The sequence below is a fragment of the Arthrobacter mobilis genome (genome assembly GCF_012395835.1).
GTDB lineage: Bacteria > Actinomycetota > Actinomycetes > Actinomycetales > Micrococcaceae > Crystallibacter > Crystallibacter mobilis.
Genome location: NZ_JAAZSQ010000016.1, coordinates 37,089 through 94,225, shown reverse-complemented (window position 1 = coordinate 94,225; position 57,137 = coordinate 37,089). Strand labels below are relative to the sequence as shown.

The following is a 57,137-nucleotide window of genomic DNA, read 5'->3' as shown; positions in this document are numbered from 1 at the left end:
GCCTACGAACGGCTGATCCTGGACGTGCTTCTCGGCGAGCCGCCGTTGTTCCCGCGGCACCAGGAAGTGGAGCTGTCCTGGAAGATCCTGGACCCGTTCGAGGAATACTGGGCGGCCACCGGCACCCGGCCGGAGCCCTACGCCCCCGGGTCCTGGGGGCCGGCTTCGGCCGATGAACTTCTTGCCCGCGACGGACGCAGCTGGAGAAGGCCGTGATTCTGGATCTGAAGGACACCACGACCTCCAAGGTCTCCAAGGAACTGGTCGCCATCCGCGAACGCAACGGGGTCTTCACCCTCGGACGCGTGCTGACCCTGGTGATCGTCACCGAGTCCGGCTTTGAGGAGGAGGCGATCCGGGCCGCCAACACCGCCAGCCGGGAACACCCCTGCCGGATCATCGTGCTGGTGGACTGCGGGGCGGACCAGCCCACGCGCCTGGACGCCCAGATCCGCCTCGGCGGGGAAGCCGGGGCGGCCGAAATCATCGTGCTCTACGGCACCGGCCAGCTGGCCGCCGAGAGCGAATCCCTGGTTTCGGCGCTGCTGCTGCCCGATGCCCCGATTGTCGCCTGGTGGCCGCACGGCATGCCGGCGTCCGCGTCCGCGACCTCGATCGGGAAGATCGCCACGCGCCGGATCACCGATTCGAACAACGAACCCGAACCCAAGCAGGCGCTGGACCAGCTTTCGCGGGTCTACGCCGCCGGGGACACGGACCTGGCCTGGACCAGGCTGACCAACTGGCGGATCCAGCTGGCCGCCGCCCTGGACCAGGTGGACTTCTCCCCCGTGGTCTCGGTCTCCGTCGAAGGCGCCGCGGATTCGCCCAGCACCGTGCTGCTGGCCGCCTGGCTGACCCTGGCCCTGAACGCCCCGGTGACCATCATCGAGGACACCCCCGGCACCGGGATCCGGGGCGTGCGCCTGGTCCGCCCCGCCGGGGACGTATGCATCCTGCGCCCGGGCCAGACCGTGGCCGAACTGATCCTGCCCGGCCAGCCCCTGCAGCGGATCACCCTGCCCCGGCGCAGCGTGGCCGAGTGCCTCGCCGAGGAACTGCGCCGGCTGGACCCGGACGAAGTCTTCGGCGAAGTCATCACCCAGGGCCTGCCGCGGACCAACCTGAGGAGTGTGCGCCGCAGTGAACGCTGAACCGACAGTCAGCATCCAAGCCGACCCGGCCATCCTGGCCGCCACGGCCGCCGGCCGCCTGGTGGCCAAGCTTGCCGCCCTGCAGGCCGAACGCGGTGAGGCCACAGTAGTGCTCACCGGAGGCACGCTGGGGATCGCGATGTTGGCCGCCGTGGGCGAAGCCGAGAGCGTGGCCGACGTGGACTGGTCCCGGGTGAACTTCTGGTGGGGCGACGAGCGCTTCGTGGCCAAGGACAGCCCCGACCGGAACGAACTGCAGGCTCGTGCGGCCCTCTTGGACCGGCTGGCCCTGGATCCGGCACGCGTTCATCCGTTCGGCGCCGCCGATGAGTTCACCGGTCCCGATGCGGCTGCTGCGGCGTATGCGGACGAACTGCGGGAGGCGGCCCGGGTGGACGGCGCAGGGGCAGACGCAGCCGTTCCGCGCTTCGACGTGCTGCTGCTGGGCATTGGGCCCGACGCCCACATTGCTTCGCTGTTCCCGGAAATGGCCGGCATCCGCGAGACCGCACGCACGGTGGTCGGCGTGCATGGCTCCCCCAAGCCGCCGCCGGAGCGCGTCTCGCTGACCCTCGGCGCCATCAACTCGGCAGACGAGATCTGGCTGGTCGCCGGCGGTAAGGACAAGGCGGGCGCGGTGGGGCTGGCCCTGGCCGGCGCTTCCCCGGTCCAGGTACCTGCTGCCGGGGTCCGCGGCCGGCGGCAGACGCTGTGGCTGCTGGATGAGCAGGCAGCGGCCGAGGTGCCCCGCTCCCTGCTCGACGGCGACTCCCGCCCGGAGGACTAGGGGCCCTCGCGCCCCAATAACCTCAGCCGGCCGGTTCTTCCCCCCGGCTGCGGCGCAGCTGTCCCAGCGCCCAGGCCAGGACCTGCTCGGCCTCCGCCGGGGAGCGCCGCTCCTTGGCGTAGTCCAGGTGGCTCTTGTAGAGTTCGGGCCCGACAGCGCCGGGCTGCGTCCCCGGACGGCGGCTGCCGGCCCGGCCACAGCGCGGGCAGTCCCAGTACTCGGGGATTTCTTCTTCCGCCAGGTCCGCAAACACCGGGGTGGTCTCGTGGCCCAGCGGGCACCGGTAGGTTACCGGATGTTTGTGGACGACGGCCGGGGAACGCCCGGTTTCGGCCTGCCAGCCGGCGAGTCCGGCGCCGGATGCGGAGCCGATGCGGATGCCGCGGAACGGGTTCGATGCATTAGCCATGGTCATCTCCGTTGATAAGCGCACGTCCTTGCCGCACACCAGCTTAGCCGCAGCACTACCCGGCCACCACGAAAACAGCCGGCCGTGTTGTCCCGGAAAAATTCCAGAAAACACGGCCGGCCGCCAACTTCGAGTGGGGCGCGAAGGCCCCGCCGTGGCGGCGAAGCCGACACCGCGGGAGCCCCGACTCCCTAGGATTCTGCGCTGAAACGCAGAATGAGGCCGAGGGCGACGATCACAGCGCCCCAGGTCAGGCCGAGGACCACGGTGAAGCGGTTCAGGTTCCGCTCGGCCACCCCGGAGGAGCCCAGGCTGGAGCTCATGCCGCCGCCGAACATGTCAGACATGCCGCCGCCACGGCCCTTGTGCAGCAGGATCAGCAGGGTCAGCAGCAGGCTGGTCAGTCCCAGCACGATTTGCAGGGCGATCTTCAGAGCGTCCACGTTGGCCTTTCACGCACGGAGTTCCCCCGGCGGACCCGATGCCGGCCGGGGGGACGGAATCAGTTGGTCAGCAGGTGGTGTTCAAACCTGACAATGTTAGCAAACTCGGCCACGTCAAGGCTGGCACCGCCGACGAGCACCCCGTCAACGTCGCGCTCGCGCAGGATGGCCGCGGCGTTGGAGGCCTTCACCGATCCGCCGTACAGCAGGCGCACGCCCGAGGCCACGTCCGCGTCGTACAGCTCGACGAGCTCGGCCCGGATCGCCGCGCACATCTCCTGGGCGTCGGCAGGACCAGCCACCTCGCCCGTGCCGATGGCCCAGACCGGTTCATAGGCGATAACCAGCCGGGCGGCGTGCTCGGCGTCCAAACCGGCCAGGTCCGCGCGCACCTGGGCCAGGGTGTGCTCCACGTGGCCGCCGGACTGCCGCACCTCGAGGCCTTCGCCGACGCAGAGCACGGGTACCAGGCCGTGGCGGTAGGCGGCCTGTACCTTGCCCTGGAGCAGTTCGTCGCTCTCGCCGTGGATCGTGCGCCGTTCCGAATGGCCCACCAGGACGTAGCGGCAGCCCAGACGCGAGAGGAACTGGCCGGAGATATCCCCGGTATAGGCACCGGAGTCGTGCGGGGAAAGGTCCTGGCCGCCGTAGACGACCTCAAGGTCGTCTCCCTGGACCAAGGTCTGCACGCCGCGCAGGTCGGTGAACGGCGGGAAGACCGCGACCTCCACCCGCTTGAAGTCGTGCCGGGCGTCGCTGAGCGTCCAGGCCAACTTCTGCAGCAGGGTGATGGCCTGGACATGGTCCATGTTCATCTTCCAGTTGCCGGCGATCAGCGGCGTGCGGTCATATTTGCCGTTGGTTGAAGCAGTCATGCGCTCAGCCCCGATCCAGCGCCGTCAGGCCCGGCAGGGCCTTGCCCTCAAGGTATTCCAGGCTCGCGCCGCCGCCGGTCGAGATATGACCGAACGCGTTGTCGTCGAACCCGAGGCTGCGCACTGCGGCAGCCGAATCCCCGCCGCCGACGACGGTGAATCCTTCGCTGCCGGTCAGCGCCTTGGCCACGGCCCGGGTGCCCCCGGCGAAGGCGGGGAATTCGAAGACGCCCATCGGCCCGTTCCAGAAGACGGTGTTGGCCGAGTGGATCTGCTGGGCGAAGCGCTCCTGCGACTCCGGCCCGATGTCCAGGCCGAGGCCGGCGGCACCGAAGCTGGAGGACTCCATGTCGTCGGCCGGGACCACCTCGAAGGCCGCGTCCGCAGCGAACTTCTCCGCGACCACGATGTCGGTGGGCAGCACGAAGCTGCAGCCGGCTTCCTTGGCCCTGGCCAGGTAGCCGCGCACGATATCCAGCTGGTCCTCTTCCAGCAGGCTGGCGCCGACCTTGTGGCCTTGGGCGGCCAGGAAGGTGAACACCATGCCTCCACCGACCAGGATATAGTCCGCCTTGCCCATCAGGTTCTCGATCACGGCCAGCTTGTCCGAAACCTTCGAACCACCCAGGACCACCACGTAGGGCCGCTGCGGCACGTCGGTCAGCCGGTTGAGCACCTCAAGCTCGGTGCGGACCAGATCGCCCTGGTAGGCGGGCAGCTTCGCGGCGATGTCGTACACACTCGCGTGCTTGCGGTGCACCGCGCCGAAGGCGTCGTCCACGTACGCGCCGTTGTCCCCGGTCAGCGCGGCCAGCTCGGCGGCGAAGGCCTCCCGCTCGGCGTCGTCCTTGCTCGTTTCGCGGGGATCGAAGCGCACATTCTCCAGCACCAGCACTTCGCCGTCGGCCAGCTCCGCGGCCAGGGCACGGGCCTGCTCACCTGCCGTGTCTTCGGCGAACTTCACGGTGAACGTGGCCAGTTCCTTGAGCCGCTCGTATGCCGGACGCAGGGAGTACTTCGGCTCCGGCGCGCCCTTGGGGCGGCCCAGGTGCGCCATCACCAGGACGCGGGCACCTGCCTCGGCGAGCCTGCGGATGACCGGCAGCGAGGCCCGGATCCTGCCGTCGTCGGCCACTTTCAGGGACGGGACGTCCCCGTCCAGCGGTACGTTCAGATCCGAGCGGACCAGGACATGGCGTCCGCGGACGCCGCCGGCCAGCAGTTCATCGAGAGCGTGTGCAGTCATATCTTCCTTTAGCCGCGGGTGTGCGAGATTAAAGCCGGGTTAAAGCTTGGATGCCACCAACTCGGCAAGGTCGACGAGCCGGTTGGAATAGCCCCACTCATTGTCATACCACGCCAGCACCTTAACTTCGTTGCCGATGACTTTGGTCAGGCCCGCGTCGAAGGTACATGAAGAGGGGTCGCTCACAATGTCCGCGGACACCAGCGGATCCTCGGTATACGTGAGGATGCCCGCCCACTGCTCCTGCGCGGCGGCGTCCCGGTAGGCCTCGTTGACCTCCTCGACGCTGACCTCACGGGAGACGGTGGCAGTCAGGTCGGTGATCGAGCCGGTGGGCACGGGCACGCGCAGGGCGTAGCCGTCCAGCTTGCCCTTCAGTTCCGGCAGCACCAGGCCGATCGCCTTGGCCGCCCCGGTGGTCGTCGGGGTGATGCTCAGGGCGGCCGCGCGTGCCCGGCGCAGGTCCCGGTGCGGGCCGTCCTGCAGGTTCTGGTCGGCGGTGTAGGCATGCACCGTGGTCATCAGGCCGCGCTCGATCCCGAAACGGTCGTTGAGCACCTTGGCCAGCGGCGCCAGGCAGTTGGTGGTGCACGAGGCGTTGGAGATGATGTGGTGGGCGGCGGGATCGTACCGGCCGTCATTGACCCCCATGACGATAGTGATGTCCTCGTCCTTGGCCGGGGCGGAAATCAGCACCTTCTTCGCGCCGGCGTCCAGATGCTTGCGGGCATCCCCTGCCTTGGTGAAGAAGCCGGTGCATTCGATCACAACGTCGACGCCAAGCTTGGCCCACGGCAGCTGCGCCGGATCCCGCTCGGCCAGCACCTGCACCGCGGCACCGTCGACGACGATATTCCCGTCCTTGGTTTCGATGCTTTCGGACAGCCGCCCCATGATGCTGTCGTATTTGAGCAGATGGGCGAGGGTGCGTGCGTCGGTCAGGTCATTGACGGCGACTATGTCAAGATCCGCCTGCCGGGCCAGGGCCGCGCGGAAGAAATTGCGTCCGATGCGCCCGAAACCGTTAATTCCCACACGAGTAGTCACTTGAATCTATCTCCTTGCATCGGCGGATAGTTCGGACCTAGCGCGGCCGTCCGTCCCGCCGCCCGCGAACATGCGGCGGGGCGCCCGGCCCTAGCTGGCTGGAAGGCGCCCCGGCCGCAGGGGCGTGCGGGACAGGCCTTCCAGCCAACATCTTAGGCCCAAAGCGCGCCCATGAGGATGGTGGCTACTTGCCCAAGGTGATCAGGGAAGCAGCTCCGCTGCGGGCGGCGTCGAAGCGGGCGGCCACATCGGCCCAGTTCACGATGTTCCAGAAGGCCTTGACGTAGTCGGCCTTGACGTTCTGGTAGTCGAGGTAGAAGGCGTGTTCCCACATGTCCAGCTGCAGCAGCGGGGTCGTGGCCACCGGCACGCCGTTCTGCTGGTCGTACATCTGCTCGATGACCAGGTTCCCGCCGAGCGGCTCGTAGGCCAGGATTGCCCAGCCCGAACCCTGGATGGTGGTAGCGGCACCGGTGAAGTGGCCGCGGAAGCTGTCGAAGGAACCGAAGTACTCGTCGATGGCGGCGGCGAGCTCGCCGGTGGGCTTGTCACCGCCGTCCGGAGAGAGGTTGTTCCAGAAGATGGAGTGGTTGATGTGCCCGCCAAGGTTGAACTGCAGGTCCTTCGACAGCTTCGCCGCGGCGGCGGCCTCGCCGTTGGAGCGGGCCTCGGCCATATTCTCCAGGGCGGCGTTGGCCCCGGCCACGTAGGCGGCATGGTGCTTGCTGTGGTGCAGCTCCATGATGCGCGCCGAGATGTGGGGCTCCAGGGCCGCGTAGTCATAGGGCAGTTCAGGCAGTTCGTACTTCGTCACGAAACCCTCCGTAGATACTCCGGCCGCCGGCGGCGGCCTGTCGATTGACCAACCGGACGGCGGTTCCGTCCGGAAGCTTGGCGCTGGCCGTCAACGGCCCGCCCCGGGTCGGGCCCGGGTAGTCCCCAGTCTAGTGGGAGGCCGGTCGACGCCAGGGATGTTTCACCCGTCCAGCATGTCAGGCGTCACGCTGGCCTCCGTGCCGGGAATGCCCAGCTCTACAGCCCGCTTGTCCGCCATCGCCAGCAGGCGCCGGATGCGCCCGGCGATCGCGTCCTTAGTCATGGGCGGATCCGCCAGCCGGCCCAGTTCGTCGAGGCTGGCCTGCTTATGGGCTACGCGCAGCTCGCCCGCATAGCGCAGATGGTCCGGCACGTCCTCGCCCAGGATTTCCAGCGCGCGCTCCACCCGTGCCCCGGCGGCGACGGCGGCCTGCGCCGAACGGCGCAGATTGGCGTCGTCGAAATTGGCCAGTCGGTTGGCCGTGGCCCGCACCTCCTTGCGCATCCGCCGTTCTTCCCAGACCATCAGGGCGTCGTGGGCGCCCATCCTGGTCAGCAGCGCGGCGATGGTGTCGCCGTCCCGGATGACCACGCGGTCCACACCGCGGACCTCGCGGGCCTTGGCCGTGATCCCCAGCCGGCGGGCGGCGCCCACGAGGGCCAGGGCAGCCTCGGGACCCGGGCAGGTGACCTCCAGCGAGGAGGAGCGGCCGGGCTCGGTGAGCGAACCGTGCGCCAGGAACGCGCCGCGCCAGACGGCCTCGGCGTCGGCGGCTGAACCGTTGACGACCACCGAGGGCAGGCCGCGCACCGGCCGGCCGCGCGCGTCCAGCAGGCCGGTCTGCCGGGCCAGCGACTCTCCGTCGCGCACCACGCGGACCACATAGCGGTTGCCCCGGCGCAGACCGCCGCCGGAGACAACGATGATTTCGCTGTTGTGCCCGTAGACCTCGGCAATGGCTGCGCGCAGGCGGCGGGCCGTGGCGGTCAGGTCCACCTCGGCTTCAATGACGATGCGGCCGGAAATGATGTGCAGCCCGCCGGCGAAGCGGAGCATCGCGGAAACTTCCGCCTTCCGTACCGAGGACTTCTTGATTTCCAGGCGGGAAAGCTCATCCTTGACTGCTGCCGTCAGCGCCATCGAACCGGTCCTTACTTACTTAGTGCTTATGCGGCTGGCTAGGCATGCGCATGCTCTGCGCTGCCTCCGAAAATGTCATGGTAGGCCGCGGCCAGCCGCAGGGGATCATGGACGGGGAGCCCGCCCAAGGTTCCCACTTTACCGAACACCGCCTGTGCCCCGAGCCGTCCGGCCGCCTGCTCGAAGCGCCCGCGGTCCTCGACGGCACCCGGATCGGCCAGGACGTAGTCGAATCGCATCTCCGGCGCGTAGCGCTGGATCACCGCCAGATGGTCCGCGGCGCTCATCCCGGAAGTCTCCTTGGTGTCGGTGGCCAGGTTCATGGTCAGCACGCGCCGCGCCGTGGTCCGGCAGAGGGCGTCCCGCAACTGCGGCAGCATCAGGTGCGGCAGCACGGAGGTGTACCAGGAGCCCGGCCCCAGGATCACCCAGTCCGCCAGTTCGATGGCCTCCAGCGCCTCGCCGCAGGCCGGGGCGTCCGCCGGGATCAGCCTCACGTCGTTGACGTGGCAGTCCTTGCCCACCGCGGCCAGCTTGGACTGGCCGGTGACGGTCTCGGTGCGCAGCCGCCCATCGGGGGTTTCGGTCAGCACGTCCCCTTCGATGGTCAGCGGCACCGTGGCCATCGGCAGGACCTGGCCGCGGGCGCCGAGCAGGGCGCCGGCCCACTGCAGCCCGGCCACCGGATTGCCCAGCAGCTCCCAGAGCGTGACGATCAGCAGGTTCCCGACGGCGTGGTTGTCCAGGCTGCCTTCGGAGTGTTCGGCGGACTTGAAGCGGTGCTGCATGACATCGCGCCAGGTGCGCCCCCACTCGGTGTCGTCGCACAGGGCCGCCAACGCCATCCGCAGGTCCCCCGGCGGCAGCACCCCCAGTTCCCGCCGCAGCCGGCCCGAGGACCCGCCGTCGTCGGCTACCGTTACCACTGCCGTCAGTTCGGTGGTCAGCAGCCGCAGCGCGGCCAGCGAGGCGGAGAGCCCGTGCCCGCCGCCCAAGGCCACCACGGCCGGCGGTTCCTGGTACCTGGTGCCGGTCCCGGCCGGCTGGGGCAGGGGAATGCGCGGCAGCGATCCGGTGAGCAGGGCCACTTACTCGCGTCCCAGGTCCCGGTGCGTCACCGTGACTTTGACCCGCGGCAGCTGGGCCAGACGCTTGGCCAGCTCCTCGGCCACCGCCACCGAGCGGTGCTTGCCGCCGGTACAGCCGACGGCGATCGTGGCGTAGTGCTTGTTTTCCTGCCGGTAGCCTTCCAGCACCGGCTCGAGGGCGTAGACATAGCGCTTGACGAATTCGGCGGCACCGGAATCGACCAGGACGAAATCGCTCACCTGCTTTTCCAGCCCGGTGTGTGGGCGCAGCGCCGGGACCCAGTGCGGGTTGGGGATGAAGCGGGCATCCGCCACATAGTTCGCGTCCACCGGCAGGCCGTACTTGAAGCCGAAGCTCATCACGTTCAGGCGCAGGGTGATCGGGCCGTCATCGGAGAACAGCTGGGTGATTTCGGTGGCCAGGGCGTGGACGTTCATGTCCGAGGTGTCCAGGACCAGGTCGGCGCTGTCCTTCAGCCCTGCCAGCAGCCGGCGCTCGGCGCGGATGCCGTCCGAAATCCGGCCCCCGCCCTGGAGCGGGTGTGGCCGGCGGCCCTGTTCGAAGCGGCGCACCAGCACCTCGTCGGAGGCATCCAGGAACAGCACCCGGTGGTTGATCGCGCTGGAGGCCAGGCCGTGCATGGCATCCTGGATGTCGCGGAACAGCGCCTGGCTGCGTACGTCGATCACCACGGCCAGCCGCGGGAGCGACTCCGGGGTGCGGGCCACGAGTTCGGCCAGGGTGCCGAGCATTTGCGGCGGCAGGTTGTCCACCACGTACCAGCCATGGTCCTCCAGCGCGTGGGCGGCGGTGGTCCGCCCGGCACCGGACATGCCGGTCACCACCAGCAATTCGGATTCCGCCGGCTTAACGGGCGTGAAATCCTCTTCCGTCGACATGTAGCCTTCCCGTCCAGATCCCTGCGCAGCGGATGTTCCTGCGCCGCCTCAAGCCTAACTAAGATTCCAGGATTTCGCCGGTGGCCATGTTCACCGCCGGTGCCTGCTCCCCCGCCCCGTCCAGGCCCGGCGCGGCCTCGGCAGCGTCCAGCTGGCGCCGGATGGAGGCGGCCAGGGCAGGTCCGATGCCGGGCACCTGCTGCAGCTGCTCCACGCCGGCGGCCTTGAGCCGCTTGGCCGAGCCGAAATGCTTCAGCAGTGCCTTGCTCTTGGCCGGCCCCAGGCCCTGGATCCCGTCCAGAACGGAGACTGTCATGGACTTGCCCCGCTTCTGCCGGTGGTAGCTGATGGCGAAGCGGTGCGCTTCGTCCCGGATGCGCTGGAGCAGGTACAGCCCCTCGGAGGCGCGTGGCAGGATGACCGGGAATTCGTCGTCGGGCAGCCAGACTTCCTCCAGCCGTTTGGCCAGGCCCACCACATGGATGCCGGTGATGCCCAGATCTGCCAGTGCCCGGGAGGCGGCAGCAACCTGCGGCGGGCCGCCGTCGACCACCACGAGGTTGGGCGGGTAGGCGAACTTGGCCCGCGGGGCGGGCGTGGTCGTGTCCGCCAGCACCTCGCCGCCACCCCTGTCCGCTGCCGGCTGCTTCGACGCCGCTTGGTCCGCCAGATAGTTGCGGAAGCGCCGGCTGATCACGTCGTACATGGAGGCGGTATCGTCCCGGGCCGCGTCCCCGGTGATCGCGAAGCGCCGGTAGTCGGCCTTCTTGGGCAGCCCGTCCTCGACCACCACCATCGAAGCCACCACATTGGTGCCTTGGACGTGCGAGACGTCGAAGCATTCGATCCGCAGCAGGGGAACAGGCAGACCCAGCGCCTCCTGCAGTTGCTGCAGTCCGGCCGAGCGCGTGGTGATGTCCCCGGCCCGCCGGCTCTTGTGCAGCGCCAGGGCCTGGTCGGCGTTCTCCTGGACCGTGGCCAGCAGCGCCGCCTTGTCCCCGCGCCGGGGCACCCGGATTTCCATCCGGCTGCCCCGCAGCCCGCGCAGCCACTCTTCGAGTTCGACGGCATTTTCCGGCTCGGAGGGCAGCAGCACCTGGCGGGGGATGCGGTCCGGCCCCTCGGCGTCGCCGTAGACCTGCTGGAGCAGATGCTCCACCAGGTCCGCCGGCGTGCTGTCCTCGACCTTCTCCACCACCCAGCCGCGCTGGCCGCGGATCCGCCCGCCGCGCACATGGAAGACCTGCACCGCGGCCTCGAGCTCGTCCTCGGCCAGGGCGAACACATCGGCGTCGGTGTCCTCGGACAGCACCACGGCGTTGCGTTCGAAAACCTTCTTCAGCGCCGCGATGTCGTCCCGGTAGCGGGCCGCCGACTCGTAATCGAGCTCAGCGACGGCAGCAGCCATTTTCTTTTCCAGGGCAGTAATGAAGCGTCCCGCCTCCCCGCCCATGAAGGCGCAGAACTCCGCCGCCAGCGCCTTGTGGTCCTCGGGCGAGATCCTGCCCACGCACGGCGCCGAGCACTTGTCGATGTAGCCGAGCAGGCAGGGCCGGCCGGTGGCCTCGGCACGCTTGAAGACGCCGTTGCTGCAGGTGCGCACCGGGAACACCCGCAGCAGGGTGTCCACCGTTTCGCGGATGGCCTTGGCCGGATAGAACGGACCGAAGTATTTGGTGCCCTTGCGCCGTTCCCCGCGCATCACCTGGACCCGGGGAAACTTCTCGGACATGGTCACAGCCAGGTACGGGTAGGACTTGTCGTCCCGGAACATGATGTTGAACCGGGGCGTGAATTCCTTGATCCAGGTGTATTCCAGCTGGATGGCTTCGAGCTCGCTGCCCACCACCGTCCATTCCACCGAGGCGGCGGTATGCACCATGGTCCGGGTCTTGGGCTGCAGCGTTCCCGGGGACGCAAAGTAACTGGTCAGCCGGGACCGCAGGTTCTTCGCCTTGCCCACGTAAATGACGCGCCCGTGCTCGTCCCGGAACCGGTAGACGCCGGGGTTGGTAGGGATGTCGCCCGTCCGCGGCCGGTAGCTGGAGGGGTCCGCCATGACTGCTCTTCTGTTTCCCGCTAGGTTCGCTGCTCTGTCCGCTGTGGTTATCGCTGTGGCTATTCCGTGGACTTGGTCTGGTTGTACGTGCTGGCCCGCTCCTGGCCGCTCAGCTCGGCAATCGCATCCATGATCTTGTCCGTCGCCGCCCGGCGTGCGGGCAGCGAATGGTCTGGTCCCACTTTATCGAAATACAGCGGGGTGCCGACCTTCATGGTGAAGTGCCGGGGCGTGATCCTCATGCTGTCCGCCGGCTGCAGCTTGTCCGTGCCGATCAGGCCCACCGGCAGCACCGGTGCCCCGGTGGTCAGCGCCAGCCAGCCCACCCCGGTGCGGCCCCGGTAGAGCAGCCCGTCACGGGAACGGGTTCCCTCCGGATAGATGCCAAAGGCCTCGTTGCGTTCAAGGACCTCCAGGGCCGTCTGCAGCGCAGCCACGCTGGCAGCCTGCTCCCCCCGCTCAACCGGGATCGAGCCCACGCTACTGAAGAACCACCGCGAGAACATGCCCTTGGGGCCCTTGGCCGTGAAGTATTCGGCCTTGGCGAAGAAGGCGACCTTCCGCGGCATCAGCGCCTGGACAATGATGCTGTCCAGGAAGGACTGATGGTTGGGGGCAACGATGACCGGCCCCTCCTTGGGGAAGTTCTCCAGCCCCTCGACAGTGGGACGGCAGGTGCTGCGGATGGCGGCGCGGAAGGTGGCCCGCGTGGCTTCAAAGAACTCCATCGCCCTACCGACCCGCCGCCGGCCCGGCCACGGCAGCCATGCCTGCCAACTGCATCAAATGCTCCTCCAACTCCTCTGCGCTGCGGACGACGGCGGCCGCCCCGGCCGCTTCCAGCTCACCTTCGGCGGCGAATCCCCACGCGACTCCCAGCGCCGGAATCCCATGGTGCACGGCTGCTTCGACGTCGAAGTGGCGGTCCCCCACCATCATCGCCGGAACCGGCAGGTCACCGCCGGCAGCGGCAGCCCCGGCTGCCAGCGCCGCGGCCACGATCTGGATCTTGCCGTGGCCGGCGGCCGGCGTCCCGTCCGTGTCGTCGAGTTCGGCGCCGTGGACGCTGTCGAAGTATCCGGACAGCCCCTGCACCCGCAGCAGCTGCACGGCAATCGGCGCCGGCTTCTGCGTGGCCACGGCCAGCCGGAAGCCCCGCTCCCGCAGCCGTCCCAGCAAGGCTTCGGCCCCCGGGTAGACCCGGCTCGCGGCCATTCCGCGCTCCCGGTATTCGCTCCGGTACAGCCGGATCACCTCGGCTACCCGCTCCTCCGGCACCGCTGCCAGCCGGCGCAGGGACTGCCCCAGGGGCGGCCCGACCATGGAGTCCAGCACGGCCGCGGGCGGAACCGGCAGGCCGGCCGCCGACAGTGCCCTCCCGATGCCTCCGGTAATGGCTCCGGCCGGGTCGACCAGCGTTCCGTCGAGATCGAAGAGCACCAGGGCCGGAAAGGAAGTCACCAAGGCATTTTTCCACACCAGCAGGGCGTTTGCGCACACGCATGCCCGGGCGGGAATACTTCGCCGGCCCCGGCGGGCACGGACCCGCGCCCGGACTGTCCGTCAGGACGACGGCGGCAGCCGGTCCAAAAAGTGCCGGCTGTACACGAAGCCCAGCACATTGCCGTAGGGGTCCACGACCGAAGCAGTGACCAGGCCGTCACCCCGGTCGGTCACCGGCTCAAGCTCCCGGGCGCCAGCGGCCAGTACCCGGTCGCGGAAGCCGGCGACGTCGTCGACATGCCAGTAGACGATGGCGCCCCCAGGATCGATCGCGTGGCCGACGGGAGCGTCCTGGGCGTCGATCAGCACCAGTTCCTGCTCATAGTCGCCGATCCGGAACTGCGCATAGCCGGGCCGCTGGACATAGGGCCCGTGGCCGAGCAGCTCCGTGTACCACTGCACCGCTGACGGCAGGTCGGTGGTCCAGAAACTGACAGTGCTTATTCCGCGCAGCATGCACGGACGCTACAGCACCTCCGGACCGGCAGGCAATGCCCCGGGAGTCACCCCAGGATCTCCGCCAGGAACCTGCCGGTATGGCTGATCTCTGCCTTGGCTACCTCTTCCGGGGTGCCGGAGGCGATGATCTGCCCGCCGCCGGAGCCGCCGTCAGGGCCGAGGTCCACGATCCAGTCGGCGCTCTTGATCACGTCCAGGTTGTGCTCGATGGTGATCACGGTGTTGCCCTTGTCCACCAGCGACTGCAGCACCAGCAGCAGCTTGCGGATGTCCTCGAAGTGCAGGCCGGTGGTCGGCTCGTCCAGGACGTAGATGCTGCGGCCGTTGGAGCGCTTCTGCAGCTCGCTGGCCAGCTTCACCCGCTGCGCCTCGCCGCCGGAGAGGGTGGTCGCCGGCTGGCCCAGGCGCACGTAGCCGAGGCCGACGTCGACCAGGGTGTTCAGGTGCCGGGCGATCGGGGTGAACGCGGCGAAGAACTCCGCGGCCTCCTCGATGGGCATGTCCAGCACATCGGCGATCGTCTTGCCCTTGTAGTGCACCTCGAGGGTTTCCCGGTTGTAGCGCGCACCGTGGCAGACCTCGCAGGGGACGTAGACATCAGGCAGGAAGTTCATCTCGATCTTCAGCGTGCCGTCGCCGGAACAGGCCTCGCAGCGGCCGCCCTTGACGTTGAAGGAGAACCGCCCGGGCAGGTAGCCGCGGACCTTCGCCTCGCTGGTTTCGGCGAAGAGCTTGCGGATGTGGTCGAAGACCCCCGTGTAGGTGGCCGGGTTGGACCGCGGCGTGCGGCCGATCGGGCTCTGGTCCACATGGATGACCTTGTCCAGGTGGTCCAGGCCCTCGACCCGGGTATGCCGGCCGGCCACGTGCTTGGCGCCATTGAGCTTGTTCGCCAGCACCTTGTACAGGATGTCGTTGACCAGCGTGGACTTGCCGGAGCCGCTCACCCCGGTAACCGCGGTGAACACGCCCAGCGGGAAGGCTGCGTCGATGCCGCGCAGGTTGTTCTCGCGGGCGCCGACCACCTTGAGCTGGCGCTTTCGGTCCACAGTGCGGCGCTCCGCCGGTACTTCGATTTTGCGCCGGCCGGCCAGGTAGTCCCCGGTGATGGATTGCTCGTTGTCCAACAGCTCCTTCAACGGACCCGAGTGCACCACCTGCCCGCCGTGCTCACCTGCGCCCGGACCGATGTCCACGACCCAGTCCGCTTCGTGGATGGTGTCCTCGTCGTGTTCGACGACGATCAGCGTGTTGCCCAGGTCCCGCAGCCGGGTGAGGGTTTCGATCAGCCGGCGGTTGTCCCGCTGGTGCAGGCCGATGGAGGGCTCGTCCAGCACATACAGCACGCCGACCAGCCCGGAACCGATCTGGGTGGCCAGCCGGATGCGCTGGGCCTCGCCGCCGGAGAGCGTGCCGGCGGCGCGTTCCAGGTTCAGGTACTCCAGGCCGACGTCGAGCAGGAACCGCAGCCGGGCCTGGATCTCGATCAGCACCTGGTGGGCAATCTGCGCCTCGCGCCCGGACAGCGTCAGCGCGCCCAGGAAGTCGCTGCATTCGCGCAGCGGCAGCGCGCAGACGTCGGCGATCGACTTCCCGTTGATCAGCACGGACAGCGACGCCGGATTCAGGCGCGCGCCGTTGCACTCCGGGCACGGAATCTCGCGCATGTACTCTTCGTAGCGGTCCCGGGCGTTGTCGGACTCAGTTTCCTGGTGCTTGCGCTGGATGTACTGCACCGCCCCCTCGAAGCCGGTGCTGTACTTGCGCTCCCGGCCGAAGCGGTTGCGGTACTGGACTACCACCTTGTGGTCCTTGCCGTGCAGCACCGCCTTGCGGACCTGGGCCGGCAGCTTGGCATACGGGGTATCCATGGAGAAGTCCATCTCGTGGGACAGCCCCTCCAGCAGCCGTGTCCAGTACTCGAGGGTCGCCGTGCCCAGGGCCCAGGGCGCAATCGCCCCTTCCGCCAGGCTCAGCGACGGGTCCGGCACCACCAGGTCCTCGTCCACCTCCAGCTTGGACCCGATGCCGGTGCAGGCCGGGCAGGCACCGAAGGGATTGTTGAAGGAGAAGGACCGCGGCTCGATCTCGTCGATCGCCAGCGGATGCTCGTTGGGGCAGGCCAGGTTCTCCGAGAACGCCCGGGTCCGGCCCGGCGCCTCCTCGTCCAGGTCCACAAAGTCGGCCAGCACGCGGCCGTCGGCCAGTCCGAGAGCGGTCTCCACCGAGTCGGTCAGGCGCTGCCGGATGCCGTCCTTGGCCACCAGCCGGTCCACCACCACCTCAATGGTGTGCTTGAACTGCTTGCCGAGCTTGGGCGGCTCCGTAAGCTGGATGAGCTTGCCGTCCACCATGGCGCGGGAGTAGCCCTTCGCGGAAAGTTCACGGAACAGCTCCACGAACTCGCCCTTGCGCCCGCGCACTACCGGGGCCAGGATCTGGAAGCGGGTGCCTTCCTCGAGCTCGAGCAGCTGGTCCACAATCTGCTGCGGAGTCTGCCGGGCCACCGGCTCGCCGCAGACCGGGCAGTGCGGCCGGCCCACGCGCGCCCAGAGCAGGCGCATGTAGTCGTAGATTTCGGTGATCGTGCCCACGGTGGAGCGGGGGTTCTTGCTCGTGGACTTCTGGTCGATCGACACCGCGGGCGAGAGCCCCTCGATGAAGTCCACATCCGGCTTGTCCACCTGGCCGAGGAACTGCCGGGCGTAGGCGGAGAGCGATTCCACGTACCGGCGCTGGCCCTCGGCGAAGATGGTGTCGAAGGCCAGGGAGGACTTGCCGGAACCGGACAGCCCGGTGAACACGATCATCGAGTCGCGCGGCAGATCCAGGTCGATGTTGCGAAGGTTGTGTTCGCGGGCGCCCTTGACCACGAGGCGTGACAAATCGGGCTTGGCGGCGTGGCTCAGGACGGAACTTGCGGATTCACTCGCTTTAAGCACGCCTACCAGTCTAGTCGAAACTTCTTTCGAACCTGCCCGCGGGGGCGGGCGACGACGGCGGCCCGGTGGTGCGCTACTGCGCGGCCAGCCGTTCCACTGCGGCCTTGACCGCGGCGAGCGCCGCGGCGGTCTCGATCCCTTGCGCGTGGACCACGCGGGCGAAGTCCTCCGCGGCCGCGGCGAGCAGCTGGCCGGAACGGGCCGCGCCGGCGCTGACCACTGTTCCGGCCCGCCCCTGGGTGTCGACCCGGCCGGCCGTCTCCAGCTCCCGGTAGGCGCGGGCCACGGTGTTGGGCACCACGCCCAGGTGCTCGGCCAGCTTGCGGACCGGCGGCAGCTTCGTCCCCACCGGCAGTTCACCGCTGTCCGCCGCCTCGATGATCCGCAGCCGCAGCTGTTCGAAGAGCGCGACAGCACTGTCCCGGTTCAGCCGCCAGTCGAATTGATCAGCTTCCATTCCCCCGCCCCGCCTGCCCCTTGTCCTCCAGCGTTGTCCCCGGCCCCCATACGCCGGCACCACCAGAATGACATCCCCGCCGCAGATCGTCGACAGCCAGCCGCTGGCGCCGTCCACCCTCCGGTAGCGTCTACCGGCCTCCCAACCCCTCGCTCCGCTTGGGGCGGGGCCCTCCCGTAGACTGGGCCGCATGATCGACCTCACCGACGTGACCATCCGCAGCGTGTCCGTCAGCGCCATGGACAACAACGTGTACCTGCTGACTTCCAAGACCTCCGGGGACCAGGTGCTGATCGACGCCGCGGACGATTTCTCGGCCATCCGGAAGCTCCTGGACGAAGGCGCCGCGGACTACGCGCAGGGCGGCACCGGCCAGGCCCAGGTGAAGCTGATCGTCACCACGCACAGCCACTGGGACCACGTCCGCGCGCTCACCGAGGCGGTCGAGGCCACCGGTGCCCCGACGGCGGCCGGCACCGAGGACATCGATGCCATCGCCGTGCCTACGGACATTGCCCTCGAACACGGCGACATCCGCTGGTTCGACGGCTTCGAACTCGAGGCGATCAAGCTGCGCGGCCACACCCCCGGCAGCGTGGCCCTGCTCTACCGGGACCCGCACGGCCCGGCCCATCTGTTCACCGGCGACTCACTGTTCCCCGGCGGCGTTGGCAACACCGACAAGGATCCGGCGCGCTTCGCCTCGCTGTACCGGGACGTAGTGGACCGGGTCTTCGCCTACCTGCCCGATGACACGGTGGTCCACCCGGGCCACGGCAAGGGCACCACCTTGGGAGCCGAACGGCCGCACCTGCAGGAATGGAAAGAGCGCGGCTGGTAGAGAGTGGGGCAGGCCCTAGGTCAGGAACAGTTCGAAGGCCACCCGGGCTCCGGCCTCGTCCGGCCCGGTGACCATCCGGACCTGTTCCAGGGCCTGCTCGCGCACCGGCCGCGGGCTGAGCGCCTGCAGGTAGCGCTCGTGTGCCATCAGGGAGGCCAGAGCCTTCTCCACGCTCTCCCTGCCCACCGGGACGGCGTGCGTCGGCTGCGAGGATACCACCGCGACCCAGCGCACGCCGGCATGCGGCGGCAGGCCGGCCTCGGCCAGCTCGGGAAAGATCCACTCGTTGGCGGCATCTGCCACCGCGTTGAGCACGGAACGGCCGAAGACCTGGTGGTCCTGGGAGTTCCAGCGTCCCGGGGCCCAGGTTTCCCGGTGGTTGAGCGTGACCACCCCGTCCGGGCGGTAGCGGCGGATCGCCCGGGCGAGATCGCGGCGCAGGTCCAGGGTCTGCTCCAGCCGCCCGTCGGGATAATCCAGGAAGACCAGGTTGTCCACGCCCACCGCGGCACAGGCGGCCCGCTGCTCGGCCTCCCGCAGCGGGCCTGATTCGGCCGGGGGCAGCCCGGCAATGCCTGCCTCCCCGCTGGTGGCCAGCACATAGGCGACCTGCTTGCCTTGGCCCGTCCATTCGGCCACCGCTGCGGCCGCCCCGTACTCGGCGTCGTCCGGATGGGCCATGAGCACCAGCGCCCGGTCCCAGTCCGTGGGCATCGGCTCCAGTCCGCTCATGCAGGGCCCTGTTTCTGGCCGACGGCGAAGATCCGCCGGAAGGAGTAGATGGTGCCGTACGGGGTGGCCGGGTAAGCCTCGCGGAGCATCCGGGCGAATTCCGCTTCGAAGGCCCGGGCTTCCTCCTCGTCTAGGGCTGCGAGCAGCGGCCGGAGCCCGGCGCCGCGCACCCATTCGAGGACCGGGTCCTGGTCGTGCAGGACGTGCTCGTAGATGGAGGTCCAGGCCTCCGCCTCGCAGCCGCCTTCCAGCAGCAGGCGCAGGTAGTCCAGCACCGATCCCACGGCGTTCTCGTGCCGGAGCACTCCGGAGAGCCTGTCGTGCCAGCGCGGCGAATCTGCGAGCGCGCGCATCAGCGCGTGCGAGGGGGCGTCGAAATTGTCCGGCACCTGGATGGCCAGCCAGGCGCCGGCCTGCATCTGCTGCAGCCACCGGCGCATCATCTCCAGGTGGCCGGGAACCCACTGCAGGGCTGCGTTGGACACCAGGACGTCAAGGCCCGGCGGCGGCTCCCAGTTGGCGATGTCCCCCTCGGCAAATTCCAGGTTGGGTTCGTCCTGGATCTGCCGGGCCTGCCGGAGCATCTCGGGAGCGGAGTCCACGCCGATGACCCGGGCACCGGGCCAGCGGCGCGCGAGCGAGGCGGTGAGGGTGCCCGGGCCGCAGCCCAGGTCCACCACCAGGCGCGGCTCGGGGCCGGTGATCCGGGCGGTCAGGTCGTAGAACGGCAGGCTGCGGTAGTCGGAGAACTCCCGGTACTTGTGCGGATCCCAGTCCATGGTCCGCCCTAGGCGCTCTGCCACAGGCCCATCACGTTGCCTTCGCTGTCCTGGAAGTAGGCGAAGTAGCCCATGTCCATCACCGGCTGCCTGGGCACCACGGTCGAGCCGCCCTGGGTGCCGATCTTCTCGAGCGTGCCGTCGATGTCGTCGACGTCGATAGTGATGACCGGGCTCCTGGGCGCGTTGTCACTGCGCTTGAACATGCCGCCGTTGATCGCTCCGGGTTCCAGCGGCATGCCCTGCTCGTCGGCGGGGGTCGTTCCGACCGCAATGTAGTCGACCTCCGGCATGGGACTGAGGTTCCAGCCAAAGACCGAGCGGTAGAACTCCGACGCCCTGCCCGTATCGTCTGCCGGTATCTCGAAGTGCACAACCCGTCCGCTCATGGTGGCCTCCTGAAGCCTTGGTGCGCCCGCTGCGCGGCCCGTCCGCGCAGGACTCAGCCTAGGGCGTACAACGGGCAGGGACCAGACATCATAAGCTGGAAGGAACATGAATCTTCTTGACCAGCTGCCCGCAGCCTCCGCCGTCTCCTCCACCGACCCCGACCGAACCTACACCTCGTTCGTGGAGTGGGTGGAAAGCCGGAACATGGAGCTCTACCCGGCCCAGGACGAGGCCGTCATGGAGTTGGTCACCGGCAACAACGTCATCCTCGCCACGCCCACGGGCTCGGGCAAGTCCATGGTGGCTGTCGCCGCCCATTTCCATGCCATGGCCACGGGGCAGCGCAGTTACTACACGGCCCCGATCAAGGCCTTGGTCTCGGAGAAGTTCTTCGCCCTGTGCGATATCTTCGGGCCGGAGAACGTGGGTATGGTCACCGGGGATTCCGCCGTGAACCAGGACGCGCCCATTATCTGCTGCACGGCGGAAATCCTGGCCAACATCGCGCTGCGCGAGGGCGCGGACGCCGACCTGGGCCCGGTGGTGATGGACGAGTTCCACTACTACTCGGATCCGCAGCGCGGGTGGGCCTGGCAGGTGCCGCTGCTGGAGCTGCCGCAGGCGCAGTTCCTGCTCATGTCCGCCACCCTCGGCGACGTGGCCCGGTTCGAGAAGGAGCTCACCGAGCTCACCGGCAGGGCCACCACCACCGTCAGTTCGGCGGAACGGCCGATCCCGCTGCACTACTACTACGTGACGACCACCGTGCAGGAATCCCTCGAGGAACTGCTGGCCACCAGGCAGGTGCCGGTGTACGTGGTCCACTTCAGCCAGGTCGAGGCCATCGAGCGCGCGCAGAACCTGATGAGCATCAATGTCTGCACCCGCGAGGAGAAGGACCGGATCGCGGAGCTGATCGGCAGCTTCCGCTTCGCCGCCGGCTTCGGCAAGACGCTGAACCGGCTGGTGCGCCACGGCATCGGCGTCCACCACGCCGGCATGCTGCCCAAGTACCGCCGGCTGGTGGAGCAGCTGGCCCAGGCCGGCCTGCTCAAGGTCATCTGCGGCACCGACACCCTGGGCGTGGGCATCAATGTGCCGATCCGCACCGTGCTGCTGACCGCCCTGAGCAAGTACGACGGCGTGCGCACCCGGCTGCTGAACGCCCGGGAATTCCACCAGATCGCCGGCCGCGCCGGCCGGGCCGGCTACGACACCGCAGGCACCGTCGTCGTCCAGGCCCCCGAACACGTGGTGGAGAACACTAAGGCGATGGCCAAGGCCGTGGCCAAATTCGGCGACGACCAGAAGAAGCTGCGCCAGGTGGTGAAGAAGAAGCCGCAGGCCGGGTTCGTCAGCTGGGGCGAGGCCACGTTCAAGAAGCTGGTGGAAAGCGACCCGGAGCCGCTGACCTCCAGCTTCACGGTCAGCCATGCCATGCTGCTGAACCTGCTGGAACGGCCCGGGGATCCGTTCGCCGCCGCCCGGCGGCTGCTGACCCGCAACCACGAAACCCGGCCCGCGCAGCTGAAGCTGATCAGGCGCGCCCTGGGGATCTACCGGGAGCTGCTGGCCGCCGGCCTGGTGGAACGCCTGGAGGCACCGGACGAGGACGGGCGGATGGTCAGGCTGCGGGTCCACCTGCAGGAGAACTTCGCCCTGAACCAGCCGCTGGCCCCGTTCGCCGTCGCCAGCCTGGAGCTGCTGGACCCTGAAGGCGGCAGTTATGCCCTGGACGTGCTCTCGGTGATCGAGGCGATCCTGGAAAAGCCCCGGCAGATCCTCGCGGCCCAGGAAAAGAAGGCCCGCGGCGAGGCGGTGGCCGCGATGAAGGCCGATGGGCTGGAGTATGAGCAGCGCATGGCCCTGCTGGAGGAGGTCAGCTATCCGCAGCCGCTGGCCGACCTGCTGACCCAGGCCTTCGAGACCTACCGGCGCGCGGCTCCCTGGGTCGGCGACTTCGAGCTGTCGCCCAAGTCGGTGGTCCGGGACATGTACGAGCGGGCGATGAACTTCGGCGAGTACGTCCAGTTCTACGGGCTGGCCCGCAGCGAGGGCATCGTGCTGCGGTACCTGACGGACTGCTACAAGGCGCTGCGGCAGACCGTGCCCACCGAGGCGCTGCGCGAGGACCTCGAGGACATCATTGCCTGGCTGGGCGAACTGGTCCGCCAGGTGGACTCGAGCCTGCTGGACGAGTGGGAGGAGCTCGCCTCCGGCGCCGGGGCCGCGGACCTGGCCGCCGAGCATGCCGCTGAGTCCGTCCTGACCAAGGAACCGCCCCGGCTGACCGACAACATCCGTGCCTTCCGGGTCATGGTCCGCAACGAACTGTTCCGCCGGGTGGAGCTGTTCGCGGACGAGGATGAGGAGGCCCTCGGCGCGCTGGATGCCGATTCCGGCTGGGACGCCGGCCGCTGGGCGGAGGCGATGGACGGGTACTTCGAGGAGTATGAGGACATCGGCACCGGGCCCGACGCCCGCGGCCCGGCCCTGCTGATCATCGACGAGGGCCCGAAGGTATGGCAGGTCCGGCAGATCTTCGACGATCCGGCGGGCAACCGCGACTGGGGCATCAACGCCGAGGTGGACCTGGCGGCCAGCAATGAAACCGGCACCGCCGCGGTGACGGTCCTCTCCGTCGGCCCGCCCCTGCCCTGAAACACCGGCAGGCGGATGGACTCTGCAGAAAAATTGGCCAGCAGGCGTCCCGTTGAAGGAACGTCCTGCCAATTGCTTCCTGGGCGGACCTACTCCTCGGGATCCGCGGGACTCTCCGGGGCCTCGGCGTGCAGCTCCGGTCCCCCGGTATAGCCGGCCATGGTGCCGCGGCCGCTGAACGTCCTGCCGGACAGCGGCGCATAGGCGAAATAGCCGGACGAGGCTGCCGGGTCCGGCCCGGCCTCCTCGCTCCGGACGCCCCCGGCGCTGCCGAGCAGGCTGCGGGTCAACGCCTCGCCGTCGCTCATCAGCTCTTCGGCGGCGTCGAGCAGGTGCGGGTCCGCGGGATCGGTGCCGGAGAGCGCCGAGGCGACGACGGCGCGGCGGACAAGTTCCCGGGCGAAGGAAGCAGTGGTTCCGGCGGTCAGTTCCGCCGCCCGGGCAATGGCATCGTCGCTGAAGGCAAGCTCCCGGGCATACAAACGCAGCAGCGCCGCCCGCTCACCGGCTTCGGGGAGCGGGACCTGGACGGCGAGGTCGACCCTGCCGGGACGCTGGGCCAGCGCGCGTTCAAGCATGTCCACCCGGTTGGTGGTCAGCACAAAGGCGACGTCGGCGTCGTCGTCGAGCCCGTCCATGGCGTCCAACACCTCGAAGAGCAGGGGCTGCGGCCCGTGGCCGAAGCTGCGGTCCCCGGCGATCAGGTCGCAGTCCTCGAGGATGATCATGGACGGCTGCAGTGCCCTGGCCATCCGCGCCGCTTCGGCAATGAATGCCAGAGACCCGCCGGAGAGAATGATCGCCGTCGTACCGTCGCTGCGGCCGAGCAGGTACCGCACGGTGTGCGTCTTGCCGGTGCCCGGCGGCCCGTACAGCAGGATGCCTCGCTTGAGGTGCTGGCCCAGGCCGCGCAGCTGCTCCCGGTGGCCGCCAAGCTCCACCGCGTGGCGACTGATCCGGTCCAGCAGCCCCTCGGGCAGGACCACGTCCGCGGCAGCCAGCCGCGGACGTTCGTGGAAGGTGACTCCGGAGCCGGAATCGCCGAAGGGGTCCATGGTCAGCGAGACAACCTGTCCCTTGAGCACGCTGCGCGTTTGCATGTCCGCGCGGAACGCCGCCAGGAAGGCGGCCACGTGCCGCGGGTCCCGGCCCAGCACCTCCAGCAGCGCCGCGTTCTGTCCGTAACGCGGATTGGCAGCCCGGATCAGCACCGCCAGCGGCTCCCCGCCGGGACCGTGCCTAAACAGCCGCAGCCCCAGGGACACGGCCTGGCGCTGCCGTGCCGGTCCGACCGCAACGTTGGCATAGTCGGGCTGGGACAGCGGGAACTGCGGATAGTGCCGGGACTGCTGGAGCATATCGCTCAGGGACAAGTGGTGGCGCTGGTCTCCCCCGCCGATTCCCACCAGCCGGTGCTCCGGATCCGCCTCGGCGGCTTCGGCCAGCAGGATGTCGGCGTCGGCGAACCGGTGGCCGGGGACTTCCTCGACCACCACCGGCAGTTCGTCCGCCGGTATGCCCAGGTGTCCGCTCAGCGTTTCGAGCAACTGCTCCCCGCCGGCCGCGCGGGCGTGCTGCCGTTCGGCCAGCCGCACCAAGGCGGCAAAGTCCTCGATGAAAGCCTGAAGTTTCCCCTCCATCTCCCGACCCTACCAGCGGCACGGGCGCCGTCCGGCCGGGACAGGTCACCTGGCGGCCGGTTTGGCGCGGCGGGGAGGGGTTAGGCTCTTGCTATGCCTGAAACTGCCATGCCTGAACCCTCCGTGCCCGACATCCGGCCGGCCCGCGAAGCCGATGTCCCCGCCCTCCTCGAGCTGATTCATGAGCTTGCCGCCTACGAGAAGGAACCTGACGCGGTCAAGACCACCGCCCGGCAGCTGCAGGATGCGCTCTTCGGGCCCCATCCGGCGGTCTTCGCCCACGTGGCCGAGGTGGACGGCCGGGTCGAGGGCATGGCGTTGTGGTTCCGGAACTTCTCCACCTGGGAAGGGGTCCACGGCATCTACCTGGAGGACCTGTACGTGCGACCGGGCACCCGCGGCCGCGGGCTGGGCACGGAGCTGCTGCGCACGCTGGCCCGGTACGCCGTCGACCAGGGCTATGCCCGGGTGGAGTGGGCGGTGCTGAACTGGAACGAACCAGCGATCGGCTTCTACCGCGCCCTCGGTGCCGGGCCGCAGGACGAGTGGACCACCTACCGGCTGACCGGGGAGGCGCTGGCCGCCTTCGGCGCCCGCGACGGAGCTGGCCCGGATCTGGAAGGGAACGGCGACGCCGGGCAGGTTGCGGGGGCGTCCCGGTGACGCCCGGGACCGGCCGGCAGGTGGCCGGACACACGATCACCGGCAGCCACGAGATGCGCGGCCTGCGGACCACCGGGCACTGCTTCACGGTGCCCCTGGACCACGGCCGGCCCGGCGGGGAAACCTTGGAAGTCTTCGCCCGCGAATACGTCTCGCTGGACCACGGCGACGCTACGGAGCTGCCCTGGCTGCTCTTCCTGCAGGGCGGACCCGGCGGCCGCGGCAACCGGGTGACCTCCCTGGGCGGCTGGATGAAGGAAGCGGCGCGCAGCTTCCGCATCCTGATGCTGGACCAGCGCGGCACGGGGCTCTCCTCCCCCGCCACCCGGCAGACCCTGCCGCTGCGCGGGGATCCCGCGGCCCAGGCCGGCTACCTGGCGCACTTCCGCGCGGACTCCATCGTCGCCGACGCCGAACTGATCCGCGGCGCCCTTGGGGCCGGGCCGTGGAGCGTCTTCGGCCAAAGCTACGGCGGCTTCTGTGCGCTGACCTACCTGTCCTTCGCCCCCGAGGGGCTGCGGGAGGTGCTGATCACCGGCGGGCTGGCCCCGCTGGACGGGTCTCTGGACCGGGTCTACCGCGCCACCTTCGCCCGGGTCGAGGAACGCAACCGGGAGTACTTCGCCGCCTACCCGGAGGACCGGGCACTGGTCACCGGAATCGCGCGGCACCTGGAGCAGGTGCCCGAGTACCTGCCCACCGGCGAACGCCTGAGCGTCCGCCGGTTCCAGATGGCCGGGTCCTTCCTCGGCGGCAACACCCGCTTCGACGCGCTCCACTACCTGCTCGAGGACGCCTTCACCCGGACACCGGACGGCCGGCGCCTCTCGGATGCCTTCCTGGCCCAGGTCGGCGCCCTCGTCAGCCGGGCCTCAAATCCGCTGTACGCGCTGGTCCACGAATCCATCTACGGCCAGGGCGCGGCCACGGACTGGTCCGCGTGGCGGGTGCTCCAGGAGTACCCGCAGTTCAAGCCGGAGGCCGAACATCCCCTGCTCACCGGCGAAATGGTCTACCCCTGGTATTTCGAGGAGGATCCGGCGCTGGTCCCGCTGCGCGAAACCGCCGAGCTGCTGGCCAATAAGGCGGACTGGCCCGCGCTCTACTCGCCGGGGCAGCTGGCCGCCAACACCGTGCCGGTGGCCGCCGCCGTGTACCGGGACGACATCTATGTGGACCGCGGCCTCTCCCTGGAAACGGCGGCGCGGGTGCGCGGGCTGCGTGTGTGGGAGACCGCGGAGTTCCACCATGACGGGATTTCCGACGACGGCGAAGGCATCTTCCGCCGCCTGCTCGGCATGTGCCGGCCCGGCTGAGCACCGCCGGCCCTGGACACGGGCCGGTGATCACAGCAAAAGCCGCCGGCACCATCCTGCTGAATGGTGCCGGCGGCTTTTGCTGTCTGCAGCGCGTTAGCGGCGCTGTTCCGGTGCCTCGTGCTCCGGGTGCCGGCTCTTCTCGGCGTCGGCCGCCAGTTCGGCGTCCAGCTTGGCCGCCTTCGCGGCGGGGCTGAGGAGGCTGGCCACGGTGGCGACGACGATGATGCCCACGATTACGCCCAGGGAGACGAAGGTGGGGATCTCCGGGGCCCACTCGATGTGCTGGCCGCCGTTGATGAACGGCAGTTCGTTCACGTGCATGGCGTGCAGGACCAGCTTCACCCCGATGAAGCCCAGGATCAGGGCGAGGCCGTGCTTGAGGTAGACCAGGCGGGTCATCAGGCCACCCAGGAGGAAGTACAGCTGGCGCAGGCCCATCAGCGCGAAGAGGTTGGCAGTGAACACGATGAACGCGCTCTGGGTCAGGCCGAAAATGGCCGGAATGGAGTCCACGGCGAAGAGCAGGTCGGTCAGGCCGATCGTGATGAACACGATCACCATCGGAGTGAAGACCTTCTTGCCGTCGACGACGGTGCGCAGCTTGTTGCCCTCGAACTTCTCCGACATCGGCAGGACGGTGCGCAGCTTGGTGATCAGCGCGTTCTCGGTGTGCTCCTCGTCCTCGCCGCTGTCCTTGGCCTGCTTGTAGCCGGTCCAGAGCAGGAACGCGCCGAAGATGTAGAAGACCCAGCTGAAGTTCTCCACCACGGTGGCGCCGAGGGCGATGAAGATGCCGCGCAGGATCAGCGCGATGATGATGCCCACCATCAGCACTTCCTGCTGGTACTTACGCGGCACCGAGAAGCGGGCCATGATGATGATGAACACGAACAGGTTGTCGATGCTCAGGCTGTATTCGGTGATCCAGCCTGCCACGAACTGGGTGCCGAACTCGGCACCGGTAAAGGCGAACATCAGGCCGGCAAAGAGAAGGGCCAGGGCCACGTAGAAGGACACCCACAGGCCGGCTTCCTTCATGGATGGTTCATGCGGCCGCTTGATGACGTAAAGCAGGTCGAACAGCAGGATAATGCCGAGCACCACAAAAGTGCCGACTTCAAACCACAGGGGCAGTTCAAGCACGAAAAAACCTTCCGGGGATACGAATGATTGCCGCAAGTCTCTCCGCCGGCACCTGATCGGCCAGCCGCTGTGCCCGGCCCGGCTACTCTGCCCGGCGTGTTGACGTCCACAGCACTTGGGATACTCCCCTACGCTCCGCCGAGTTTACTCGATCGAACGGCCCTGTGCCCAATCCGGCCGCGCCGCAGCGGCCGGCTTTTGGCGGTGCCGGACCTGGAGTGGGGCGCGAGGGCCCCGGTGTGGCGCGCCAGCGACACTCCGGGAGCGCCCCCAAGAGTGGGGCGCGAGGGCCCCGGTGTGGCGCGCCAGCGACACTCCGGGAGCGCCCCACTCTCAGGCGTGCCCGGCAGAACGCATCTGCCGCAACTCCTTCTTCAGCTCCGCCACCTCGTCGCGCAGCCGGGCGGCCAGCTCAAACTGCAGCTCGGCAGCGGCGGCGTGCATCTGTTCGGTCATCTGCTCGATCATCCCGGCCAGGTCCTCGGCCGGCGCGGCGGCCAGCCCGTCCTTGCGGACCTTCTCGCCCGCTTTCCCGGCACCCCTGGCGGTCTGGGCCGCGGTCTTTGCCGAGGCGATGCCGCGCTTGCCCTTGCCGTAGTCGAAGGCCCCCAGCAGCGCATCGGTGTCGGCGTCCTCGCGAGCCAGCTGGTCGGTGATGTCCGCGATGCGCTTGCGCAGCGGCTGCGGGTCGACGCCGTGCTCGCGGTTGTAGGCCAGCTGGATCTCGCGCCGGCGGTTGGTCTCCTCGATCGCGCTGGCCATCGAGTCGGTGATCTTGTCCGCGTACATGTGCACCTGGCCGGAGACGTTGCGGGCCGCGCGCCCGATGGTCTGGATCAGCGAGGTGCTGCTGCGCAGGAAGCCTTCCTTGTCGGCGTCGAGGATGGCCACCAGCGAGACCTCCGGCAGGTCCAGGCCCTCACGAAGCAGGTTGATGCCCACCAGCACGTCGAACGTACCCAGCCGCAGCTCGCGCAGCAGCTCCACCCGGCGCAGGGTGTCCACGTCCGAGTGCAGGTACTGGACCTTCACCCCGCGCTCGAGCAGGTAGTCGGTCAGGTCCTCGGCCATCCGCTTGGTCAACGTGGTGACCAGCACGCGCTCGTCACGCTCGACCCGGGCGTTGATTTCACCCAGCAGGTCATCGATCTGCCCCCTGGTGGGCTTGACCACGATCTCCGGATCCACCAGCCCGGTGGGCCGGATGATCTGCTGCACCACGCCGTCGGCCTTGCCCAGCTCGTACTTGCCCGGGGTCGCGGAGAGGTAGACGGTCTGGCCGATCCGCTCCAGGAACTCGTCCCACTTCAGCGGCCGGTTGTCCATGGCCGAGGGCAGCCGGAAGCCGTGCTCCACCAGCGTCCGCTTGCGCGACATGTCGCCTTCGTACATGGCCCCGATCTGCGGAACCGTCACGTGCGACTCGTCGATGACCAGCAGGAAATCATCCGGGAAGTAATCCAGCAGGCAGTGCGGGGCGGTGCCGGGGCCGCGGCCGTCGATGTGCCGGGAGTAGTTCTCGATGCCGTTGCAGAAACCCATCTGCTGCATCATTTCCAGGTCATAGGTGGTGCGCATGCGCAGCCGCTGCGCCTCGACCAGCTTGTTCTGGGACTCCAGCACCTCCAGCCGCTCGCGCAGCTCGTCCTCGATGCCGGCGATCGCCCGGGTCATCCGTTCCGGTCCCGCCACATAGTGCGAGGCCGGGAAGACATACATCTCGGTTTCCTCGCGCACCACCTCGCCGGTGAGCGGATGCAGCGTATAGATCTTCTCGATCTCGTCGCCGAAGAACTCGATCCGCAGCGCCAGCTCCTCGTACATCGGGATGATCTCCACGGTGTCCCCGCGCACCCGGAAGGTGCCGCGGTGGAAGTCGACGTCGTTGCGCGCGTACTGCATCGCCACGAAGCGGCGCAGCAGCTCGTCGCGGTTCATTTCCTCGCCCTGGCGCAGGGTGACCATGCCCGCCACGTACTCTTCAGGGGTGCCCAGACCGTAGATGCAGGAAACGGTGGCGACCACGATGACGTCGCGCCGGGTCAGCAGCGCGTTGGTGGCCGAGTGGCGCAGCCGCTCCACTTCCTCGTTGATCGAGGAGTCCTTCTCGATGAAGGTGTCGGTCTGCGGCACGTAGGCCTCAGGCTGGTAGTAGTCGTAGTAGGAGACGAAGTATTCGACGGCGTTGTGCGGCAGCAGCTCGCGGAACTCGTTGGCCAGCTGGGCGGCCAGCGTCTTGTTCTGCACCATCACCAGCGTCGGCCGCTGCACCTGCTCGATCAGCCACGCCGTCGTCGCGCTCTTGCCGGTGCCGGTGGCACCGAGCAGGACGACGTCCTTCTCCCCGGCCTGGATCCGTTCGGTCAGTTCCTTGATGGCGGCGGGCTGGTCCCCGGACGGCTTGAACTCGCTGACCACCTGGAACGGCGCGACGACACGGTTGATCTCCTGGGCAAGGCTCATGCCATTAACGTTAGTCCTTAGTAGCGCGGCGCCGTCCAGCCCGAGGCCCGGATCCATTCCTGCAGCCGCGGCTCGGCGAACCGGAGGAACCAGCCGCCCTTGTCCCGGGCGTAGCCGCCGCAGGCATTGTCCCCGGCATGGAGGGCGGCCACCCGGCGCTTCTCCGCCAGGTACGCCGCGGCCGCATCCGGTTCGGCCCGCAGCCAGTCCCGGAAGGCCAGCGCGTAGCGCCAGCCGGGCGATCCGGCGGCCCGGACGTGGATGTTGGCGGGCCGGCCCGGATCAGCGCTGCCGTGCAGCCGCTTCTCCCACAGCGCCGGGTCCGGCGCCGAGGGTTTCGGATTGTCTTTCCAGGTCCCCGGCCGGCGGGGGAAGCCGGCGGCGGCGAGCGCCGGCTCCAGTTCGTCCGCCTCCGCCAGCGAGGCCACGGTGACCTGCAGGTCGATCACGTCCTTGGCCGGCAGCCCGGGCACCGCGGTGGATCCGATGTGGTCAACCGCCAGGATGCGGTTGTCGGCGCGCTGCAGCCGGGCCGCGAGCCGGCCGGCCTGCTGCGCCCAGTCCGGCTGCGGCTCCGACAGCACCGGCGGGCCCGGGGGCAGCACCACCTTCCGGTCCACCAGGTTGCGGTTGAACGGCACCAGCCGCCGGTGCCAGAGCTCGTCCACGGCGGCGACGACGTCGGCCTCGGTACCGGTATTGACCAGCAGCACGTCGGCGGCCGCCCGCCTCTCCTCCGCCGTCGCCTGGGCGGCGATCCGCGCACGGGCTGCGGCCTCGTCCATGCCCCGGTTGGCCACCATCCGGCGCACGCGTTCGTCCTCGGGCGCGTCGACGACCAGGACCAAGTGGAAATTGGCTCCCTGCCCGGTTTCCACCAGCAGCGGGATGTCCTGGACGACGATGCTCTCCCGGCCGGCATCCGCGGCCAGCTGCGCGGCGCGGGCCCGCACCAGCGGGTGGATGATGCCGTTGAGCAGTTGCCGCCTGTCCTCGTCGCCGAACACCACGGCGGCGAGCGCCGGCCGGTCCAGCCGGCCGGCGCCGTCGAGCACGGAGGCGCCGAAGGCGTCGACGACGGCGCGCAGGCCCGGGGTGCCCGGCTCCACCACCTCGCGGGCCAGCGCGTCCGCATCGATCAGGACGGCCCCGAGTTCGGCCAGGCGGGCCGCCACCAGGGATTTTCCGGCGGCAATGCCGCCTGTCAGGCCAACCTTCAGCATTCCGCCAGCTTAGCCCGGCCGCCGCCTCCCCTGTGCCGTCGGTCAGGCCGCTGCCGGCGGAATGTTCTGGTTGATATGGAACACGTTGTCCGGATCGTACTGCGCCTTGACCCGGGCCAGCCGGTCATAGTTCTCCCGGTACGACGCGCGGATGCGGTCCTGGCCTTCGTCCATCATGAAGTTGATGTACGCCCCGCCTGACGACGTCGGGTGCAGTTCCTCCCAGTACGCCTTGGCCCACTCAGTGACTTTTCCGGCGTTGGCAGGGTCCGGGTCCACGCCGACAATCACGCCCGCCCAGCCGCCGTCGCGGTGGGCGAACGCCGTCGCATCCCTAGGTACCCGGGCGGCCGCGCCGTCGACAGGATACATGTGCATGGTGGAGAGGGCAGAGGGCAACTGCTCCGCATATTTGCGGTGGATGTCGATGGCCTCATCCGAGATCTGGTGGATGAAATCCGCCCGCCAGTACCACTGCATTCCGGCCGGCAGCAGCGGGTCAAAGGCCGACTGCAGCGCCGAAAGGGGCATCTCCTGGATTCCCACCACAAGCGGTGAACCAAATTCACGCACGGGGGCCAGCACCTCGTCGGCGCGGGCGTGCGGCCCGCTGTAGCACCAGACGATGAGGCAGGTCTTGCGTCCGTGGAGTTCCTCGGGGAACGGCGGCACGGGAGGGATGGTGGCCAGTCCGATCCAGCCGCTGAGTTCCTCTGGCAGGGAGGGCAGCAGTTCCCGGTACCAGCGCATGACGTCAGGCAAGTCTGCCACGTCGTAGAACACCGGTCCGCCGATGATGTTTCCGTGCTCGCCGATGTCGTGGCAGCGGAAGCGGAAGGAGGTCACGACGCCGAAGTTGCCGCCGCCGCCGCGCAGCGCCCAGAACAGGTCCGGATGGTGCTCCGCATCGGCGGTCACCAGCGACCCGTCAGCCAGGACTACGTCCGCGCTGATCAGGTTGTCCACGGTGAGGCCGAAGCGCCGGCTCAGGTAGCCGCTGACACCGCCGCCAAGGGTCAACCCGCCGACACCGGTCGAGGAGACGAAGCCCGTCGGCGTGGTCATGCCGAACGGTACGGTCGCGTGGTCCACATCGCGCCAGAGGCAGCCGCCGTCCACGCGGACCGTGTGGTTGGCTGGGTCCACCGTGGTGCTGCGCATGGCCGACAGGTCGATCACCAGGGCGTCGTCCCAGACGCCGAGTCCGCCGGCGTTGTGTCCGCCGCCGCGGACGGCGATTTCCTGCCCGTGCTGCCGGGCAAAGCGCACGCACGCCAGCACGTCCGCCGAATCCGCGCACCGGACCACCAGGGCCGGACGCCGGTCGATCATGCCGTTGTAGACGGCCCGGGCCTCGTCGTAGTCCGGGTCCCCGGGCCTGATGGCCCGTCCGCGCAACTGGACTTCGAGTTCCGCATAGGGGCTCGCCAGTCCGGTGCCGCTGCTCTCGGCTGGGGTTGTCGACATAATAGTTCCCTCCTGAGTCCAGCCGTGCCAAACACAGGAATACGGGCCGCCCCGCCGCAGACGAGAACAGTCCACAATGCCGACCTTGAGTGGTCCGCGCCCCCGCATGGCTCGGTCCGGCAATCGCTTTGTGTTCTTGTCCGTTAATTTTCCCGCCGGACAGACGCCGGCGGCAACCGGAAGCGGCGTGTCGTGCAGGCGAAGGACAGGCCGCCCGCCGGGCGTTAGGCTGGAAGGCGTGACTCTGCCCGGCTCCCCCACCAGCACCGCCAGCTACACCACCATTGGCGGGGAGCACCGGCACGAACTCGAGATCAAGCGCTCGCGGTTCATTACCGTCCTGCGGCGGGTCGAATCCGAGGACGAGGCCCGGGCGCTGGTGGCCGGCCTGCGCCGGGAGTTCCACGACGCCCGGCACCACTGCAGTGCCTTCGTGCTCGGCCCGGACCGAGGCGTGCAGCGCTCGAGCGACGACGGCGAGCCCTCGGGCACCGCCGGGCTCCCGATGCTGGAGGCTCTGACCCGCCGCGAGACCGCTCCCGGGGTCGCGGACCTGAGCGACGTTGCCGCCGTCGTCGTCCGCTACTTCGGCGGCATCCTGCTCGGCGCCGGCGGCCTGGTCCGGGCCTACTCGGACTCCGTTTCGCAGGCCCTGGCCACGGCCCGGCTGGTTCCCCGGCGGCGGATGCGGCTGTTTGCCGTCCGCGCCGGGCATGCCGCGGCCGGCCGGCTGGAGAACGAACTGCGCGCGGCCGGGATCACGGTGCTGGAGACCGGTTATGACGCCGGGGGTGCCCTGATCACCGTGGCGCTCGCCGACCAGGCCCCGGTGGTGGAGGCTTTCCGGGACCGGTTGGCCGCGCTGACCGCCGGCGGGCCGGAACCTGAGCCGCGCGGCACCGAATGGGTGGATCTTGCCTGAGCTGGACTTCGCTGCGCTGCGCCGGTATCCGGACATCGAGGCGGAGAACCTGTATGCGTACGACGCCGCCGACCGGCTGCTCCTGGACACTGCCGCCGATGCGCTGGCCGGCTGCGCTCCGGGGCAGCTGGCCGTCATCGGGGACCAGTACGGGGCGCTGACCCTCGGCGCGGCGGCGGGACACGGCCTGGCCGGCATCCGTGTCCACCAGGATCCGCTCTCCGGCGAGCAGGCGCTGGCCAACAACGCCCGCGGGGCCGGCCTGGCCGGCGTCTACACCAACCATCCCCTCGGGCCGGAACTGCTCACCGGCGCCACCGTGGTGCTGCTGCGCCTGCCCCGCTCGCTGGAGGCGCTGGAGGAAACCGCCTCGCTGGTTGCCGCCCATGCGGACCCCGCCGTGCAGGTCTTCGCCGGCGGCATGGTCAAACACATGGCGCTGGCCATGAACCAGGTGCTGGGCCGGTACTTCTCCTCGGTCGCCGCCGGGCTGGCCCGGCAGAAGGCCCGGGTACTCACCGCAGCCGGGCTGAAGCCGGCCGGCACCGGGACACGGTTCCCGCTGGAAGCCGGGTACGACGTTGGACTGACCCGGCCGCTGCAGCTGCGGGCCTACGGGGCCACGTTTGGCGGGGCGAAGCTGGACCCGGGCACACGGTTCCTGCTGCCGCAGCTCGCGCAGGCACGGCCTGCACGTACCGCCATCGACCTCGGCTGCGGCAACGGGAGTATTGCCGCCTACCTGGCGCTGTCCCGGCCCCAGCTGCACGTGCTGGCCTGCGACCAGTCGGCCTCCGCCGTCGCTTCCACCGCCGCCACCGCCGCAGCCAACGGCGTCGCCGGCCGGGTGGAGGTACTCCGCGACGACGCGCTCTCGGCCCAGCCCGACGCCTCGGCCGAGCTGATTGTGCTGAATCCGCCCTTCCACGTCGGCTCCACCGTCCACGCCGGCATTGCGCTGAAGCTCTTCGCCGACGCGGGACGCGTCCTGGCCCCCGGCGGGGAACTTTGGACTGTCTGGAACTCGCACCTGCGCTACCGCCCGCACCTGGAACGCCTCGTCGGCCCGACCAGGCAAATGGCCCGGAACCCCAAGTTCACCGTGACAGTCTCCACGCCCTTCCCGGAAACTGTTCATTAGTCACCTCCTTTTCGGACTACGCAATCGAATTCACGCAAGCCGCCATTGCAGCAGCGTTGTGGATTGGATGTGGCAGGATCGCGTCCCGGCCGTTGGGTGTGTCTGCGCGGGCGATTGCCGCCCTCCAGCATCTGTAACGGCCAAGTAACGGCATGTGGACAAACTGGCCCTGGCCGCTGTCGCCTTCAGGACATGGGGGCGGCAGGCAGCCGAACGAAGAATTGTTTCCGCTTTCAGGAGAACCAGGCGTGGAAAGCCCCGGATGGCACGGCAGCCCAACCAGTCGCCGGCATCCGGCAGGACTACGTGCTGCTGACCGGATGGTTCCCTGCTTCAGGAAGGGAGGCCGATGATGGCCGCCGAGGATGCCCCGCAGGACACCGGCCGGGCGAAAGCCCGGTACGAGGTCATTCTCCGTTCCGGGGCCGCGGACCAGATCGACATGCGGCGGGTGGCGGACATGGATCTGGACCGTGTGCCCGATCCCGACGGAGGCGTGCGGTTGCTGGTCGACATGGAGGAGGCGGCCCGCCTCGTCGAGAGCGGCTTCGAGGTCACGATCGTCCAGGCCGCGCCTGCAGGTCCGCTGGATTCCTCGCTGATCATGGACGACGACGCCGCGGCCGCGTGGCTCGATGAACGCCTCGGTGGCACGGAGCAGAAGGGAGAGGACTGATGTACCGCACGGTTTCCCAGCTCGACGCGGCGGGCAGCACCCTCGCCGCGACCCACCCCCAACTGTGCACACAATTCACGCTGCCCGAGCCCTCGGTCCAGGGCCGGCCGGTCCGTGCCCTGCGGCTGCGCGCCGGCGGCGGCGACCGCCGGGGTGTGCTGCTGGTGGGCGGCACGCACGCGCGCGAACTGATGAACCCGGACCTGCTCATCGAGCTGGCGGTCGATCTCGTGGCCAGCTACCGGACAGGAAGCGATGTGGTCCTGGGCGGCCGGACCTGGCCGGCGGCCGATATCAAACTCATCCTGGAGACCCTCGACCTGTACCTGCTGCCATGCGTGAACCCGGACGGGCGCCACCACGTGATGACCGTCGACGGCCTCTGGCGGAAGAACCGGCGGGACAATCCGGGGACCGCCTGTGACGGGGTCGATCTCAACCGCAATGCGGACCTCCTCTGGGGCGTTACCGAGGGACAGACCTCCTGCGCCCCGTGCTCCGAGGTCTACTGCGGACCGTCTGTATTTTCCGAGCCTGAGAGCCGCAATGTCCGGCACCTGCTCGACTCCCACCGGATCGACTGCTTCGCTGACGTGCATTCCTATTCCGAACTCGTGCTGCATCCCTGGGGACACGCACCAACCCAAACGACGGACCCAACGAAGCGGTTCACCACCCTGCCGGCAACTGCCTGCCAGCCGATCACCGACCCGAGCTACGCCGAATACATGACACCGCGCGACCTGCTGCGCTTCGAAAGCGTCGGAGATGGCATTGTCCAGGCCATTGCCGACGTGCGCGGCCGGAAATACACCCGGGAAACCGGGCTCGGCCTGTATCCCACCACGGGGACGCTGAGCGACTACGCCTACGCGCGGCACATCGCTGACGGCACGCAGCACAAGACCTACGGCTTCACCCTCGAGACCGGTCCGTGGCAGGGCAGCGTGGCGGAGTCCTTCCACCCTGCCAATCCGGAACCGATCAAGCGGGAGGCCGAGTCCGGGTTGTTGGCGCTGCTCCAGCTGTCCATCTGCGCCATCGAGCTGATCGGCTGGAAGCTGCTTGACCGCGACAGGGAGGTCCAAACGCTGCGCCGGGTCAGGGACGAACTGCTGGGCAGCACCGGGCAAGGCAGGGCTTGGATCACGCTCTTTGAACAGCTTCAGGCGCCGCTGATCAGCATCGTGCTCCAGGATCCTGAGCTGGCCGGGCGCGCCGCGCGCCTCGTGTCCGCTGCCGGGGCACAGGTCACCGACGACGGTGCCGTCCTCGATCCGGAGACAGCCGGCGAGGCCCGCGGATTCGTGCACGCCCTGGCAGAGCGCGGCCCCGCGGAACTGCGGTCCGACCTGCAGCTCGTACAGGAGCGCCTGGCCGCTTTTGCCGGGCTCTCCACCGCCGAGATCTTGAAGTCACTCACGGAACGCGGCCCTGCAGACGCCTCCGTCCCGGACCGGCCGGTCTAGAGCCGTCCTCGGGCTACCCGTCTGGATGCGGAATTTCGGGAAATGCTACTAAACGAGTGGAGGCACAGGAGTCGACTTCCCTGGCCTCACCGCCGGGTCATCACGGTGTAGTGTTTCTTGATGCTTTCGGGCCGCAGTTCCTTTCCGTAGATAGCCACCTTGCCGATGGCGCCTTCGAAGAACGTGTCCAGGTCGCGGGTTCCGATGCGGAACGGCGCGTTGCCGCGCTTGGGGACGATGACCGTCCCGCCGTAGTCCAGGTTGGTCGTGTCCCTCAGCTTGCCGTCCCGGTAGATCCTTACGTACCCGTTCGGATAGGAGTCCGACTTCGCTTTGGCATTGATGACCAGCACGTAGTGGATCCAGGTCCCGGCCCGGATTGTGTCCTGGAAGTATGATCCCGCCCCCTTTCCCCCGTCAATGTTGAACTGATAGCCGGAGATGCGGTTTGGCCTCTGCGGATCGGTATTCGAGTAGAACCGCGCGACATACTCATGGTTGTTCGGTTCCCCCTTGCCCATCCAGTGCATATATCTCATGTTGTTCCCTTCTACAGGGAATTTCAGCGCGTCCGGACGCATCCATGCCTCGAGCGTGAGCACGCCGCCGGTGGCCGGGCTGAGCGCCGCGGCGTCCTTGACCTGCAGATATGCGGTCTTGCCGTCGAAGTCCGCGGCCGTGTCCCCGTTGGGCAGCCTGGTGGCAGCGGGACGGCCGAAGTACCTGCCCGTGTGCCCGTGGCCGGTACGGTCCTTTTCGGTGCTGCTGCGCGGGCTGCTCATGGTCCAGTAGGCAGCGGGTTTGTCGGCCTGCGCTGCAGCGTCGTACGTGACCCGGGGTGCCGCAACCTGCGGCAACCCCGGGGCTCCGGCTGCGCAGCGGCCGACGGAAGCCCCACGAAGCCCAAGGTGAGCACGGACAGCAATGCCATCCTGCGTCGGACCGGGGAAGAATTGTTGGCCCGGTTCCGGGTCTTTGTCATTTCAACGGTTCCTTGAATGTCATCCAGATTAGACACCGGCCGGGACGGAAATCTGCACTTTGATTCAGCCTTGCCAGGTTTTCGACGCATTTTCGCCACCATATCGGGAATCCCTGCCGACAATATCGAAGCGTTGCCTGCATCAACGGGAAACATCCAACCTGCGGCAGCCCCCAACCCGCCTGCCGGGTAAACTCGAAGTTGATGTGAATTACAGGTTATGCCGATCGAGTTCAGCAGGGGTGAGTCCGTTTTCGTCCTGCACGTCCTACCTCTGGCCACGTTAAACGGCAATTCCGAGTATTCGTCACTATTAGCGTTTTATCCGCACCATATCCGCCATGCCCGACGCAGAGCTGTCCCGCCACCGAACAGGGCAAGGTCGCCCATCGGGGTCCTGATATCCGCCCTACTGCGCCAACTCTGTTTTTCGGTTCTGCATCGTTCCCGACAACGGACGGACATCGTAATCCTGCAGCGGAGATCGCGGCGGGCCCATTGACCGTGTTCGGTCAGTGACAATGATGGCCGCACCGGTAACCTGTTCTTCCTCGCTGTCCCGGATCCCGGAGGGAACCAGAACGGCTAACCGGACCTGGGTGAGGTCCCTTGAACTATCGAGGAGAACCACGGTCAGCATCGTCCCCAGGTCCGAACCTGAAATCAGCACATTCTCACCGGAAAACTCCCTGTCCGTGCCCGCCAAGCCTTCGCCCTGCACCGAGAGCACGCCGTCATCGGCACTGAACCGCACATCAATGCCTTCGCCTGTGAGCGTGAAGCTTTCCATCTCAATCTTCCTTTTGGACATCAAAACCAGTTATCTCATTGCACCTTGCTGCCGTTATCGCTGCCGTTATCGCGGCGTTATACCGGCTAGCGCGCCGGCGGACGTCGCCGGGACCAAATGCCGCGCCGCGTCCGGCACGGCAGGCAGTCCAAAAAGCCTGTCCTCGTGGTCGTTCCCGCCGGATGGGGCTGTGTGATCGGCGGCAGACTTGCCGTCGCAGTACGCGGTATATCGGCGGGGCCGGAACGGTTCCACAAGATTCGAGTGGACGGCCTGTGTTGGCACGGGTGGGAAGCCGGCTCGAGGCCGGTGACACGGCAGCACGGCTTCGGAGCAAACCCCCGGGGTGCCGGGGCTTGTTGGTGCCGTCCAAGCCTGCCTCGCCGCTGATGAGTCCAGACGGCTGGGGATGCCGGGGCAGCTGCCGACCCTAATCAGGAGGTTGCCGCGCCCGGGCTGGTCGTACACGGTGCGGGAGACCATTCGCTGCCCGACCCCGACGCCGCGGTTGAGCCGGGTCAGGGCGTCCCCGGTCGACCATGCGCCGGCCGGCGTGCGGGGCGCGCCAGTGATCGTCCAGCGCCACGAAATAGTGCCTCCGGGGTTCCAGGCCGCCAGCCAACTTCTGTGTCTGCGCTGCAGCTAAGCCACAGGCCAATTTTGCCAAAGGCGGAAAACACAGAGGGCCCCGCACCGGGTGGTGCGGGGCCCTCGTGCTCAGCTCAATACCGGTTCACCGAACCGGTACGGCCTGCGGCAATCAGTGGCCGGTGAGCTTCTCGCGCAGGGCGGCCAGGGCCTCGTCGGAAGCCAGCGTGCCGGACTCGGCAGCCGGTGCCTCGGAGGAGTAGCTGGTCGGAGCGGCCTCGCTGCTGCCGCCGGAAGCGGCAGCGGAGTCCTCGGCCAGGGCAGCGGCGACCTGCTTCTTGTGCGCCTCCCAGCGGGCCTGGGCGTCGGCGTACTGCTGCTCCCAGGCGGCGCGCTGGGCCTCGTAGCCCTCGAGCCACTCGTTGGACTCCGGGTCGAAGCCCTCCGGGTACTTGTAGTTGCCCTGCTCGTCGTACTCGGCGGCCATGCCGTACAGTGCCGGGTCGAACTCGGTGCCCTCGGGGTCGACGCCCTCGTTGGCCTGCTTCAGGGACAGCGAGATGCGGCGGCGCTCCAGGTCGATGTCGATGACCTTGACGAACAGCTCGTCGCCGACGGAGACAACCTGCTCAGCCAGCTCGACGTGGCGGACAGCCAGCTCGGAGATGTGGACCAGGCCCTCGATGCCGTCCTCGACACGCACGAACGCACCGAACGGCACCAGCTTGGTGACCTTGCCCGGGACAACCTGGCCCAGGGCGTGGGTGCGGGCGAAGGTCTGCCACGGATCTTCCTGGGTGGCCTTCAGGGACAGGGAGACACGCTCGCGCTCCAGGTCCACCTCGAGGACCTCGACGGTGACTTCCTGGCCGACCTCGACAACCTCGGACGGGTGGTCGATGTGCTTCCAGGACAGCTCGGAGACGTGCACCAGGCCGTCCACGCCGCCCAGGTCCACGAAGGCGCCGAAGTTGACGATGGAGGACACGACGCCCGGACGGACCTGGCCCTTCTCCAGCTTGTTGAGGAAGGTGGAGCGGACCTCGGACTGGGTCTGCTCCAGCCATGCACGGCGGGAGAGCACCACGTTGTTGCGGTTCTTGTCCAGCTCGATGATCTTGGCTTCGATCTTCTGGCCGATGTACGGAGCCAGGTCGCGCACGCGGCGCATCTCGACGAGGGAGGCGGGCAGGAAGCCGCGCAGGCCGATGTCGAGGATGAGGCCACCCTTGACGACCTCGATGACGGTACCGGTGACGACGCCGTCCTCTTCCTTGACCTTCTCGATGTCGCCCCAGGCGCGCTCGTACTGGGCGCGCTTCTTGGACAGGATCAGGCGGCCTTCCTTGTCCTCCTTGGTCAGGACAAGAGCTTCAACCTGGTCGCCCACGGCGACAACTTCCCCGGGATCAACATCGTGCTTGATGGAGAGTTCGCGGGAGGGAATGACACCTTCGGTCTTGTAACCGATGTCGAGCAGGACTTCGTCGCGGTCGACCTTGACGACGGTACCTTCGACGAGGTCACCGTCGTTGAAGTACTTGATGGTGGCGTCGACGGCGGCGAGGAAGTCCTCAGCGGTGCCGATGTCGTTGATGGCGACCTGAGGGGCACCGGGCTTCTCGGTGGAGGTGATGGTCATGTAGTAGGGGCTCCGATGTGGATAGTTTTCTTGGTTCCGGGCCTCGGCACACGCCGGCGCCAGCATCCTGCTGTACGCTGAGGTGTCCCCGCCGCCCGGAAGTGGACTTTTTGGGAATTGCATGCGCATTACGCGCCCGATAAGTCTAGCCGGTGCGGGCAACTCCGGTCAAAAGTGCGTGATGCAGTACGGCCGCACGGGCCGGGCCATGAGCCGGTCCAGCCGCTGGACCGCCTCGGGCTCCCCCGCCAGCCGGCCCGCCGCCGCGAGCGTGCGCGCGCTGGTGCCGCCCAGATAGAGCGAACCGAGGACGTCGGCACCGAGGACAAGGTCGACGGCTGCACCGGGGGCCAGTGGTTCGACGGCGGCGCTGCCGCCGCCGGCCGTCAGCCGCCATCGGCCCGCCGCCAGACCCAGCGGATCGATGATTTCGAGCGTGACGGACCCGTCGGCGGCGTAGCTGCGCGCCTGCAGCGCGGCAGCTGGGTCCAGCACCCGCAGCCACAGCGCATCCTCCTCGTGCCGGACCTCATAGCCGCGCGGATCCTGCAGGGCCCACGGCAGCGGATCCTCGACCGGGGCCAGCGGCCAGTCGATCCGCTCCACCAGGTCAATGGAGCCCAGGTACCGCCACAGGCCCAGGTACGCTTCCGGCGTGGCCGCCACCAGGTCCACTACCTTCACCGTCCGTGGGGAACTGTCCCAGCCGGCGAACCGGTAGCACACGTAGCCGTCTGCACTGCCGCCGTCCCCGTAGCAGAGCGCCGCACGCAGCGTCCTGTCCGGCTCCGGCTTGTGCTGCTGCCAGCGTCCGGAGACCATCTGTGCATAGGAGAATTGGCGGCCCACCGAGCCGGGCGTGCGGGCATGGAAGCGGGCGAAAATCTCCGGTGCCAGTACCGCCAGTGCCTCCGGGTCGGTCACTTCCACGGTCCCCGCCGCCGCAGCGGCCTGCGGGCGCAGCGCGAACCGCTCGCGCACGTCCACGTGCACGCGCCGGGCAAAGGCCGCCGCGCCGAAGCCGAACCGGCCGTAGATGGTGGCCTCGGAAGCGACGAGCGCGGCCAGGGCCAGGCCGTCTTCGGCAGCCCGGTGCAGGTCCTCGGTGATCAGCCGGCGCAGCAGGCCGCGGCGGCGGTGCGTCGGCCGGACCGTCACCGTAGTGACCAAATGTGCCGGCAGCAGCGTTCCGCCGGTGTTGACCGTGTTCACCATCGTGGCGTAGGTGGCCACAGGGATGGCCGGATCCCAGACTCCCGGCCGCTCGGCGTCGTCGTACACGGCGGTGAGGATGCGGGCGTCCGCCGCGTAGGACTCCGCGTACTGGACAACGTCGGCAGGATCGGCCCTGCCCTCGTGGAAACCGAACTTCATCGCGTCGAACCAGCCCTCGAGCCGCTGGTCCGCCAGGCCGTCCTCACGGAGGGCGGTGAACCGCTCGGTGCGCAGGGCCGGACCGGGTCCGTCGTCGGCAGGCTTCACGCTGCCAAGTCTAGCCGCCGAGGACCCCACCACGAGCCGGCGACGGACGGGAGGCGGCTGGACGCCGGCATTCCAGCAGGAAACCGTACAGGCCTGCCGGTGCAAGGATGGACGGGTGCCGGAAAACTCCACCCTGCTCAATACCGGTCCCGCCGTGTGGGCCTTGCTCGCGGTCCTGCTGCCGGTAGCGGCCGCCGTCGCACGCTCCGCCCTCGGGCTGCCTGTCCGGCAGTTGCTGGCTGCCGGCCTGAGGGCCCTGCTGCAGCTGGCCGGAGTGGCCGTGGCCATTGCCGTACTCAGCCGTTCGGCGGTGCTCTCGGCCGGGTTCCTGCTGCTCATGGTGCTGGTGGCGGCCTGGACCGCCGCGCGGCGGATCGGCGGGAACACCGGCGTGCACCTGGCGGTGCTGCCGATCCTGGCCGGGGCCGCTCCGGTGGCCGGGCTGATGTTCGCCGCCGGTGTGCTGCCGCCCCTGCCATTGGCCTGGCTGGCAGTCTGCGGGCAGTTGATTGGCGGCGCGATGACCGCCACCAGCCTGGCCGGGCGCCGGATCGGTGCGGAACTTGCGCTGCGCCACGGTGAGGTCGAGGCAGGACTCGCCCTGGGACTCGAGCCGCGCGCGGCGCGGGCCCTGGTGGCCCGGCCGGTGGCGCACGAAGCACTGCTGCCGGCCCTGGACCAGACCCGCACAGTGGGTATGGTCACCTTGCCGGGGGCCTTTGTGGGCCTGGTCCTGGGCGGCGCCTCACCCATTGATGCGGGCCTGGTGCAGCTGCTGGTGCTCGTTTCACTGCTGGTTGTCGAGGCCATCGCCGTGGCGGTCCTGGCTTTCCTCGCGGAATCCGGGATGATCCGCCCTCCGCACACTGGCGATACGGCCCAGGCATGAGCCAGGCCCCGCCGCAGCGCCGAAGCCGGTACGACAGGCCACCCTGGAGTGCGGCGCGAGGTCCCCTGCGAGGCGGCCGAGCCGACACGCAGGGGAGCGCCCCACTCCGCTAGTGTCCGGCTGCCTGCCAGTTGTCCCCGACGCCCACCGAAACATCCAGCGGCACAGTCAGCTCGGCGGCACCGGCCATCTGCTCGCGGACCAGCCGTTCCACGGCCTCGCGTTCACCCGGGGCCACCTCCAGCACCAGTTCGTCATGGACCTGCAGCAGCATCCGGGACTTCAGCTCCTGCTCGGACAGAGCCCTGTCCACACCCAGCATCGCCTTCTTGATGATGTCCGCAGCGGAACCCTGGATCGGCGCGTTCAGCGCCGCCCGTTCGGCCATCTCACGCAGCTGACGGTTGTCGCTGTTCAGGTCCGGCAGGTAGCGGCGCCGGCCCTCGATAGTGGAGGTGAACCCGTCCTGCCGGGCCTGGTCGACGACGGAGCGCAGGTAGTCGCGCACTGCCCCGAACCGGCTGAAGTAGTCCTTCATCAGCGTCCGGGCCTCGTCCACCGGAATGTTCAGCTGCTTGGACAGGCCGAAGGAGCTCAACCCGTACACCAGCCCGTAGGACATGGCCTTGACCTTCGAGCGCATCTCGCCGGTGACCTCGGCGGGAGCGACATTGAAGATACGTGAGCCGACGAACCGGTGAAGGTCCTCGCCTTCCCGGAAGGCCTGGATCAGCGCCTGGTCCCCGGACAGGTGCGCCATGATACGCATTTCGATCTGCGAGTAGTCGGCAGTCAGCAACGTCTCGTAGCCGCGGCCGACGACGAAGACCTCGCGGATGCGCCGGCCCTCGTCGCTGCGCACCGGAATATTCTGCAGGTTCGGGTTCAGCGAGGACAGCCGCCCGGTGGCGGCGACGGTCTGCGCGTAGGTGGTGTGGATGCGCCCGTCCTCGGCCACCGCCTTGCGCAGCCCCTCGACGGTCTGGCGCAGCTTGCTGGCATCGCGGTAGGCCAGCAGCTGGAGCAGGAAGGGATGGCCGGTCCTGGCGACCAGGTCGGTCAGCGCATCGGCGTCCGTGGAGTAGCCGGTCTTGATCTTCTTCGTCTTGGGCAGCCCCAGCTCGTCGAAGAGCACCGTCTGCAGCTGCTTGGGCGAGCCGAGGTTGATTTCCTTGCCGATGATCCGGAAGGCCTCGGAACTGGCGGCATTGATCGTGGCGCCGAAGTCGTCCAGCAGGGTGTCCAGCTTGGCCGTGTCCACGGCGATGCCGGTCAGTTCCATCCGTGCCAGCACCTGGGACAGCGGCAGTTCCAGCCCGCCGAGCAGCCGGTTGGCCCCGCGGCCCACCAACTGGCCGGCGAAGTGTTCGCTCAGCTGCAGCGCCGCGAAGGCCTTCATCACTGCCGGCCCCGCGGGATCCTCCTCATCCAAGCCCAGCTCCAGCTGCCCGCCTGCCGCCGGGGCCGCTGCCACGGAGAGCTTCAGGTGGTACTGGGCCAGATCGGCCAGCTCGTAGCTGCGCCGGTCCGGCTGGATCAGGTAGGCCGAAATCGCGGTGTCGTCGACCACGCCCAGCAGGGTCAACCCGCGCTGGGCCAGCAGCTTGTAGGCGGCCTTGGCGTCGTGGAGCACCTTCGGCGCGTCCAGGTCCGCCAGCCAGCCGGCCAGCACCTTCTCGGCCTCGGCGTCGAGCCCTTCCAGTGCCACGTAGGCGGCCCCGGTGGCGCTGACCAGGGCCAGCCCGACGACGTCCTCGCCGGCGCCGGTGCTTTCGGTCACCAGCTGCACAGCCACGCTGAACTGGTTGGTGCCGTCCAGCCAGTCCTCGAGTTCCGCGGCGGTGGACAGCTGGACATGGGCCGGGGCGTGGACCTCGACCTCCTCGGCCTGCTCTTCCTCGGCGAAAAGGTCAAAGAGGCGCTTGCGCAGGGTGTTGAACTGCAGCGCATCGAAGAGTTCCTCGACGGCGTCCCGGTCCGGCGGCCGCAGGCTCATGGCCTCCATGTTGACCGGCAGGTCCAGGTCGCGCAGCAGGTGGTTCAGCCGCCGGTTGCGCTTGACCTGGTCGACATTGGCCCGCAGTGATTCCCCGGCCTTGCCGCCGATGGCATCCAGGTGCTCCAGAATGCCCTCGAGCCCGCCGTACTGGTTGATCCATTTGGCTGCCGTCTTGGGGCCGACCCCGGGAACTCCGGGCAGGTTGTCCGCCGTCTCGCCCACCAGCGCGGCCAGGTCCGAGTAATGCTTCGGACCGACGAAGTACTTGGCTTCCACGGCCGCAGCGTCCATCGGCGGGATGTCGCTCACGCCCTTCTTCGGGTAGAGCACGGTGACCTTGTCGGTAATCAGCTGGAAGGCGTCGCGGTCCCCGGTCACCACGAGCACGTCCCAGCCGGCGGCCTCCCCCTGGCTGCTGAGGGTGGCGATGATGTCGTCCGCCTCGTAGCCGTCCATGCTGATGGTGGGGATGCGCATGGCCTCCATGACCTTGATGATCAGGTCGACCTGGCCATGGAATTCCTCCGGCGTCTTGTTCCGGCCGGCCTTGTACTCGCTGTATTCCTCGGACCGGAACGTCGGGGTGTCCAGGTCGAAGGCGACGACGACATGCGTGGGCTTCTGGTCGCGGATCATCGCCAGCAGCATCGAGGTGAAACCGTATACGGCGTTGGTGTGCTGGCCGGTGTCGGTGGCGAACTTGTCCGCCGGGAGCGCGTAGAACGCCCGGAACGCCATCGAATGCCCGTCGATGACCAGCAGCCGCCGGGTCCAGCCGTCCGGAGCGGCGGCCGGAACCTCCCCGCCGGCGGCTGCGTCCGCAGCTGTGTCCGCCACTGTGCTTGTCCCTCCGGGGGGGTCGATGGTGGCTACGGAATCCGGTTTGTTTGTTTCACTCACAAGTGCCAGCCTAGTTCCCATGAGCGACAATTTCATGCCGGCCGGCCCGGCCGCGCCAGCCCCCGCGGAGCGGCTCCAGGAGCTGGTCGACGCCGGCGTTCCCGAACATCTGCGGCCCTGGTTCGCCGATCTGGGGGTGGGCGGCCTGGTGGTGAAAATGGGCATCAGGTTCCTGGAAATGTCGCCGCAACGTACGGTCGCGACCATGCCGGTCGAAGGCAACACCCAGGTCGCCGGCATCCTGCACGGCGGTGCCCACGTCGTGCTGGCCGAGACCCTCGGGTCCTTCGCCGCCGCCATCCATGCAGGCCCGGGCCGTGAGGCGCTGGGCATCGAGGTCGGCGCCACGCACCACCGCTCGGTGTCTTCGGGGCTGGTCACCGGGACCGCCACGGCCATCCAGTTGGGACGCACCCTGACGGTTCACGAGGTGGTGATGACCGACGAAGCCGGGCGGCGGCTGTCGACGGCGCGGATCACCAACCTGATCCGTGAGCGCCGCTGAGGCAGGCAGCCGCTTCCGCTACTCCGCCTGCCGCGCTGGCTTCGCAAAGCGGTAGCGCAGCTCCACCATGGAGCCGCCGATGGTCCTGGTGCCCAGCAGTTCGGCCGGCGACGCCGCCGTCGACACGGGCAGCAGGGGCTTGCCGCGGCCCAGGGTGACCGGGATCAGCGTGAGGATCATTTCGTCCAGCAGCCCCGCCTCCAGGTACTGCCCGGCCAGCGGCCCGCCGCCGACCACCCAGACGTCCTTCTCCCCCGCATCGGCGCAGATCGCCTCGTGGAACAGTTGCACGTCCCCGCGGACAAAGGTGATGTCCGCCCCGGGGATCCCGGGCAGCTCGCGGTGGGTGAACACCCACGTCGGCGTGTCCCCGTACTCCCACGGACCGGCCTTCTGCACGAACTTGTAGGTCGCGGCCCCCATGACCAGGGCCCCGATACCGGCGAAAAAGCCTGTGTAGGTGTCCTGGACACCGGCGAGGTCGTTGAACTGCATGAGCCAGTCCAGGTTGTCCTGCGGATCGGCGATGAACCCGTCGAGCGAGCTGGCTACATAGTAAACAGTCCTGGACATGTGCCCATGCTAGCCAAGTTCCCTTTTAAAGGAATGCCTGTGCAGCGGGGAAAGCCGGTGCCTGCGTTAAGTGCAGGCATCCGGCTTTCCCCGCACCTCAGCGGAAGACCCTCAGTGGAAGGCCGGGACGATCAGGTAGATCCCGTACAGCACCGCGGCGGCGCAGACGCCGAAACAGAGGTAGGCCGTGGAGCGCACCAGCGGCTGCCGCGGTCCGGCGGCATCCGCCGCCACGGCCAGCAGCCGGACCCCGAGCCCGTACGAACCGACCACCACCAGGGCGGAGACCAGGGTGGCCAGCGCCACCACCACTAAAGCGAACCAGTCGATCGTCATTCGGCTACTCCCACCTGCTGGGGCTTCTTCTTTTTCTTCTTGCTCTTGATCTTCACGATCTCGCCGGCGTGGTCCAGCTCGCTGATCGCGTTGTGGTGGCCCACCTGGTTGCGCCGCGAAACCAGGAACATGACCAGGATGATCAGTGCTCCGGCGACCGTGTCGATGATGATCCCGGCGATGCCGAGGTGTGCCACGAACGCGGCCAGGGCACCGACAAGGGCGGCAGCGGGCAGCGTCAGCAGCCAGGCGACGGCGATGCGCCGGGCGGTGCTCCAGCGCACCTGGGCGCCCTTGCGGCCCAGACCCGACCCCACCGCGGAACCGGAGGCCACCTGGGTGGTGGACAGCGCGAAGCCCAAGTGGGAAGAAGCCAGGATGGCCGAGGCCGTGGACGATTCGGCGGCGAAGCCCGGGGCCGGCTTGACCTCGGTCAGCCCGCGGCCCATGGTCCGCATGATCCGCCAGCCACCCGAGTAGGTGCCGATGGCGATGGCCAGCCCGCAGGCGGCGACCACCCAGAACTCCGGCCCCGAACCGGCGGTCTGGAAGCCCCCTGCGACCAGTACCAAGGTGATCACGCCCATGGTCGTCTGGGCATCATTGGTGCCGTGGGCCAGCGCGACCAGGGAGGAGGAGAAGATCTGGCCGTAGCGGAAGCCGCCCCGCTTCGGGCTGGCGACCTGCCCCTTGCGCGTGGTGATCCGGTAGGCCAGCTTGGTGCCCAGGTACGCCACCGTTCCGGCGATCAGCGGAGCCAGCACCGCCGGCAGCAGGACCTTGGACACCACGACGCCGTAGTTGATCACGGCGAACCCGCCGCCGACAATGGCCGCGCCGATCAGCCCGCCGAAGAGGGCATGCGAGGAACTGGACGGCAGGCCCAGCAGCCAGGTCGTCACGTTCCAGACCACGGCTCCAATCAGGCCGGCGAAGATCATCGCCGGATCGATCTGGATACCGCCCTCGCCCTCGCGGATGAGGCCGCCCGAGATCGTTTTGGCGACCTCGGTGGACAGGAAGGCGCTGATCAGGTTCAGCACTGCGGCCAGCGTCACCGCCGCTGATCAGGGGCAGCGGAGCACAGGTGTGGGAACAATCACGGCGCCGGTTCCCGGCGGCTGCCCCGGCGGCGGCTATGCCCGGCTGTGACGCTGGCCGGAGCGGCCCAGTCGCATCAGTTCCCATAGTGCCGGCGCCTGCCCGGCACCGGCCGGCCGCCCGTCCCTAAACTCCCGGACATCCAACGTGCCGGAGAACCTGAAATAGGCGCCGCTGAAACCGGCCAGCCGGGCCGCGAGCCGCGCCCGCCGGGGAAGGTAGCTGCCCAGCCTCGCCGCGAGGACCGTGCTGGTCCGGGTATAGGTGACCAGGTAGCGTTCGGCGCCGTCGCGGTAGTCAAAGCCAATGACCGAGGGGACGGCCTTGCCGGTATCCGGGTCCTGGAAGAATCCGGACGGAGCGAAGGCCGCCTTGGAGCCGTCGTCGGCCACGATCTGTCCGTCCTTGGCGAGCAGGAAGACCGGAAGCTGGACGGAGCCGTACCGCTTGGCGGCGGTCACCGCTGCGGTGACCACCGAATAGCCGCCTGCGCTGCCCCTGCCCCAGTACCAATGGTCGATCAGTTTCGCCACCGGCCGGTTGCCCCAGTTATGGTCGTGGTAGCCGGTTCCGCTCCCGTGCTGCCGCACGCCGCCGACGGTCATGCTGACCTCGGCCTCGCCCTGCGGGACCGCCGGCAGCCAGGCGAAGTAGTATTCGTCCCGCTTGCCGAAGAACCAGTAGCCGGTACCGGGCCGCCACCCCGGCACGGTACCGGTGAGCACCACATCCGCCTCGATACCTTCGAGTTCGACGTGGATGCGGTAACGGTGCAGGTCGCCGCGGAAGGTATTAGGGCCGATCCGCACATCGCAACCGTCGGTGGAGGCATCGAAGGAGGCCGCGGGATAGTCCGCGATCCGGTGGATGTTGCCCCCGTCCGGCAGGTCCAGGTCCACCGATACGGCGGGGCTCAGCGGCCTGCCCGGACTGACCAGGGGTTTGGTGAAGAAGGTAATGACCAGCTTCGTCCCGTCACTGAGCCGGGCATCGAAATACCACCACTCGTAGGTACCGGCGCGGCCGCTGGTGCGCATGCCGTCTTCGAAAGGCTGGACGTGCCCCGGCCGCAGGCCCAGGGTTGCATAGTCGCGCCCGCCGGACGCGATGCGTGCGCGGATGCCCATGATGATCCTCCTCGGCAAGAGCTGCCAGGGGTCCCCGTGCGCGAAGCGTACGGGGTAGGCGGCGAACGATACCGTGCACCGGCCTCCCACCGCTCGCAGGCTCGCGGCGGGTCCCTCGGCCGATACACTGGGGGGCGTGGACTGGCCTAGCATTTCGTACTCCCTGACCACGCCCGGGCAGATGCACGTGCTGGCTGGCGGCGCCGGCGGCTACGGCGCCGTGCTCGGCGCCGAGGCAGAACTGGCCGGCCGCTACCGCCATCACGATGACGCGGAGGCCTTTCTCGCCTCCCGCGCGCTGCTGCGGCTGCTCGCTGCCCGCCTGCTGGGCGTGCCCGCGGACGAGGCAGCCGGACTACCAGTGACCCGCTACTGCCGCACTTGCGGCGGAACCGACCACGGCATGCCGCAGGTGCCAGGACTGCAGCTCAGCATGTCGCGGACCCGCACCCTGGTCCTGGCTGCTGCCGGACCGGAAGGAATTCTGCTCGGAGCCGACGTCGAGCAGGTCCCGGACTCCGTGTTCGAGGGCTTCGACGAGTCGGTGCTCTCCCCATCCGAACGGCGCCGGGTCCGCAGGGGCCCTGCCGGGACGCTGGAACGGATGCGCCTGTGGACCGCCAAGGAAGCTGCCGTGAAGGCCGCCGGGCACGGGTTCGCCGTCGAGCCGTCCCGGCTCACTGTCGAACCGGACGACTCGACGGCCGGTGCCTTCACGGCCCGCGTCAGCTGCCCCGGCACGCCCGACGTTGACGGCCTCCGCCTGGGCTGGATCCCCGCCGGTGAGCACCATCTGGCGGCGCTCGCCAGCGCCGAGGCCCTGCCTGTGGCGGCCGTGCCGCCACAGGCTCTCCTCGGCGCCGACCACAGGCTGCCCGAAGGCTAGCTCCGCGGCCAGGTCAGATACGGGATCCGCCCTCGGTGTCGTCCATGCGGTCCTCGGCGTTCTCGGTGTCTTCCCTCAGATGCGCTTTGGCGTCGGCGACCGTGTCCTTGATCCCGCCCGAGGCCTGCTCGGCCTTGCCTTGCACGACCCGCGAATCGTCGTCGGTTGCCTTGCCGATAGCTTCGTCCGCCTTGCCCTTGATCTTGTCCTTGGCGGCGTCGAACTTGTCTCCCAGACCCATGATCAACCTACTTTCCACCTGCTGGTGCAGGCGCTGATTCTTTCTGTGTCAGGACGCCTTGGCTTTTTTGCGCTGTGCCGCGCCGAGCTTGGCGGTCGGGGCCATATTCTCCGCATCCACCATCCAGGCGTACTGCTCGAGTTTTTCAATAAAGGTGTGCAGAATATCGGCGCTGACAGGGTCCTCCTCGTCTACTTGGTCGTGGACATCACGCATGGTTCCCACGCAGGCCTCGAGCATGCCGACCACCAGGTCGACGGTATCCTCGGTGGAGACCAGTCCCGCGGGAAACGGGTCCAGGGTCGTGGCTTCGGCAACTGTCGCGCTGCGACCGTCCGGTACCGCATGTAGCGCGCGCATGCGTTCGGCAGTCTGGTCGCTAAACAGGCGGGCGTCGGCGATGATTTCGTCGAGCTGCAGATGCAGGTCGCGGAAGTTCTTTCCCACCACATTCCAGTGAGCCTGCTTGCACTGGACATGGAGCTGGATCAGGTCGACCAGAACCTTCTGCAGGTTTTCACTCAGTTGCTTCGATGCCTTCACGAATCCTCCACTTTCCTTGTCGAATCAGCTGCTGGGCAAGCCCTTAGTAAGCAAGCTTCACATTTCCACCCTAGGTCGCCCGTCTGCGGCGGGCAAGCGGCCCGCACGCTGCGGCCCGTTCAGTGGCTGGCATTTCCGCTGGTCAGAAGCATCTTCACTGCCTCCGCGCCGGCGACCTCCTGCCGGTATTCCTTGCACAGGATGGTCAGCATCTGCTCGGCAAATTCTTCGTTCGTCGATGCCATGGCATCTCTGGCGTAGACCACGCGGAAGTTGTGGGCGAACGCGTCGACGCCGGTCTGGGCGATGCAATTGTGTGACGAGACACCGGCCAGCACGAGCGTCTCCACCCGCAGGTTGCGCAGGCGGAAGAGCAGGTCTGTGGCGATGAAGGCGCTGTCGCGGGTCTTGGGCAGGCGCGGCAGGCCGGCGGCCTCCAGCCCGGGGACGATTTCGGCCGTCTCGCTGCCGGCGAAGGCAAACCCCTGGTCGTCCTCGAGCATGTTCAGGGTCCACGTGGACTTGTCCCGCTGATGCTCCGTGCAGGGCAGCAGCACCGGAACGCCGGCTCCCCTGGCTTGGGCGATCAGCTCGTTGCACCCGGCCACCAGCTGCTCCTGGCGGCGGGCCAGCACCGGATCCTCGAAGTACCCCTTCTGCATGTCGATAATGAGGACCGCCAGGCCCATACTTCCTCCTTTACGACCGGACATTGCTGAATTCCGTACGGACCTGCCCGCGCAGGCGGGCCGGGCTCACCCTGCCTCCGCGGGGCTGACCTCCACAGCGGAACCGACGGTCCTGGTGCGGAACCGCGGCTGCGGCGCCGTCGCCGGCCCGCGTACTACTTCGCCGGTCCGCAGCTGGAAGGTGCTCCCGTGCCACGGGCACTCCACGCACTCCCGGCCGGCCGGCCCGGTCACCGCCCCGTCGGCCAGCGGACCTGCCAGGTGCGAACATTGGCCGGCCAGCGCGAAGACTTCCGTGCCGTCGTCCGGACGCCAGACCAGCAGCGGGATATCGCCAAGCATCCGCCGCACCAGATGGCCGGGGGCAAATTCATCGAGTTCGCCGAGCCGGTGCCAGCCGTCGGGGACCCGGTGTGGAACGGATTCGGCATGGTTGGCGCCGGCCGCCTGGTGGTAGGCCAGATGTCCGCCCAGCGAGCCACCCGCAGCCACCAGCAGGAGCCCCAGCCGCGCCAACTGCCTGCCGGCCCCGTCGTAGCCGCGCGCACGCTGGACCAGGGATGCGGCGAAGACGGCGGTGCCCAGAATGTTGGCACCGGCATGGACCAGCCCCACCCTCCGGTGCTGACGGTGCAGCTCGGAAAAATCGGCCAGCCCTGCCAACGCCGTCGGCAGGGAGGACGCGAGTCCCGTACCCACCAGCAGCTTGGCGGCCTTCCCCGTCCCCGGGAACAGGTCCAGCAGCACAGCCGAACTCCACGTGCCGATCGGCAGCTGGACGAGGACCGGATGCAGCGGATGCCCCTGCGGCACTCCATGCAGGAGATCCTTGACCCATCCCCGCGGCAGGACGGCGTGCACCAACCGCTGCACGCCGGAGGCCGGAGCATCCAGGATCTTGGCAGTTTCCAGCCAGTTCAACGCCTTGAAAGGCTGCACGTTCTTCATCGGTCCTCCTGCGGGCGCACCGAACATCCTAGGCCTGTGCTCGTCCGCCCAGCCTAACTGTTAGCAAGCTTGCTTACCAATATGAGCCGGCGCGGCACGTGGCCCGCAATGCCATGCAGGAAAACGGCCGACCCCGGGGCAGGACCCGTCCGCCGGCCTGCCCGCGCGTGGGGAGGTCAGGCGCCCTTGCGACGCGGGGCGGATCCCTTCGCGCCGTGCGAAGGAGCCTTCCGGCCCGCACGCGTTCCAGCGCCCCGCCGTTCCAAGCTCTTCTTCAGCGCCTCCATCAGGTCCACCAGATCCCCGGCCTCGCTTTCCTCGGGCGCCCCGAAGGTGGCCTCGGTGTCGAGGGCCTCGCCCTGCTTCAGCTTCTCGTCGATCAGCCGGCGCAGTTCCACCTGGTAGTCGTCCTGGAACTCCTCGGGGTTGAAATCGTCCGCGTAGCGCTCGACCAGGGCCGCGGACATTTCCAGCTCCTCTTCGGAGATCCGCACACGGGACGGGATCGCCGGGAAGTCCGCCTCGCGCACCTCGTCCGACCACAGCAGCGACTGCAGCATCAGGACCTTCCCCCGCACCCTCAGGATGCCCAGCCGGGTCTTCTGCCGCAGCGCGAACTTCACGACGCTGGTCAGGTCGGTCTTTTCCAAGGTCTTGCGCAGCAGCACATAGGCCTTCGCGGACTTCGAATCCGGCTCCAAATAATAGCTGCGCTCGAGCATCAGCGGATCGATCTGCTCGCTGGGGACGAACCGGACCACTTCGATCTCGTGGTTCCGCTCCGCCGGCAGCGACGCGAGGTCCTCGTCGGTCAGGACCACCGTGGTCTCGCCGTCGTCGTAGGCCTTGTCGATGTGCTCATAGTCGATCTTCCGGCGGCACACTTCGCACCGGCGCTCATAGCGGATACGGCCGCCGTCGGCATCGTGCACCTGATGCAGGTCGATGTCATGGTCGGTGGTGGCCGCGTACAGCCGCACCGGGATGTTCACCAGCCCGAAGGTGACGGCCCCTGTCCAGATGGCCCTCATGTTGATCATTCAAGCACCCGCGCCGCGGATGCACTAGCCTTGCCCGCAATTTCGGCGCAGAGTGAGGTCAGGGAAAGGAGTCCGGCGCCATGTGTCCTCGCGCTCACGAACAGCTGGTCAAGGTCGCCGGCCGGCGGCTGAAGGTCAGCAATCTGGACAAGGTGATGTATCCGGAAACCGGCACCACCAAGGCCGACGTCCTGCACTATCTGGCCACCGTGGCCCCCGTGCTCATCCCCCAGGCCGCCTGGCGGCCGGCCACGCGCAAGCGCTGGGTGGACGGCGTTGGTACGGCAGCCAAGCCAGCCCGCCCGTTCTTCCGCAAGGACCTCGAGGACTCCGCCCCGGACTGGGTGCCGCGGGCGGACATCCGCCACAAAGAGCATGTGAACACTTATCCGCTGGTCAACGATCCGGCGGTCCTGGCCTGGCTCGGGCAGATGGCAGCGCTGGAGATCCATGTTCCCCAGTGGCGCTTTGGCCCGGACCTGGCCCCGCGCAACCCCGACCGGCTGGTGCTGGACCTGGACCCGGGTGAAGGCGCCGGCCTGCGTGAATGTGTCCAGGTCGCCCTGCTCTGCCGCGAAGTCCTCCATGGCATGGACCTGGACGCCGTCCCGGTCACCTCCGGTTCCAAAGGCATCCACCTGTACGCGCCGCTGGACGGCAGGCACACTGCCGGGCAGGTCACCGAGGTGGCGCACGAGCTGGCCCGGGCCCTCGAGGCCGACCATCCCGACCTGGTGGTCAGCGACATGAAGAAGGCCCTTCGTACCGGCAAGGTATTGGTGGACTGGAGCCAGAACAACGGCTCCAAGACCACCGTCTGCCCGTACTCCCTGCGCGGCCGGCCGCACCCGAACGTCGCGGCGCCGCGGACCTGGGAGGAACTCGGGGACCCCGGCCTGGCCCAGCTGGACTACCGCGAGGTAATGGAACGCGTGGCAGCGGGGATTGATCCGATTGCCGCGCAGGGCTGGCACGGTGCCGGCACGGAGGCCGGCAGACCGGTACCAGGCCGGGACCGGCTGGCCAGGTACCGCAGCATGCGCGACCAGGCCAAGACCCCCGAGCCGGTGCCCGCGGAAGGGGCCGGCAGCGCGTCCGCGGACAATGGCCAGCCGGCCTTCGTGATCCAGGAGCACCACGCCCGGCGGCTGCACTGGGACTTCCGGCTGGAACACGACGGCGTGCTGGTCTCCTGGGCCGTCCCGAAGGGACCACCGCTGGACCCGGAAGAGAACCGGCTGGCGGTCCTGACCGAGGATCACCCGCTGGAGTACGCCAGCTTCGAGGGCACCATCCCCAAGGGTGAATACGGGGCCGGGAATGTGAAGATCTGGGACAGCGGGACCTATGAGCTGGAAAAGTGGCGCCAGGGCAAGGAAGTCATCGCCGTGCTGCACGGTCGCGACGGTGGCGGGCTCGGCTCGGTGCCGCGGCGGTACGCGCTGATCAACACCCCCGGCATGGGTGAAACCGGCAAGAACTGGCTCATCCACCTGATGAAGGACCAGCCCGACGGCCGGGCGCCGGCCGCGGAACATGGGCCGGAACACCGGCCGGGGCAGCGCAGCCGCCGTCCGCTGCTGCCCGACGCCGCCCCCATGCTGGCCACCGCCGGCAGCCTGGCCGACCTGGATCCGGAGGAAGCCTGGGCCTATGAAATGAAATGGGATGGCGTCCGTGCCCTGGCCGTGGTGGAGGACGGAGCGGTGCGCCTGGTCACCCGCAAGCGGCTGGACCGCACCGGCACCTACCCGGAACTGCAGGAACTCGGCGGCCTGGTCGACGGCCCTGCCGTGCTCGACGGCGAGATCGTGGCGCTCGCCCCGGGCGGCCGCCCGGACTTCGGGCTGCTGCAGAACCGGATGAACCTGACCGATGAGGCAGAAGTCCGTGCCGCCGCCAGGACCACGCCCGTCTACCTGATCCTGTTCGACGCTCTCCACGCAGGCGGAAAGAGCCTGCTGCGCTCGCCATACACCGTCCGCCGGCAGGCGCTTTTCGACGTCGCCAGGCCCGGCCGCCACGTCCAGCTGCCCGAAGCCTTCACCGGTCCTCCCCGGCAGGCCTTGGAAGCCTCGGCCCGGCTGGGCCTGGAAGGCATTATCGCCAAGAAGCAGTCGGGCGTGTACCTGTCTGGGCGGAGGACACGCAGCTGGATCAAAATCAAGAACCAGACGCACCAGGAGGTGGTCGTCATCGGCTGGCGGCATGGTGCGGGCAACCGGGCCGGCGGCATCGGCTCGCTGCTACTGGCCGTGCACGAGGACGGACGCCTCGTCTATGCGGGGCGGGTCGGCACCGGCTTCACCCGTGCCGATCTGGACGACGCCGCAACCAGACTGGCACCACTGGCCCGCAAAACACCGGCCGCCGAGGGCATTCCGGCACCGGACCGCGAGGATGCCGAGTGGGTATCGCCGCGGCTGGTCGGCGAAGTCAGGCACGCCGGCCGCACCGCCGAGGGCAGGCTACGACAGCCGGTCTGGCGCGGCTGGCGTCCGGACAAGGACCCGGACGAAGTGGTCTGGGAGGGCTCCTAGCGGCGCTGGCACAGCCCCGTTGACCGCCCCCCATGAACCGGGTTTATGAGGGGGGTCACGTTCATTACCTGAGTGTTTCTTTCCCGAATCCCCATAACACACCTCATCATGTAGCTTTGCTCAATCACGGCGGTTTCAAATCATGCAGTCGCACTATGCGCGTCGCCGGTGGTCCAGTCAGGTTCGCAGGGGAAAGTAGACACACCAGATGACTCAGGTTCAGTTGGAAGCGGCACCGGTGCCCGGGCGGAAGTCGGCCGGGCATGTGATTGTGGATTCGCTGATTGCCCACGGGGTGCAGCGGGCGTATGTGGTGCCGGGCGAGTCGTTCCTGGATGTGCTGGACGGGCTGCACGGGTCCGGGATTGAGACGGTGGTGTGCCGGCATGAGGGCGGGGCGGCGTACATGGCCGAGGCCGAGGGCAAGCTGCACCGGGCCCCCGGGATCGCGATGGTCACCCGCGGCCCCGGCGCGGCGAAC

Annotated in this window: 52 protein-coding genes and 1 pseudogene (1 of these 53 only partly in view); 16 read left to right on the top strand and 37 right to left on the bottom strand. The window is 68.5% G+C overall.

Annotation, left to right across the window (positions count from 1 at the left end; all coding sequences use genetic code 11):
- The 3 genes in view from zwf to pgl are tightly spaced (each overlapping or abutting the next) and all read left to right on the top strand, a layout consistent with a single transcriptional unit that may run on beyond the window.
- Positions 1-216 carry the final stretch of a glucose-6-phosphate dehydrogenase gene (zwf, locus tag HGG74_RS15210; protein ID WP_168487675.1) on the top strand. It extends 1,347 nt beyond the left edge of the window, so the window shows 216 of its 1,563 coding nt (coding positions 1,348-1,563); its start codon lies off the left edge, out of view; it ends in the stop codon at positions 214-216.
- Complete coding sequence (locus HGG74_RS15205) at positions 213-1,154, top strand: glucose-6-phosphate dehydrogenase assembly protein OpcA (protein WP_168487674.1); 942 nt, start codon at positions 213-215, stop codon at positions 1,152-1,154. Before zwf ends, HGG74_RS15205 begins: the two co-directional genes overlap by 4 nt.
- Positions 1,144-1,941: a 6-phosphogluconolactonase gene (pgl, locus tag HGG74_RS15200; RefSeq protein ID WP_168487673.1), complete on the top strand. Its 798-nt coding sequence runs from the start codon at positions 1,144-1,146 to the stop codon at positions 1,939-1,941. Before HGG74_RS15205 ends, pgl begins: the two co-directional genes overlap by 11 nt.
- Before the next feature lie 22 nt (positions 1,942-1,963).
- Here pgl and HGG74_RS15195 read toward each other — a convergent pair whose 3' ends face one another.
- The 15 genes from HGG74_RS15195 to HGG74_RS15125 all read right to left on the bottom strand — a co-directional run bounded on the left by HGG74_RS15195 (position 1,964) and on the right by HGG74_RS15125 (position 17,326).
- Positions 1,964-2,350 carry an RNA polymerase-binding protein RbpA gene (locus tag HGG74_RS15195; protein ID WP_246262928.1) on the bottom strand — a complete coding sequence of 129 codons (387 nt, stop codon included), beginning with the start codon at positions 2,348-2,350 and terminating at the stop codon, positions 1,964-1,966.
- A gap of 191 nt (positions 2,351-2,541) precedes the next feature.
- Positions 2,542-2,793, bottom strand: coding sequence for a preprotein translocase subunit SecG (gene secG, locus HGG74_RS15190; protein ID WP_168487671.1), 252 nt, complete (start codon positions 2,791-2,793; stop codon positions 2,542-2,544).
- Between the two features lie 59 nt (positions 2,794-2,852).
- Positions 2,853-3,668, bottom strand: coding sequence for a triose-phosphate isomerase (tpiA, locus tag HGG74_RS15185; protein ID WP_168487669.1), 816 nt, complete (start codon positions 3,666-3,668; stop codon positions 2,853-2,855).
- 4 nt (positions 3,669-3,672) lie between these two features.
- Complete coding sequence (locus tag HGG74_RS15180; protein WP_168487667.1) at positions 3,673-4,914, bottom strand: phosphoglycerate kinase; 1,242 nt, start codon at positions 4,912-4,914, stop codon at positions 3,673-3,675.
- Positions 4,915-4,953: 39 nt separating this feature from the next.
- Positions 4,954-5,961, bottom strand: coding sequence for a type I glyceraldehyde-3-phosphate dehydrogenase (gene gap / locus HGG74_RS15175; RefSeq protein ID WP_168487665.1), 1,008 nt, complete (start codon positions 5,959-5,961; stop codon positions 4,954-4,956).
- Positions 5,962-6,145: 184 nt separating this feature from the next.
- Positions 6,146-6,775: a superoxide dismutase gene (locus HGG74_RS15170; RefSeq protein WP_168487663.1), complete on the bottom strand. Its 630-nt coding sequence runs from the start codon at positions 6,773-6,775 to the stop codon at positions 6,146-6,148.
- A gap of 162 nt (positions 6,776-6,937) precedes the next feature.
- Positions 6,938-7,918, bottom strand: coding sequence for a DNA-binding protein WhiA (gene whiA / locus HGG74_RS15165; RefSeq protein ID WP_168487661.1), 981 nt, complete (start codon positions 7,916-7,918; stop codon positions 6,938-6,940).
- A 38-nt stretch (positions 7,919-7,956) separates the two neighbouring features.
- On the bottom strand, positions 7,957-9,006 hold the full coding sequence (locus HGG74_RS15160; protein ID WP_168487659.1) for a gluconeogenesis factor YvcK family protein: 1,050 nt from the start codon (positions 9,004-9,006) through the stop codon (positions 7,957-7,959).
- Positions 9,007-9,906, bottom strand: a complete 900-nt coding sequence (gene rapZ / locus HGG74_RS15155) for an RNase adapter RapZ (RefSeq protein ID WP_168487658.1) — start codon at positions 9,904-9,906, stop codon at positions 9,007-9,009.
- Positions 9,907-9,964: 58 nt separating this feature from the next.
- Positions 9,965-11,965: an excinuclease ABC subunit UvrC gene (gene uvrC, locus HGG74_RS15150; RefSeq protein ID WP_168487657.1), complete on the bottom strand. Its 2,001-nt coding sequence runs from the start codon at positions 11,963-11,965 to the stop codon at positions 9,965-9,967.
- A gap of 59 nt (positions 11,966-12,024) precedes the next feature.
- A complete protein-coding gene (locus HGG74_RS15145) occupies positions 12,025-12,693 on the bottom strand; it encodes a lysophospholipid acyltransferase family protein (protein ID WP_168487656.1) in 669 nt (222 codons plus the stop codon).
- A 4-nt stretch (positions 12,694-12,697) separates the two neighbouring features.
- Positions 12,698-13,426 carry an HAD hydrolase-like protein gene (locus tag HGG74_RS15140; protein WP_312856866.1) on the bottom strand — a complete coding sequence of 243 codons (729 nt, stop codon included), beginning with the start codon at positions 13,424-13,426 and terminating at the stop codon, positions 12,698-12,700.
- Between the two features lie 102 nt (positions 13,427-13,528).
- Positions 13,529-13,924, bottom strand: coding sequence for a VOC family protein (locus HGG74_RS15135; protein WP_168487655.1), 396 nt, complete (start codon positions 13,922-13,924; stop codon positions 13,529-13,531).
- A gap of 47 nt (positions 13,925-13,971) precedes the next feature.
- Positions 13,972-16,869, bottom strand: coding sequence for an excinuclease ABC subunit UvrA (uvrA, locus tag HGG74_RS15130; RefSeq protein ID WP_312856865.1), 2,898 nt, complete (start codon positions 16,867-16,869; stop codon positions 13,972-13,974).
- 73 nt (positions 16,870-16,942) lie between these two features.
- Positions 16,943-17,326 (bottom strand): GntR family transcriptional regulator, encoded by a 384-nt coding sequence (locus HGG74_RS15125; RefSeq protein ID WP_168487653.1) that lies wholly within the window; start codon positions 17,324-17,326, stop codon positions 16,943-16,945.
- Between the two features lie 190 nt (positions 17,327-17,516).
- On the opposite strand from HGG74_RS15125, the gene HGG74_RS15120 reads away from it, so the two are divergent.
- Entirely contained in the window at positions 17,517-18,167 is a 651-nt protein-coding gene (locus tag HGG74_RS15120; protein ID WP_376766145.1) for an MBL fold metallo-hydrolase, read from the top strand.
- Between the two features lie 15 nt (positions 18,168-18,182).
- On the opposite strand, the gene HGG74_RS15115 is transcribed toward HGG74_RS15120, so the two are convergent.
- Genes HGG74_RS15115 through HGG74_RS15105 form a run of 3 tightly spaced genes read right to left on the bottom strand, consistent with a single transcriptional unit; the run spans position 18,183 to position 20,067 of the window.
- A complete protein-coding gene (locus HGG74_RS15115) occupies positions 18,183-18,899 on the bottom strand; it encodes a PIG-L deacetylase family protein (RefSeq protein WP_205761988.1) in 717 nt (238 codons plus the stop codon).
- Positions 18,896-19,678: a trans-aconitate 2-methyltransferase gene (locus HGG74_RS15110; RefSeq protein ID WP_168487652.1), complete on the bottom strand. Its 783-nt coding sequence runs from the start codon at positions 19,676-19,678 to the stop codon at positions 18,896-18,898. The genes HGG74_RS15115 and HGG74_RS15110 overlap by 4 nt, the downstream gene beginning before the upstream one ends.
- An 8-nt stretch (positions 19,679-19,686) precedes the next feature.
- On the bottom strand, positions 19,687-20,067 hold the full coding sequence (locus HGG74_RS15105) for a VOC family protein (RefSeq protein WP_168487650.1): 381 nt from the start codon (positions 20,065-20,067) through the stop codon (positions 19,687-19,689).
- 106 nt (positions 20,068-20,173) lie between these two features.
- On the opposite strand from HGG74_RS15105, the gene HGG74_RS15100 reads away from it, so the two are divergent.
- A complete protein-coding gene (locus HGG74_RS15100) occupies positions 20,174-22,729 on the top strand; it encodes a DEAD/DEAH box helicase (RefSeq protein ID WP_168487648.1) in 2,556 nt (851 codons plus the stop codon).
- Positions 22,730-22,818: 89 nt separating this feature from the next.
- Here the strand turns inward: HGG74_RS15100 and HGG74_RS15095 are convergent, their stop codons facing one another.
- Positions 22,819-24,369, bottom strand: coding sequence for an AAA family ATPase (locus HGG74_RS15095; RefSeq protein WP_168487647.1), 1,551 nt, complete (start codon positions 24,367-24,369; stop codon positions 22,819-22,821).
- A 123-nt stretch (positions 24,370-24,492) separates the two neighbouring features.
- Here HGG74_RS15095 and HGG74_RS15090 point away from each other — a divergent pair, with 123 nt between their 5' ends.
- Complete coding sequence (locus tag HGG74_RS15090; RefSeq protein WP_312856867.1) at positions 24,493-25,032, top strand: GNAT family N-acetyltransferase; 540 nt, start codon at positions 24,493-24,495, stop codon at positions 25,030-25,032.
- 53 nt (positions 25,033-25,085) lie between these two features.
- Positions 25,086-26,348, top strand: coding sequence for an alpha/beta fold hydrolase (locus HGG74_RS15085; RefSeq protein WP_168487686.1), 1,263 nt, complete (start codon positions 25,086-25,088; stop codon positions 26,346-26,348).
- A gap of 96 nt (positions 26,349-26,444) precedes the next feature.
- Here the strand turns inward: HGG74_RS15085 and HGG74_RS15080 are convergent, their stop codons facing one another.
- The 4 genes from HGG74_RS15080 to HGG74_RS15065 form a co-directional block, all read right to left on the bottom strand.
- Positions 26,445-27,494, bottom strand: coding sequence for a TerC family protein (locus HGG74_RS15080; RefSeq protein ID WP_168487646.1), 1,050 nt, complete (start codon positions 27,492-27,494; stop codon positions 26,445-26,447).
- 333 nt (positions 27,495-27,827) lie between these two features.
- Positions 27,828-29,957: an excinuclease ABC subunit UvrB gene (uvrB, locus tag HGG74_RS15075; protein ID WP_168487644.1), complete on the bottom strand. Its 2,130-nt coding sequence runs from the start codon at positions 29,955-29,957 to the stop codon at positions 27,828-27,830.
- A gap of 17 nt (positions 29,958-29,974) precedes the next feature.
- Entirely contained in the window at positions 29,975-31,180 is a 1,206-nt protein-coding gene (gene coaE / locus HGG74_RS15070) for a dephospho-CoA kinase (protein WP_168487642.1), read from the bottom strand.
- Between the two features lie 42 nt (positions 31,181-31,222).
- Complete coding sequence (locus tag HGG74_RS15065; protein ID WP_168487641.1) at positions 31,223-32,647, bottom strand: FAD-binding oxidoreductase; 1,425 nt, start codon at positions 32,645-32,647, stop codon at positions 31,223-31,225.
- Positions 32,648-32,891: 244 nt separating this feature from the next.
- On the opposite strand from HGG74_RS15065, the gene HGG74_RS15060 reads away from it, so the two are divergent.
- The 4 genes from HGG74_RS15060 to HGG74_RS15045 all read left to right on the top strand — a co-directional run bounded on the left by HGG74_RS15060 (position 32,892) and on the right by HGG74_RS15045 (position 36,855).
- Positions 32,892-33,569, top strand: coding sequence for an IMPACT family protein (locus HGG74_RS15060; protein ID WP_246262932.1), 678 nt, complete (start codon positions 32,892-32,894; stop codon positions 33,567-33,569).
- Positions 33,562-34,710, top strand: a complete 1,149-nt coding sequence (locus tag HGG74_RS15055; protein WP_168487640.1) for a class I SAM-dependent methyltransferase — start codon at positions 33,562-33,564, stop codon at positions 34,708-34,710. The genes HGG74_RS15060 and HGG74_RS15055 overlap by 8 nt, the downstream gene beginning before the upstream one ends.
- Positions 34,711-35,059: 349 nt before the next feature.
- Positions 35,060-35,386: a hypothetical protein gene (locus HGG74_RS15050; RefSeq protein WP_168487638.1), complete on the top strand. Its 327-nt coding sequence runs from the start codon at positions 35,060-35,062 to the stop codon at positions 35,384-35,386.
- Entirely contained in the window at positions 35,386-36,855 is a 1,470-nt protein-coding gene (locus HGG74_RS15045) for a M14 family zinc carboxypeptidase (RefSeq protein WP_168487636.1), read from the top strand. The genes HGG74_RS15050 and HGG74_RS15045 overlap by 1 nt, the downstream gene beginning before the upstream one ends.
- 86 nt (positions 36,856-36,941) lie before the next feature.
- Here HGG74_RS15045 and HGG74_RS15040 read toward each other — a convergent pair whose 3' ends face one another.
- From HGG74_RS15040 to HGG74_RS15025, 4 genes are all read right to left on the bottom strand, one after another.
- Positions 36,942-37,712, bottom strand: a complete 771-nt coding sequence (locus HGG74_RS15040; RefSeq protein ID WP_168487634.1) for a LamG domain-containing protein — start codon at positions 37,710-37,712, stop codon at positions 36,942-36,944.
- Between the two features lie 534 nt (positions 37,713-38,246).
- A complete protein-coding gene (locus HGG74_RS15035) occupies positions 38,247-38,627 on the bottom strand; it encodes a hypothetical protein (RefSeq protein ID WP_168487632.1) in 381 nt (126 codons plus the stop codon).
- Positions 38,628-39,387: 760 nt separating this feature from the next.
- Positions 39,388-40,857 (bottom strand): 30S ribosomal protein S1, encoded by a 1,470-nt coding sequence (gene rpsA / locus HGG74_RS15030; RefSeq protein ID WP_168487630.1) that lies wholly within the window; start codon positions 40,855-40,857, stop codon positions 39,388-39,390.
- 168 nt (positions 40,858-41,025) lie between these two features.
- The gene (locus HGG74_RS15025; protein ID WP_168487629.1) at positions 41,026-42,339 is read right to left on the bottom strand and encodes a GNAT family N-acetyltransferase; all 1,314 of its coding nucleotides are present in this window, start codon (positions 42,337-42,339) and stop codon (positions 41,026-41,028) included.
- Positions 42,340-42,454: 115 nt separating this feature from the next.
- On the opposite strand from HGG74_RS15025, the gene HGG74_RS15020 reads away from it, so the two are divergent.
- Positions 42,455-43,228 (top strand): ABC transporter permease, encoded by a 774-nt coding sequence (locus HGG74_RS15020; RefSeq protein ID WP_205761987.1) that lies wholly within the window; start codon positions 42,455-42,457, stop codon positions 43,226-43,228.
- 109 nt (positions 43,229-43,337) lie between these two features.
- On the opposite strand, the gene polA is transcribed toward HGG74_RS15020, so the two are convergent.
- Positions 43,338-45,965, bottom strand: a complete 2,628-nt coding sequence (polA, locus tag HGG74_RS15015) for a DNA polymerase I (protein WP_246262930.1) — start codon at positions 45,963-45,965, stop codon at positions 43,338-43,340.
- 181 nt (positions 45,966-46,146) lie between these two features.
- Between polA and HGG74_RS15010 the strand changes: the two genes are divergently transcribed.
- Positions 46,147-46,632, top strand: coding sequence for a PaaI family thioesterase (locus HGG74_RS15010; protein WP_168487625.1), 486 nt, complete (start codon positions 46,147-46,149; stop codon positions 46,630-46,632).
- A gap of 18 nt (positions 46,633-46,650) precedes the next feature.
- On the opposite strand, the gene HGG74_RS15005 is transcribed toward HGG74_RS15010, so the two are convergent.
- The 4 genes and pseudogenes from HGG74_RS15005 to HGG74_RS14990 form a co-directional block, all read right to left on the bottom strand.
- Positions 46,651-47,205: a dihydrofolate reductase family protein gene (locus tag HGG74_RS15005; RefSeq protein ID WP_168487624.1), complete on the bottom strand. Its 555-nt coding sequence runs from the start codon at positions 47,203-47,205 to the stop codon at positions 46,651-46,653.
- Positions 47,206-47,316: 111 nt separating this feature from the next.
- The gene (locus HGG74_RS15000) at positions 47,317-47,541 is read right to left on the bottom strand and encodes a hypothetical protein (RefSeq protein ID WP_205761986.1); all 225 of its coding nucleotides are present in this window, start codon (positions 47,539-47,541) and stop codon (positions 47,317-47,319) included.
- Positions 47,538-48,602, bottom strand: a pseudogene (locus HGG74_RS14995) (inorganic phosphate transporter); the annotation flags it as partial. The gene HGG74_RS15000 and the pseudogene HGG74_RS14995, both read right to left, overlap by 4 nt.
- 75 nt (positions 48,603-48,677) lie before the next feature.
- On the bottom strand, positions 48,678-49,769 hold the full coding sequence (locus HGG74_RS14990; protein ID WP_168487620.1) for a carotenoid 1,2-hydratase family protein: 1,092 nt from the start codon (positions 49,767-49,769) through the stop codon (positions 48,678-48,680).
- A gap of 136 nt (positions 49,770-49,905) precedes the next feature.
- On the opposite strand from HGG74_RS14990, the gene HGG74_RS22145 reads away from it, so the two are divergent.
- A complete protein-coding gene (locus HGG74_RS22145) occupies positions 49,906-50,655 on the top strand; it encodes a 4'-phosphopantetheinyl transferase family protein (RefSeq protein WP_168487618.1) in 750 nt (249 codons plus the stop codon).
- Positions 50,656-50,668: 13 nt separating this feature from the next.
- Here the strand turns inward: HGG74_RS22145 and HGG74_RS14980 are convergent, their stop codons facing one another.
- From HGG74_RS14980 to ku, 5 genes are all read right to left on the bottom strand, one after another.
- Positions 50,669-50,896, bottom strand: a complete 228-nt coding sequence (locus HGG74_RS14980) for a CsbD family protein (RefSeq protein ID WP_168487616.1) — start codon at positions 50,894-50,896, stop codon at positions 50,669-50,671.
- Between the two features lie 48 nt (positions 50,897-50,944).
- The gene (locus tag HGG74_RS14975; RefSeq protein WP_168487614.1) at positions 50,945-51,439 is read right to left on the bottom strand and encodes a Dps family protein; all 495 of its coding nucleotides are present in this window, start codon (positions 51,437-51,439) and stop codon (positions 50,945-50,947) included.
- Between the two features lie 119 nt (positions 51,440-51,558).
- The gene (locus HGG74_RS14970) at positions 51,559-52,128 is read right to left on the bottom strand and encodes a cysteine hydrolase family protein (protein ID WP_168487613.1); all 570 of its coding nucleotides are present in this window, start codon (positions 52,126-52,128) and stop codon (positions 51,559-51,561) included.
- A 66-nt stretch (positions 52,129-52,194) separates the two neighbouring features.
- Positions 52,195-53,076 (bottom strand): Rieske (2Fe-2S) protein, encoded by an 882-nt coding sequence (locus HGG74_RS14965; RefSeq protein ID WP_168487612.1) that lies wholly within the window; start codon positions 53,074-53,076, stop codon positions 52,195-52,197.
- 176 nt (positions 53,077-53,252) lie between these two features.
- On the bottom strand, positions 53,253-54,107 hold the full coding sequence (gene ku, locus HGG74_RS14960; RefSeq protein ID WP_168487611.1) for a non-homologous end joining protein Ku: 855 nt from the start codon (positions 54,105-54,107) through the stop codon (positions 53,253-53,255).
- A gap of 89 nt (positions 54,108-54,196) precedes the next feature.
- Here ku and HGG74_RS14955 point away from each other — a divergent pair, with 89 nt between their 5' ends.
- Both HGG74_RS14955 and HGG74_RS21615 read left to right on the top strand, forming a co-directional pair.
- On the top strand, positions 54,197-56,656 hold the full coding sequence (locus tag HGG74_RS14955; RefSeq protein ID WP_168487610.1) for an ATP-dependent DNA ligase: 2,460 nt from the start codon (positions 54,197-54,199) through the stop codon (positions 56,654-56,656).
- 208 nt (positions 56,657-56,864) lie between these two features.
- Positions 56,865-57,137: thiamine pyrophosphate-binding protein (locus tag HGG74_RS21615; RefSeq protein ID WP_246262926.1), on the top strand; the 273-nt coding region annotated here is incomplete at its 3' end.

Excerpts from the sequence above, each read along its gene's own strand:
- HGG74_RS15195 (WP_246262928.1), bottom strand. The coding sequence starts at position 2,350 with ATGGCTAATGCATCGAACCCGTTCCGCGGCATCCGCATCGGCTCCGCA.
- tpiA (WP_168487669.1), bottom strand. The coding sequence starts at position 3,668 with ATGACTGCTTCAACCAACGGCAAATATGACCGCACGCCGCTGATCGCC.
- HGG74_RS15180 (WP_168487667.1), bottom strand. The coding sequence starts at position 4,914 with ATGACTGCACACGCTCTCGATGAACTGCTGGCCGGCGGCGTCCGCGGA.
- whiA (WP_168487661.1), bottom strand. The coding sequence starts at position 7,918 with ATGGCGCTGACGGCAGCAGTCAAGGATGAGCTTTCCCGCCTGGAAATC.
- rapZ (WP_168487658.1), bottom strand. The coding sequence starts at position 9,906 with ATGTCGACGGAAGAGGATTTCACGCCCGTTAAGCCGGCGGAATCCGAA.
- uvrC (WP_168487657.1), bottom strand. The coding sequence starts at position 11,965 with ATGGCGGACCCCTCCAGCTACCGGCCGCGGACGGGCGACATCCCTACC.
- HGG74_RS15145 (WP_168487656.1), bottom strand. The coding sequence starts at position 12,693 with ATGGAGTTCTTTGAAGCCACGCGGGCCACCTTCCGCGCCGCCATCCGC.
- HGG74_RS15135 (WP_168487655.1), bottom strand. The coding sequence starts at position 13,924 with ATGCTGCGCGGAATAAGCACTGTCAGTTTCTGGACCACCGACCTGCCG.
- HGG74_RS15125 (WP_168487653.1), bottom strand. The coding sequence starts at position 17,326 with ATGGAAGCTGATCAATTCGACTGGCGGCTGAACCGGGACAGTGCTGTC.
- HGG74_RS15120 (WP_376766145.1), top strand. The coding sequence starts at position 17,517 with ATGATCGACCTCACCGACGTGACCATCCGCAGCGTGTCCGTCAGCGCC.
- HGG74_RS15115 (WP_205761988.1), bottom strand. The coding sequence starts at position 18,899 with ATGAGCGGACTGGAGCCGATGCCCACGGACTGGGACCGGGCGCTGGTG.
- HGG74_RS15110 (WP_168487652.1), bottom strand. The coding sequence starts at position 19,678 with ATGGACTGGGATCCGCACAAGTACCGGGAGTTCTCCGACTACCGCAGC.
- HGG74_RS15105 (WP_168487650.1), bottom strand. The coding sequence starts at position 20,067 with ATGAGCGGACGGGTTGTGCACTTCGAGATACCGGCAGACGATACGGGC.
- HGG74_RS15100 (WP_168487648.1), top strand. The coding sequence starts at position 20,174 with ATGAATCTTCTTGACCAGCTGCCCGCAGCCTCCGCCGTCTCCTCCACC.
- HGG74_RS15095 (WP_168487647.1), bottom strand. The coding sequence starts at position 24,369 with ATGGAGGGGAAACTTCAGGCTTTCATCGAGGACTTTGCCGCCTTGGTG.
- HGG74_RS15085 (WP_168487686.1), top strand. The coding sequence starts at position 25,086 with ATGCGCGGCCTGCGGACCACCGGGCACTGCTTCACGGTGCCCCTGGAC.
- uvrB (WP_168487644.1), bottom strand. The coding sequence starts at position 29,957 with ATGAGCCTTGCCCAGGAGATCAACCGTGTCGTCGCGCCGTTCCAGGTG.
- coaE (WP_168487642.1), bottom strand. The coding sequence starts at position 31,180 with ATGCTGAAGGTTGGCCTGACAGGCGGCATTGCCGCCGGAAAATCCCTG.
- HGG74_RS15065 (WP_168487641.1), bottom strand. The coding sequence starts at position 32,647 with ATGTCGACAACCCCAGCCGAGAGCAGCGGCACCGGACTGGCGAGCCCC.
- HGG74_RS15050 (WP_168487638.1), top strand. The coding sequence starts at position 35,060 with ATGATGGCCGCCGAGGATGCCCCGCAGGACACCGGCCGGGCGAAAGCC.
- HGG74_RS15045 (WP_168487636.1), top strand. The coding sequence starts at position 35,386 with ATGTACCGCACGGTTTCCCAGCTCGACGCGGCGGGCAGCACCCTCGCC.
- HGG74_RS15035 (WP_168487632.1), bottom strand. The coding sequence starts at position 38,627 with ATGGAAAGCTTCACGCTCACAGGCGAAGGCATTGATGTGCGGTTCAGT.
- rpsA (WP_168487630.1), bottom strand. The coding sequence starts at position 40,857 with ATGACCATCACCTCCACCGAGAAGCCCGGTGCCCCTCAGGTCGCCATC.
- polA (WP_246262930.1), bottom strand. The coding sequence starts at position 45,965 with ATGGCGTTCCGGGCGTTCTACGCGCTCCCGGCGGACAAGTTCGCCACC.
- HGG74_RS15010 (WP_168487625.1), top strand. The coding sequence starts at position 46,147 with ATGAGCGACAATTTCATGCCGGCCGGCCCGGCCGCGCCAGCCCCCGCG.
- HGG74_RS15005 (WP_168487624.1), bottom strand. The coding sequence starts at position 47,205 with ATGTCCAGGACTGTTTACTATGTAGCCAGCTCGCTCGACGGGTTCATC.
- HGG74_RS15000 (WP_205761986.1), bottom strand. The coding sequence starts at position 47,541 with ATGACGATCGACTGGTTCGCTTTAGTGGTGGTGGCGCTGGCCACCCTG.
- HGG74_RS14990 (WP_168487620.1), bottom strand. The coding sequence starts at position 49,769 with ATGGGCATCCGCGCACGCATCGCGTCCGGCGGGCGCGACTATGCAACC.
- HGG74_RS14980 (WP_168487616.1), bottom strand. The coding sequence starts at position 50,896 with ATGGGTCTGGGAGACAAGTTCGACGCCGCCAAGGACAAGATCAAGGGC.
- HGG74_RS14970 (WP_168487613.1), bottom strand. The coding sequence starts at position 52,128 with ATGGGCCTGGCGGTCCTCATTATCGACATGCAGAAGGGGTACTTCGAG.
- HGG74_RS14965 (WP_168487612.1), bottom strand. The coding sequence starts at position 53,076 with ATGAAGAACGTGCAGCCTTTCAAGGCGTTGAACTGGCTGGAAACTGCC.
- ku (WP_168487611.1), bottom strand. The coding sequence starts at position 54,107 with ATGAGGGCCATCTGGACAGGGGCCGTCACCTTCGGGCTGGTGAACATC.
- HGG74_RS14955 (WP_168487610.1), top strand. The coding sequence starts at position 54,197 with ATGTGTCCTCGCGCTCACGAACAGCTGGTCAAGGTCGCCGGCCGGCGG.